The organism is Streptomyces sp. NPDC059454 (assembly GCF_042749965.1).
Classification (GTDB): domain Bacteria; phylum Actinomycetota; class Actinomycetes; order Streptomycetales; family Streptomycetaceae; genus Streptomyces.
In genome coordinates this window covers 14,106-71,599 of sequence record NZ_JBHYVC010000018.1, presented here as the reverse complement: position 1 = coordinate 71,599, position 57,494 = coordinate 14,106, and the positions used below count along the sequence as shown (strand labels likewise).

Genomic DNA, 57,494 nt, shown 5'->3' with positions numbered 1-57,494 from the left:
GGACCTGTCCACCGCGTGCGGCGAGGAGAACTCCATCTCCGTCCGCGAGGTGCTCGACGTCGGCTCCGGTGACACCTACACCCAGGACCTGCCCGGCCAGTCCTTCGACATCACGGACCTGCCGAACGGCACGTACTACATCCAGGTCCTCGCCAACCCGGAGAACCGGCTCAAGGAGACCGACCACAGCAACAACAGCGCGCTGCGGAAGGTCGTCCTGGGCGGCGAGAAGGGCGCCCGTACGGTGACGGTCCCCCCGCACCACCTGGTGGACGCCAACTGACCCGCCCGTGACGGCCGGGGCGGCTCCGGCCCCAGAGACGAACCGGAGCCGCCCCGGCCCGCCGGAACCGCCCGGGGATCCCGTTCGCTCACGAGAGCCGACGGAGGGGCCCGGTAACGGAGTCGGGGAGGGCTGTGCCGAAGGACGATGCCAGGACCGGGGGTGGGCGTCATGGTGCGGCATCGGTGAGTGCGAGGGCGGCGAGCTCTGTTCGTGCGGTGACGCCGAGCTTCGGGAACGCCTTGTAGAGGTGGTACCCGACGGTGCGCGGGCTGAGGAACAGCTGTGCGGCGATGTCCCGGTTGGACAGGCCGCGTGCGGCCAGCCGGATGATCTTCCGTTCCTGCGCGGTGAGCACGGACAGTGCTCCGTCCGCGGCCCCGGGCCCGGGTACGGTTTCGCCGGTCGCGTCGAGCTCGGCGCGGGCCCGCTCCGCCCAGGGTGTGGCGCCGAGTCTGCGGAAGGTCTCGAAGGCGTCGCGGAGTGGGGTCCTGGCCTCGGACTTGCGGCGCGTGCGGCGCAGCCACTCGCCGTGGAGGAGGGCGGTCCGCGCGCGTTCGAACTGCCGGTCGTCGGGGTGCAGCCGCAACGCGGCCCGGTACAGCTCCGCGGCGTCCGCCTCCGGCGCGAGCAGCGCGCGGCAGCGCAGGACGTGCGCGTCGATCCACGGCTGCGCGGCGTCGTGTGCCCAGTCCGTGAGCCGGGCGAGCGGTTCATGGGCGTCGGCCGGCCGGCCGAGCCGCACCACCGCCTCGACCAGGTCGGGAATGCTGCGCGGGCCGGGGAGCTGATGGCTCACCGGCCCGGTGTGCAGGGCGGCCAGGCGGGTGCGGGCGGACTCCCAGCGGGCGTGGCCGAGGTCGAGCAGGGCCAGTGCCCAGTGTGCCCAGGACATGCCGGGCGGGGCCGCGCCGGGTTCCGGCGCGGCGAGCGCGTCGTCGGCGAAGGCGTGGCAGCGCCGCTCGTCACCCGCCACCGCGGCCAGGTAGGCCAGCACGCCGCTGATCTCGGCGGTCCACTGCCGGTGTCCGAGCTCCTGGGCGATGTGCAGCGCCTCGGTCGCCTCGTCCCGGGCGTCGGTGTGCCGGCCGAGGAAGATCGACGCCCTGGCGACACACGCCAGCGCGGGCGGCGTCCGGCCGATCCAGCCACGGTCGCGGCACTGGGCGAGGAGCTCGCCGGCCACCCGGTGTGCCTCGGTGTCCCGGCCCGCGGCCTGGAGGCTGGTGGCTCCGACCAGGATCGTGTCGTGCGGGCCGCCGAATCCGGTCCGTTCGGCGGCCGCGACACGTCGTGCGAGGGCCTCGGGGTCCCGGTCCCCCTGTCCGATCGCGGACCGTACCGTCCAGGTCAGCAGGCGGGCCACATGGGTGAGCGGGTCGTCGGGCGGCAGCGGCAGGGCGTCCAGCCGGTCCGCGGTGTCCGCGATCTCGTCCTTCCCGAGGTACCAGGCGGCGTGCACCGCGTCGAGCAGCATGTGGGCGGCCGGTGCCGGGTCGTCGGCCCGGGTCAGCTCGACCGCCTCGGTCAGCAGCCGGCGGGCCGTGCGGAGCAGGCCGTGATGGAACGCCGCGGCGGCGCGGACCCGGATGGCACGCACGGTCAGGGCCGGGTCGTCGGTGCTCGCGGCGCCGTGCCGGGCGAGCTCCACCATGCGGTCGATGTCACCTTCCTCGGCGATCGCCTCCGCCGCCAGCACGAGCCGGCGGGCCCGGTCCGTGCCGGGCTCCGTCAGCTGTGCGGCCCGTTCGTAGGCCGCCGCCGCGGCGGCGTATCCGCTTCGCTCGGTGGCCCGTCGGGCGGTGCTCTCCAGTTCCGCGGCCACCTGCTCGTCGGGGCCGGTGGCCACCACGGCGTGGTGCCAGGCGCGCCGGTCGGCGTCCTGCGGCCGGTGGAGGGCTTCGGCGAGGGCCGTGTGCACCACGAGGCGGAGGCTGACCGGCGCCGCCTGGTAGACGGCCGACCGCACGAGGGGGTGGTGGAAACGCACGGTGTGGTTGTCCACCCGGAGCAGCCCCGCCGTTTCCGCGGGCACCAGGTCCGTGGGGCGGCAGCCGAGCGGGGCGGCCGCGCGCAGGACGACGTCGCGGTCACCGGTGTCCTCGGCGGCCGCGACGAGCAGCAGGTGCCTGCTCGGCTCGGGCAGTCGCCGTACCCGGTCGAGGAACGCCGCCTGGACCGTGTCGGTCATGGGCAGGGCCTGGCCGGCGGCGACCGGCCGGCCGGCGGCGAGAGCGAGGGGCAGTTCGAGGAGGGCGAGCGGGTTGCCCTGTGCTTCGGCCAGTACCCGGTACCGGTTGGCGGGGGACAGCGTGGCGGCGTGCTCGGCCAGGAGACCGGCGGCGGCGGGCGCGTCGAGCCCCGTCAGCGGCAGGTGGGCGAGTCCGGGGGCGTCGAAACCGGTCCGGGCGGTGATGATCAGCGCCGTGCCCTCGGCGTCGAGCCGCCGCGCGGCGAACAGCAGGGCCTCGGCCGACGCCCGGTCCAGCCACTGCGCGTCGTCGACGAGGCACAGGACCGATCCGCCGTCGGCGAATTCGGCGAGGAGGGAGAGGACGGCGAGGCCGACGAGCATGCGGTCGCCCGGTTCGGCCGGGGCGAGGCCGAAGGCCCCGCGCAGGGCCCGTGCCTGCGGTGCGGGGAGGGCGTCGGTCCGGTCGAGGGCGGGTCGCAGCAGCAGGTGCAGGCCGGCGAACGGCAGGTGCGCCTCGGACTCGATCGCGGTGCCGCGCAGGACCCGCAGTCCGTCGGCCGCCGACGCCGCGTACTCCATCAGCGCGGTCTTGCCCATGCCCGGCTCCCCGGTGATGAGCAGGCAACCGCTGCGACCGGTCCGGCAGTCCGCCAGCAAGCGGTCGATGACCGATATCTCGTCACTCCGTCCGTGCAACACGTGGTGAGAGTACTTAAGCCGACCGGAAATCCCGGGCCGGATTGCCGGGGCGTGACGGATTCCGCTCCCGGTCCCCGGCCGTAGCGTGGTGGAAACAGAGCACGGCGGCGGAGGGAGATCGACCATGTCCGGCTTCGACGAGCTGGCCAGGCGGTACCTGGCGAGCTGGAACGAGCGCGACCCGGCCAGGCGCCGGGCGCTCGTCGACGAGCTCTGGACCGACGACGCCCGCTACGTCGATCCGATCATGGCGGCCGAGGGCCGCGACGCCATCGAGGAGGTGATGGCCACGGCCCAGCGGCAGTTCCCCGGCCTGGTGTACCGGCCGGTCGGGAAGGCCGACGGCCACCACGACGTGGCACGCCTCGCCTGGGAACTGGCGCCGGCCGGCGGCCCCGCGGTGATCGTCGGGCTCGCCGTCATGGTCACCGAGCGGAGCCGCCTGCGCCGCGTCCACGGCTTCCTCGATCCCGTCCCCGTACCCATCCCTTCACCAGGAGCCGACAGTTGACACCTGATCCGACGACCCTCCACCCGCTGCCGGCACATGACCGGGTGGTGTTCCTCAAACCGCTGGTCCGCTCACCGCAGATCGTCGTGGGCGAGTACACCTACTACGACGACCCGGACGGCGCCACCGGCTTCGAGCACCACAACGTGCTCTACGCCTACGGCCCGGAACGGCTGGTCATCGGCAAGTACTGCGCCATCGCCACGGGCACCCGGTTCCTGATGGCGGGCGCCGACCACCCGACGATGGGCGTGTCCACCTTCCCGTTCACCATGTTCGGCGGCGAGTGGGCCGAGCGGACCCTCGACATCGTCACCGGCATGCCCAGCCGGGGCGACACCGTGGTCGGCAACGACGTCTGGTTCGGCCACCGGTGCACCGTCATGCCCGGCGTACGCATCGGCGACGGCGCCATCGTCGCCGCCGGCGCCGTCGTCACCGCGGACGTACCGCCGTACACGATCGTCGGCGGCAACCCGGCCCGCCCGATCCGGCAGCGGTTCGACGACGCCGACGTCGACCGGCTCCTGCGTGCCGCCTGGTGGGACTGGCCGGCCGGGCTGGTCACCGAACACGCCCGCGCCATCATGGCCGGCACCCCGGCCGACATCGCCCGCATCGCCGCAGACCACGGACTGGAGACCGCATGACACCCGTGTCGATCGAAGAACACCCCGTGGCCGGCGGCGGACCGTACGCGATCACCACCGGCCCGGACGGCGCGCTGTGGTACACGCTGGTCCACAGCGGCCGGATCGGCCGGCTCGTGCCCGGCGCCGAACCGGAGAGCCACCGGCTCGATCCGGACTGCGGGCCGACGGTCATCACCACCGGGCCGGACGGCGCCCTGTGGTTCACCGAGTACCGGGCGCACCGCATCGGCCGGATCACCACCGACGGCGCCGTCACGGAGTTCCCGTTGCCCACCGCGGAATGCGGGCCGTTCGGCATCGCGGCGGGGCCCGACGGGGCGCTGTGGTTCACCGAGACCGCCGCCGACCGCATCGGCCGCATCACCACCGGCGGTGAGGTCACCGAGTTCCCGCTCCCGGCCACCGGCGCGTTCCCGTCCGCGATCACCGCGGGAGCGGACGGCGGGATGTGGTTCGCCATGAACCAGGCCGACGCGATCGGCCGGATCACCGCCGACGGCACGGTCACCGTGCACCCGCTGCCCACCGCGGGCGCCGCGCCGGTCGGCATCACCCTCGGTCCCGACGGCGCCGTCTGGTACGTCGCGATCGGCGCCGGCCACATCGGCCGCATCACCACCGAGGGCGAGATCAGGGAGTTCCCGCTGCCCGACCGCGCCGGCCGGCCGCACGCCATCACCGCGGGCGCCGACGGCGCCCTGTGGTTCACGGAGTGGGGCGGCAACCGCGTCGGCTCCCTCACCACCGAGGGCGTGATCGAGGTGCACGACCTGCCCACATCCGGCTCGGAGCCGCACGGCATCGCCTTCGGCCCCGACGGTGCCGTGTGGACGGCGCTGGAGATCGGCGCCCTCGCCCGTATCACCCCCAACCCGCTGCCCTGACCCAGGAGTTCACTTTGCCCGTGTCGTTCAACCACACGATCATCCCCGCCGACGACCGCGAGGAGTCGGCCCGGTTCTTCCGCGAACTGTTCGAGCTCCCTGAGGCGCCGTCGTGGGGTCCGTTCACCAACGTCCAGCTCGACGAAGGCGTACTGCTGCAGTTCGCCGAACTGCCCGGCGTCGACCGGATACAGATGCACCACTATGCGTTCCTGGTCGACGACGACCTGTTCGACCGGGCCTACGCCCGCCTCCGGGCGGACGGCACCGAGCACTGGGCCGATCCCCGGATGACCCGGCCCGGCGAGACCAACACCGAACACGGCGGCCGCGGCGTCTACTTCAAGGACCCCGCCGGCCACGCCATCGAAATGATCACCAAGCCCTACCTCTGAGCCCAACCGCCCGGAAGAACTCCATGACGCCCATCGCCATCGGCCCCGGCGCCGAGTCCGACCGGCACTCCGCGTACGCAGAGTCAGCGTACGCACACATTCCGTGGACGGTACGCCTCGTTCGGCGGGACGATGGAGCCCAGTCAGAAGCGGTATGGCGTGGTACGTGCGCGGGAGGTGGCCGACGGTGGCCTACGAGAACACGGACGGCGGGGCGGGCGCGGGGAGTTGTGGTGATCCCGGGACCTCGGACAGCATGCGCACCTTCGGCGCGGTCGTCCAGGCCTTACGGGAACACGCGGGCCTCAGCCGGGAGGAGTTCGCCGCTCTGGTCCACTTCTCGAAGCACACGGTGGCCTCGGTGGAGCTGGGCCGCCGGATGCCGGACCGGGGCTTCGTGGAGCGCGCGGAGGAGGCGACCGGCAACACCGGCGCGCTGCGCAGGGCCGCGCCGCATCTGTCGCGGCAGGTGGGGCTGGCGAGTTGGTTCCGGCAGTGGGCGCGGCTGGAGACCCAGTCGGTGACCCTGTGGACGTACGACTGCCGGGTGGTTCCCGGCCTTCTTCAGACCGAACGCTACGCGCGGGCGGTGACGGAGAGCGTCCCGCCGGTCAAGGACGAGCAGCAGGTGACCGAGCAGGTCACGGCCCGGCTGGAGCGTCAGCGACTGTTCGACCGCAGGCCGGCGATCACGTTCAGCTTCGTCGTCGAGCAGGCGCTGCTGGAGCGCGGCACCGGAGGTCCGGACGTGACGCGGGAGTTGCTCGACAGCCTCCTGGAACGGTCGTCGCAGTTCAACGTCGAGTTGCAGATCATGCCGCGCCATCAGCCGGACCATGCGGGATTCGACGGCCCGTTGAGGCTCCTGGAGTCGCCGGACAACAAGTGGTTCGGCTATGCGGAGGGTCAGCGTGGCGGGATGCTGGTCATGGACCGGAAGGAGGTCAGCATCATGCTCCAGCGTTATGCGAGACTGCGCTCGCAGGCTCTCACCTCCGACGACTCCAGGGGCCTGCTGAAGCGACTGCGAGGAGCGCTATGAGCAGCATCGACGAACGGGCCTGGTTCAAGAGCAGCTACAGCGGTTCCGACGGTGACGACTGCGTCGAGGTGGCGCGGGGCACTCGGGCGGTCCACGTCCGGGACTCCAAGGACCGGCGGAGCCCCGGACTCGCCCTCTCCCCCGCCGCGTGGACCGACTTCATCGGCTACGCCGCCCAGGACTGACCTTCACGCCCCGCCCCGTGCCGGATCAGTCCGGCACGGGGCGGGGCAGCCCTCGGAGAGCTCGGACCGCTCCTGCTTCCACCCCGTCCGCCCGGTACCCCTGGTTACTTCCGGAATCATGCCGGAGAACCACCGTCCTCCCGTGGCTACCCGAGGACGTCCCGGTCGGTGTCGGTATCGGTCGCCGCCAGCACGACGACCCGGGTCCGGGTGGGATCGAGCACGGCGAAAGCCACGTCCGCCGTGTCGTGGTGGAACCAGTCCGTGAACGCCATGAAGCGCACCCACCGGTGATCCGCGGCGCCCCGCACCGCCTCCAGGAACGGCACGTCGGCGGACAGGCCCATCAGCGCGTACAGGCTCTCCCAGGCGTACAGCCGCGCGTACGCGCCGCCCTGTCCCCGGCCGTTCACCCCGCCGATGTACGCGGCCGAGAAGAGTTCGTTGAGCACGTCGTCGGGTGTCGTCGCGCAGGCGAGCGCAGTGCCCCGGTGTCCGCCTTCACCTGCCAGGCAGTCCAAGGGCAGTTCCTTGATGAAGGAGATGCCGAAGTCGTCGGGGCCGAGCGGGTCCGGCAGTGTGAAGAACCGCGCCTCGGGCTCGCGTTCCCACCCGCCGGCCGTGAACGGCCCGGCGGCCGCCTTCCTCCGCTCGTCGTCAGGTGTGCCGAAGGCTCCGCGGCCGGCGACCGCACCACTGCCGGTCGGGGGAACCTCCGGGAAACGCGACCGGAGCTGCTGCGGGGTCTTGACCGGCCCCAACCCCCGCACACGGACCGCGAACCGGTGCTCGATGTCCAGTCGCGTCCTGGGCAGCCGGGCCAGCGGATGACCCAGCTCGCGCAGCCTTTCCGCGTACGCGTCCAGACGGCTCCGGCCGGTCCCCGAACCGGTCAGCGCGAGTTCCCCGAGGAGACAGGCCCGCGTCTCGGCCGCCGGATCGTGAAGGTCGTCCGGCAACTCCCCGAACAAGGGCTCGAGGTTCCGCAGATGCTGCGCCTTCACCAGCCTCGCGGCCACCGAACGCCGCAGCCGGTCGCTTTCCTCATGGGCCGCTGCCTCCAGGGGCAGCAGCCGGCTCACGATGTCCACGGCATGCACGGCACAGTCCCGCGAGCGCGTGTCGGCGAGGGCCTCGGCGATCCGTCCGACGGTCCGCACCGCCGAGGTTCCACCGAACTCTTCACCGGACGCCCCCCGGCACAACCGCTCCGCCGCTTCGTACAGTTCCTCCGGCCGCCGCTCGGCCAGCTGCGTCAGCTCCGTCGGCCCGAACCCTTCCCACCGTCGTCGATCGGAAGCGTCGTCGCCAGGTGTCACTTGGCCGTGGCTCACCTCACGAGTCCACGAGGACTTCTTCTGGGACGGCGACGACTTCGTCCTGGGCCGGCGGCTCCGAGAGGGCGTCGACGGGACCCCGGCCCTACCCAACCCCCGCGCCGGGGCGGGCCAGGACAGTCACCTGCATCGCTTCGACTACGGCGAACCCGTGGGCGTGAACGGCAGCGGACGGGAGACCAGTGTCGTCGAAGTCGTCATCCGCGACGGCCATATTCACACGGCGTACCCGATCTGAGACAGCCGCCAGGACGCCTGCGGAGTGACGAGCCGCCGCGTACGTGGATCCGTGATCCGTCGGCCCGGGATGCCTCTCGGAGGGCCTCACCGGCAAATCCGCCTTCCCCGAACGCCACGTACCGGACGCCCTGCGACACTGCCCTCCCGTTGTCCCATGCGTACGAACCGGACCGCCACCGGCGCACCGGCGCCGTGCTCCCGTACGGGCCTCCATGACGGACGGGCCCGGCACACGCACCGCGTGTGCCGGGCCCGTCCGCCGGGTCGGCCGCCGGTCACTCCCCGGCGGCCGCCTTCTTCCTGCGCAGGAAGAACATCGCCGCGCCGCCCGCGGCCACCAGGGCCACCGCGATGCCCGCGATCACCGGCGTGGCGCTGGAGCCGCCGGTGTTCGCGAGGTCGCCCTCGCCGCCGGTCGTGTCCTCGGCGGAGCCGCCGGCCGGGCTGGGCGCGGAGGACGGGGTGTCACCGTCGGTGCCCGGCGTCTCCGTGCCCGGGGTGCCCTGGGTCTTGCAGTCCAGGACGCCCTGGAAACGCTCCGAGAAGCCGTTCGGGCCCTCGACGGTGAAGTCGTACGCCGCGTCCTCGTCGACCGGGACGGTCACCGTCTTGGTGCCGCCCGCCTCGATCGTGTGCTCGGCGCCCGCGAGTTCGAAGGTGAACGGGGCGTCGCCCTCGTTGCTCGCCGTGACGTCGACGCCGCCCTCGGAGCAGTTCTTCTCCGCCGTGACCGAGGGGATGGCGCCCTTGGTGGCCCAGTTCGCGGTCGCGTCGGCCGTGACCGTGGTCTCGCTGGAGCCGGCGAGGATCTGCGTCTGGCTCTTGCTGGGGCTCGCGAACGCACGGCCGACCGGGATCTCGGTGGTCGCCTTGACCGTCAGCGAGGCCGAACCGTCGGCCGTGCCCTCGGGAACGTCGAAGTACAGCTCGGTGCCGTCACTGGCGGACGTGACGGCCTTGCCGCTCTTGTCGGTCACCTTGACGCCGGCCCCGGCGGCGTCGGCGGAAGCGGCGACGGAGACCTGACCGGCGTCGGTGCGCACGGTCACCGGGCCGAGCGTGCCGCCGGCCTTGCCGGAGACCGCGTTGGGCTCCAGCGTGAGGGAGGTCTTCGGCTCCTGGAGGTTCTGCGCCTGGGCCTCGAGCCAGTCGGCGAGCTTCTCGGCCTGCGCGTCGCGGGCCTCGACCTTCGCCCCGTCCGAGAAGCGCCAGATGGCCACCTGGGTGCCGGCCGCCGCGGTCTTGGCCGTCAGCCCCTCGGCGCCCGACTTCTGGGCCAGCGCCGTCAGGTCGTCGACCTGCGGGTACGAGTTCTGCAGGATCCAGAGGATCTTGCCGGCGTTCTCGTTGGCGCCGAGCGAGGTCTGGGCCCAGGGGGTCTCCAGGTACGTCGCCTTGTTCTGGGTCGGGTTGTGGATGTCGATGCAGTACGACTGCAGACTGCCGCTGCCCTCGACGCTCATCTCGAACAGGCCGGCGGCGATGTTCTTGGTCTTGCCGTCGCCGACGTCCAGACGGGCCGAGTCGTACGTCTTCAGCCCGTCGAGAGTGGCGACCGCGCCACCCTGGTGGTGGACGTCCCCCTCGTCGGCGGCGGCGTTACCCGCACCGGCGAGGAGGCCCATGGTCAGCAGGCCGGCCGTGGCCGCCCCTGCGGCGACACGTCGTGCGGTGGTGCGTCGCCCGGTCATGGCGAACGCGGAATGAAGAGCAAACACAGATTTCCCCTCCGGCGGGACCCGCAACGGGACACGCGAGATGTGTTCACACGTGATGCGTGCTGGAAGAGTCACGCCAGTTGTCTCAAGTGCTGGAAAAGCACAGGGAGATCCTAGGGACGGAAGCGCTCCGGGACCTCGCTCCTGACGTCGGCCGATCATTCCGAATCGGAACCGTTACCTCCGACGACCGGAGTGTCCTCATCCATCCAATCTTCACAACCGGCCTGGAAAGTCTGCACACTTACCGTCCGGTAGGGGGCGGACGCGGACCGCGTCCCGTCCTCACGGCGACGTCGTCGCGCCGGACACGTGTGCGAGCGCGGCGTCGAGGAGGACGCGGAGCCGGGACGGGTTCGGGGCGACGGCGGTGGCGAGGAGCGCCGTGCCGTCGGCGAGGGGCGCCAGAACGCACTGTCCCCGTTCCGGGTCGCCGAGGAGGACGGGCTCCGGGAGCGGCACCGGCTCGGGGGCGACGAGGAGGAGCTGACCGGTCGCCCGGTGGCCGCCCAGTACGGCGGGTCCGTCCCACGCCGGGGCCGGGGCCCCGTAGACGGTGTGCTGGTCGAGGACCGGGCGGCCGTCGCATCGTACGGTCAGACGGGTGGACAGGTGGCCCGACGGTTCGGCGGTACGTCCGAGGAGTTGCTCCTCGCGCAGCAGGAGCCGGGAGGTTTGGGCGAGGTCCACCTCGTACGTCTGGTGCAGGGTGCTGCCCCGCGCGCTGATCAGCGGCTGGGGCAGCCAGTGCAGCGACGCGTGCTCGCCGACGGTGAGCCGTACGTCGTAGGTGGCGGGGTCCGTGGTGGGGCCGCGCAGGGCGATGGTGGCGGCGGACGCGGTCACCTCCAGCCGGGCGCGCGCCTCGACGGTGACGTCGAGTCCGAGTCTGTCTCCGCCGAGCGGTGCGCTCATCGCGCCGAGCACGCAGACCCGTGCCCGCTCCCCGCGGGGCCGCAGCCGGCGCAGGTGGAAGGGGCCGTCGCTGTGCAGGAGGGGGAGTGTCGTGGCGCGGCCGTTGTGGGTGGCCCGCAGCCGGGCGGTGGCGCGGACGCCGGTGGGGTGGGCGCGGGGCGCCGGGAGGTCCCCGGCGGGTGCCTGGGCGGCGGCCGTCACCTGGCGGCCCCGGCGTGCCAGGCGGCGAGGCGCCCGGTGACCCAGTCGGCGACCGGGCGGATGCCGTCGGCCGCGGTCAGGCTGGTGAACGCGTACGGCAGGTCCCCCCGCTGCCTGCGGGTGTCGGCCCTCATGGTGTCCAGGTCGGCCCCCACGTACGGCGCCAGGTCGGTCTTGTTGACCACGAGGAGGTCGGCGGTGGTGATGCCGGGGCCGCCCTTGCGCGGGATGTCGTCGCCGCTGGCCACGTCGATGACGAAGACCTGGGTGTCGACGAGTCCGCGGGAGAAGGTCGCGGTGAGGTTGTCTCCCCCGGACTCGATGAGGATCAGGTCCAGCGGGTGCAGGGCCTGTTCGAGCTGCTCGACCGCTTCGAGGTTGGCGGAGATGTCGTCGCGGATGGCGGTGTGCGGGCAGGCGCCGGTCTCCACGGCGGTGATGCGCTCCGGTGGCAGTACGGCCTCGCGGCGCAGGAAGGCGGCGTCCTCCTGGGTGTAGATGTCGTTGGTGACCACGGCGAGGGACAGCCGGTCCCGCAGGACGCGGCACAGCGCCGCCACGGTCGCGGTCTTGCCCGAGCCGACCGGCCCGCCGAAGCCGATCCGCAGGGCGCGGCGGCTGCCGTCCGGGCGCCGTGGGTCGGCGCTGTGGGTGTGGCGGTGCGGCAGGGTCACGGGATGGTCCAGATGCACGGGGGCTCCAGGTCGGTGTGGTGGAGAGGGGTCAGGAGGCGAAGAGGCGGACGGGCCGGGCGGCGTGCTGCTCGCCGGTGATGTCCAGCAGCGGGGCGGACGCGGCGGGCAGGACGGTGACGCCCTCGGCGGCCACGCGCTCCGCCGCGCCGGCCGCGGCACCGGCGACGGTGTCGCACTCGCCGGCGAGCCGTGCCAGTACCGCGGTGGCCTCGAACGGGTCGAGGCTCAGCAGGCGTACCGCCGCGGTCGCCGGGCCGCCGACGCTCTCGTAGGCGGCGGCGTGGGCGGCGTCGAGCGGGGTGAGTCCGGCGACGCGGGCCGTGACGCCGAGGACGACCGGCTGGTGGGCGCCCTGGGGGCGGTGGCGGGCGAGGTGGTCGAGTTCGGCACCGGGCCAGGTGGCGCGGGCGGCGCGCATCAGTTGCCGGCCGAGGCGGCGTGCGACGCGGCGCAGGGCCGGTGCCGGGGTGCGGGTGTCGGCGGCCTCGTCCAGGGCGAGGGCGTCGTGTCCGGTGGCGGCCGCGGCGGCGAGAGCGGCGGCGGTCAGCCCGGCGGTGTGCAGCCGCCCGCGGCAGAACGCCTCCAGGCCGGCCGCGTCGTGCACGCTTCCGGAGGCGACGGCGGCCTCCATCCCGCCGGAGTGGGCGTGCCCGCCGGCGGGGAAGCGTCCGTCGGCCAGGAGGAGCAGGGCGGTGCGGCTCATGGCCCGCCTTTCGGATGAGGGCCGGGGCCGGCCGGCCCCGGCCGGGGGTCAGAACAGGAAGTACCGCTGGGCCATGGGCAGTTCCGTCGCGTAGTTCCGTCCGATCTCCTGTCCGTCGACGCGGGTGCGGACGTCGGAGGTGGTGGCGCCGCCGATGGTGACGTCGAAGGTGTCGGGGTCGATGTCGATCTCCGGGAGGCCGTTGTTGTGCACCATGTCGGCCTTGGTGACGCCCCGGGTGGAGCGGATCGCGCGCAGTGGCTTGAGCAGTCCGGCCCGGGAGAGTTCGCCGTCGAGGGCGGCCTCGGCGACGAAGTTGAAGGAGTTCGCCCCCGGGGCGCGGCCCTGGAACCCCCAGACCGGGCGCGGCAGATAGGGCTGCGGGGTGGGGATGGAGGCGTTGGCGTCGCCGATCTGCGCGTAGGCGATCTGGCCGCCCTTGATGACCATGTGGGGTTTCACGCCGAAGAACTTCGGCTCCCACAGGACCAGGTCGGCGAGTTTGCCGTCCTCGACGGAACCGACCTCGTGGTCGATGCCGTGGGTGACGGCGGGGTTGATGGTGTACTTGGCGATGTAGCGCCGGGCCCGGAAGTTGTCCGCGTCGGCGTCGTCCTCGCGCAGGTGTCCGTAGCGGGACTTCATGACGTGCGCGGTCTGCCAGGTCCGCAGGATCATCTCGCCGATGCGGCCCATGGCCTGGGCGTCGGAGGACATCATCGAGATGGCGCCCATGTCGTGCAGCAGGTCCTCGGCGGCCATGGTGGAGGGCCGGATCCGGGAGTCGGCGAACGCCATGTCCGCCTCGACCTCCGGGTTGAGGTGGTGGCAGACGATCATCATGTCGACGTGTTCCTTCACGGTGTTGACGGTGAAGGGCCGGGTGGGGTTGGTCGACGCGGGCAGTACGTTCGGCTTGCTCGCGAGGCTGATCATGTCGGGGGCGTGACCGCCGCCGGCGCCCTCGATGTGGAAGATGTGCAGGCCGCGGTACTTGGCGTCCTTGGTCCTGCGGTTCTTCTTGGTCGCGGCGAAGGTGTGCTGCACGAAGCCGGACTCGTTCAGGGAGTCGGCGTGCAGGGCGACCTGGACCCCGGTCTCCTCGCACACCGTCAGGGCCGCGTCGATCACCGCCGGGGTCGCGCCCCAGTCCTCGTGGATCTTGAAGCCGAGGGCACCGGCCGCGACCTGGTCGTGCAGCGCCTTCCCGGAGACGGTGCTGCCCTTGGCGAGCAGGCCGATGTTGACCGGGAAGGCGTCGAGCGCCTCGAACATCCGCTGGATGTGCCACGTGCCGGGCGTCACGGTGGTGGCCGTACTGCCCTCGGCGGGGCCGGTGCCGCCGCCGATCAGGGTGGTCACGCCCGACGCGAGGGCCTCGTGGATCTGGCCGGGGCACAGGAAGTGCACGTGCGTGTCGACGCCGCCGGCGGTCAGGATGCGCCCCTGGCCGGAGATCACCTCCGTCTCGGGCCCCACGACGAAGGCCGACGCGCGCGGGTCGTCGTTGTCGGGCGGCGTCATGGTCTCCGGGTTGTACGCCTTGCCGATCGCCCGGATCCGGCCGTCGCGCAGTCCGACGTCGGCCTTCACCACACCCCAGTGGTCCAGGATCAGCGCCCCGGTGATCACCGTGTCCACCGGCTCGCGCGGGTCGTCGCGCGGGATGTGCGACTGCCCCATGGACTCGCGGATCACCTTGCCGCCGCCGAAGACCATCTCGTCGCCGCTGCGGCCCGGTCCGCCGCACCAGTCCGCGTCGATCCTCAGCCGGAGGCCGGTGTCGGCGAGCCGGACCCGGTCCCCGGTGGTCGGCCCGTACAGGTCGGCGTAGCGGGAGCGTGACAGCGGCTCCCAGGGCTTCGCGTTCTCGTCCTCAGTCCTGTCGGGCATCGAGGTGCTCCTCCTCTTCGCTCTTGTCGGCCTGGAGCCCCCGGACGATCCGCTCCCCCGCGACGGGCACCAGCATCACGGTGCGCGCGTCGCCGGGCTCGAACCGTTCGGAGGTGCCGGAGGCGATGTGCAGCCGCATCCCGTGGGCGTCCTCGCGGTCGAAGTCCAGGCCCTCGTTGACCTCGGCGAAGTGGAAGTGGGAGCCCACCTGGACCGGACGGTCCGCGGGATTGGACACCTCCAACGGCACGGGCGTGACGCCCTCGTTGAACGCCACCCGGTACTCGTCCTCGTCCGGCAGCAGCTCCCGCTTCCCCGGGTGGACGTCCACCTCGGTGTCCGCCTCGTCGAACGGGTCGTGGATGGTCACCAGCTTCGTCCCGTCCGGGAACGTCGCCTCGACTTGGACGTTGGTGATCATCTCCGGTACACCGTCCATGACCTCGTCGCGCCGCAGCACACGGCGCCCGGACTCCATCACCGAGTCGACCGTCGCCCCGGCCCGCGCCTCCTCGTAGACGTGCGCCGTCAACAGCGCCATCACCTCGGGATAATTCAGCGGCAGCCCGCGCTCACGGCGCCGCCGGGCGACGTCCGCCGCCACATGGACCAGCAGGCGCTCCTGCTCGTGCGGGGTCAGATGCATGCCGTCCCCTCTCCTGTTCCGTCACTCCACCCGGACCGCGCGGCGCACCGGAACGACTGCGTCCGCCGCATGTCGATCCTGGGAGAAGAAGAGGTCCCGGCACAGCGAGAACGGCCCGTACTGCCTGATGGGATGAACCGGGGGCACGGGTGGTGCGAGGGCGCGGCGGCGGACGCGCCGACCGCCCCCGCCCCGATCGCGCCGCCGCCCGCGTCACCGCCCGGAGTGAGCCGGTCTCCTCACACCCGCCGGCCGACGCGGCCCGACCTCGCTGTTCCGGGCTCGCGTCCGCCCGTACCGGCGAGTGGACCCCGGCGCGGACGCCCGGCTGAATCTCACCCCGGGTACGGTCCTCGGCCCCGTGCCACGGCCGCTCTCTTGACGGAACCTGAGACAACGGCGGCACGTGTCTGATGGAGTGATGTGCTGGAGGCACGGGTGTGGTGCGTGCCCCGGTTCCGGACTGATCTCTCAGCGGGAGGGGAAGGGCGAGGATGCTGTCGGAGGCCATGGCCGCGCTGGCTGCGGCGGGAGGCACTGCGGTGGTGCAGGCCGCGGGTACGGACGCGTGGACGGAGATGCGCCGGCAGGTGGCCCGTTGGTTCGGCCGGGGGGACGCGCAGCGTGAGCACGCCGAGCTGGAGCGCCTCGATCAGACCGCGAACGAGCTGGAGGCGGCGCGGCCGGCCGAGGCGGAGCGGACGCGCGTCCGTCAGGAGGCCGTGTGGCAGGGCCGGATCGAGACCCTGCTGGAAAGCCTGGAGGACGTCGAGCGGGCCCGGGTCGTGGATGAGCTGCGCACCCTGATGGCCCGACAGGCCTCCCCCAGCGGTGTGTCGGCCGGCCAGAGCGGTCTGGCCGTGGGCGGGGACGTGCGCGTCCAGGCCGACCACGGGTCCGCCGCCGCTGTGACCATGGGGAACGTGACGCTGGGAAACCCTTCCCGGCCGGGTTCGCACCAGGACTGAGCGCACCCGGTACCGCCTCGGCCGCGCCGGCTCACCACTTCGGCAGCGCCTTCGCCGACCACGGCGGTATCGCCGTCGGCTACGCCGGGCAGGTCCACCACCACGCCGCGCCCCGCGCACCGGCCGCCTGGCCGCACCAGGTCGGTGTGATCCCGCCGCGCGCCCTGTCGTTCCAGCACCGGGCCGAGGTCGACCGGTTGCGGGCGGCGGTCGACAGCGGGGGCACCGCGGTGCTCAGCCAGGTGCTGACCGGGACCGGCGGGGTGGGCAAGACACAGCTGGCCGCCGATTACGCCCGTACCGCCTGGGACAGCGGCGGGGTCGACGTACTGGTGTGGATCAACGCGAGCAGCCGCTCGGCGATCACGACCGGTTACGCGCAGGCCGGTGTGGAGGTCCTCGGCGCCGACCCCGGCGGCCCCGAGCAGGCGGCGCGGGCGTTCCTGGCCTGGCTGGAGCCGAAGGCCGGCCAGAAGCCGTGCCGGTGGCTGGTCGTACTGGACGACGTCACGGATCCGGCCGACATACGCGGCTGGTGGCCGCCCGCCAGCCCGCACGGCCGTGTCCTGGTCACCACGCGCCGCCGCGAGGCCGCCCTGACCGGCGCCGGCCGACGCCTGGTGCCCGTGGGCCTGTTCACCCCCCAGGACGCCGCCGCCTACGTCGCCGCCGTACTCGCCGCGCACGACCGCCACGAGCCCACCGACCAGATCGACAGCCTCGCCGCCGACCTGGGACACCTGCCCCTCGCCCTGGCCCAGGCCGCCGCCTACATCATCGACACCGACGTCACCTGCGCCCGCTACCGCCGGCTGCTGGCCGACCGGCTCGGGACACTGGCCGACCTGCTCCCCGAACCCGGCGCCCTGCCCGACGACCAGGCCGTCACGGTGGCGGCCACCTGGTCCCTCTCCATCGAACACGCCGACCGGCTCCGCCCCGCCGGCCTGGCCCGCCCCATGCTCCGGCTCGCCGCGGTGCTCGACCCCAACGGCATCCCCGCCGATGTCCTGACCGGCCGACCCGCCCTCACCCACCTCACCGGCCACCGCACCTCCGGTACCCGGCGACCGGTCCCCGCGACGGCCGAGGACGCCGCAGGCGCGCTGCGCGCCCTGCACCGGCTCAGCCTGGTCACCTACACGCCAGGCCAGGCCGTTCAGGTCCACGGGCTGGTGCAGCGCAGTGTGCGCGAGCAGCTCCCGCCGGAGCTGCTGGCCCGGACCGTCCGGGCGGCGGCCGACGCCCTGCTCCAGGCGTGGCCGGAGACGGAACGTGACTTCGCCACCGGCCAACGGCTCCGCGCCAACACCGAGGCGCTGCGGTCCCATGACGAGCACCTGCTGTGGTCGGACCGCGATGTGCACGAGGTCCTGCTCCGGACCGGCCAGAGCCTCGGCCGTGCCGGGCTTTACCAGGCATCGATGGACCACTACCGGCAGCTCGCGGCCACGTCCGCGCGAAAGTACGGCACCGGCCACCCCCGCACCATCGCCTGCCGCAGCAACTCCCTCCGTTTCCTGTGGCTCACCGCACGCCCCGCGGAGGCCGTGGCGGCGTACACGGAGCTGGCCGCGGACTGCGCCCGCCTGCTCGGGCCGTACGACTTCGCCACCTTCGACGCCCGCGGCGAGCTCGCCTATGCCCGGCTCGTCGGGGGCGACCTGGCCGGTGCGCTGGCCGACTACGAAGAACTGCTCGTCGACCACCGCCGCGTCCATGGCCCGCACCACCACCGCACCCTCTCGGTCCGCTCCCGGATCGCCTCCCTGCACCGCGACAGGGGAGACGCGCCGCGCGCCACCGCCCTGTACGAGGAACTGCTCGGCGACTGCCGAACGCGCCTCGGGCCCCTTGACGACACAACCCGGGACGCACGCATACAGCTCGCGCGCCTGCGGGGTGAGGCGGGCGACCCCGTCGGGGCCCGCGATCGGTTCGGGGAACTGCTGGCCGAACACCTGACGGCGTTCGGCCGCGACGACCACCGCACCCTGGCGGTGCGGCACGAGCTGGCCGAGTGGCGTGCCGCCGCCGGAGATCCGGCCGGGGCCGCCGCCGAGCTGGCGGACATGATCGACGACGCCGTGCGGATCCTGGGCGCCCACCACTTCGACGTCTCCCGTGCCCGCTACACCCTGGGGCTGCTGCGCGACCAGGCGGGAGACACCACCGCGGCACCGTCCGGCATGGACGAGTCGGCCCGCTTGCTGGAGCAGATGCTCGGGCCCGGCCACCCCTTCGTCATCGGCTACCGCGGCGCCTTCCGGATGTGGCAGCACGGCCTCGCGGAGAGCGATCCGGTCGCCGCCGCCGAGGCCCTCGAGGAGATGATCGCCGCTCTGCGCTCCGTCTGGGGTCCCGACCACTCCTCAGTACTGGAGTCACGCCGTTTCCTCCTGGACATCAAGGGCGTGATCGGTGACCCGGGCCGGACAGCCGAGGCGTTCGCCGCGCTGCTCGCCGACTGCCGGCGGGCCCTGGGCCCCGAGCATCCCCTCACCCTGACAACCCGCGTGGGGCTGGCCGACTGGCGCGGCGAGGCGGGCGACCGCTCCAAGGCGGTCGCCGACCTGCGCGAACTGCAGGAAGACATGGCCCGGGTACTGGGCCCGCACCATCCGGAGACCATGCGCACCCGCAGGCTGCTCGCCCAGAAGCTGCACGCAGCGGGCGACACGGCCGCGGCCCTCGCGGCATACGAGGACCTGATCACCGTGCACGGCCACGTGCTGGGCCCGGACCACCCGGACACCCTCCGGCTGCGCAGTGACCTTGCCGGCTGCCGCTCCGAGGACGCGGGGGCGGACACGATGATCCCGGTCTACCAGGAACTGACCGCGGACCATACGCGCGTCCTGGGCGCCGACCATCCGCGTACCCTCGACATGCGTCGCAGCCTGCTCGACTGCCGGGCGGAGGCGGGCGACCCGGCCAGGGCGGCCGAGGAGTGCCGCGATCTGCTCCGCGACTACCAGCGGCTCATGCCGCCCGACCATGTCGAGACCCTTCCTGTCCGCGCCACCTACGCCGGGCTGCTCGCGGACAGCGGAGACTTCGCCGGGTCGGTCACCGCGTACGAGGACCTGCTGTCGGTGGCCTTGCGGATCTGGGGCCCCGACCACTTCGGCTCGCTGATGACCCGCGGCTGCCTGGCCGAGGTGCGGGCCCGGCGCGACCGCGCCCCGGCCGACGGCCTCGTCGTCTTCGCCGCGCTCCTCGACGACTGCCTGCGCGTCCTGGGCCCCGGCCACCACGTCACCGAGGCCACCCGAGCCTTCCGGGACGCCCTGCGCCGAAGCGGCTCGGCACTCCCGTCCGCCACGTACAACAAGCTGCTGGACCAGTACGCGAAAGCCGAGCGCTCCGGCCGCGCGACGCCCACCGCCGGGTGATCCCGCCCGCGGAGCCCGGCGGCCTGTCCCACCGCGGTCCGCTCGAACGGGCCTGCCGGAGGCGCGAGCCGGGCCGTCGTGGGTTCCGTGTGCCCGGAGCCGTTTTGGCCCGGTGCCGTCGGCCCGGCGTCTCAGCGTTGCCGGGGCCGCAGTACCCCGGCGAACAGGATGACGAGGAGTCCGGCGAGGGGTACCACGAGCAGGCCCGTGCGCAGGCCGGCCGTGTCGGCGACGAGTCCGACGACGGGCGGGGAGCACAGGAAGCCCAGGCGCATGAGCCAGGAGACGATGGTGAGTCCCGATCCTGGCTTGAGGCCGGGCAGTTCGTCGGCCTCGTGCATCGCCGCGGGAACGAGGGTCGCCACGCCGAATCCCGCGGCGGCGAAGCCGAGGACCGTCCCCGGCACCGTGGGGACGGCCAGCGCCAGGCCCATGCCGGCCGCGGCGACGGCCCCGCCGGCGCGGGCCACCCGCCGCTGGCCGAACCGGTCCACGAGCCGGTCACCGATCAGGCGGCCGACGAACTGTGCTCCGACCAGGGCGATGAATCCGCAGGCGGCCAGTGTCACCGACGCGTTCAAGGAGTCGGCGAGGTACAGCGCGGCCCAGGAGTTGCCCGCGTCCTCGACGAGCGTGCCGGCGGTGGCGATGAGGACGAGAGCCGCCAGCACGTACCCGGTGCGCCTGGAGGTCGTCGCGTTCCGCTCCTGCCGCGGACCGTCGCCCGCGGCTCCCTCCTCCTCGGCCGGCTCGGTGTCGGGCCCGGGCAGGCAGTGGCGCAGGGCGACGCAGGCGGCGATCCCGAACACCACACCCGAGACGAGCAGGTGCTGCCCCCGGGACAGGTCCAGTGCGATCGCTCCGGCCGCCATGGCCCCTCCGGTGACGGCGCCGATGGACCAGATGGCGTGGAAGGAGTTGATGATGGAACGTCCGTAGCGGCGCTGCACCCGCAGTCCGTGGGCGTTCTGCGCGACGTCCGTGATGGCGTCCATGGCGCCGGCCAGGAACAGTGCCGCCGCGAACACGGCCACCGAGCCGGCCAGGCCCGCGGTGAGGACTCCCGCGCCGGTCAGCAGGGTGCCGATCACCGCGACCCGCGCCGAGCCGAGCCGGCGGACGAGCACCCCCGCCGCCAGGCCGGCGGCTATCGCGCCCGCCGGGAACGCCGCGACGGCCAGCCCGTAGGCGGCGTTCCCGATTCCGAGATCGGCCTTGATCTGCGGATACCGCGGCAGCAGATTGGCGAACAGGGCCCCGTTGGTGAGGAACAGCACGGCCACGGCCGCCCGGGCCCGCCGGTCGGCCCGGGTGGGCTGCTGCAGTACGTCGACAGTCATGCGTGGAGCATACAGTCAGAGCGTACGGTCGTACGCTCCTGGCGCGTACGACCGTACGCGCCACCTTCGGCCGGCCGTGAAGCGGCGGTCCCGGCGGGGGCACCACCACGATCCCCGGCACCGCCTGCGGCTACCACGGCCTCGGGGAACATCGGTACAGCGGTTGGCGCTGAGAATGATCATGGCGGCGTGACCGCCTTCCGGGGGTAGCCGACGGCTCAGCGCCGGTTTCCGATCGGATGTTCCTCGTCGGGTTCGCCGGCGGAGACGAGTCGCAGGGCGGGGCGCTGGGGTGCGAACTCGCCGAGTTCGAGCGCGGCCTCGCGCCAGTTGGCGGCGAGCTGGAGCAGGTATTCGCTGTCGTGGCGGTAGCCGGGCGGCGGGACGCCGGGGACCGCCGGCCACAGGATGGTGGCGGCGAACCGGACCGCGTTCATGGCCGCGGTGGCGTGGGGGTCGACGCTGCCGCCCTCCAGGCGCCGAAGCATGTCGAGCCGGGCGGCGGCTTCGAGCAGGGTGTCGTAGGTCTTGGCGTACTCCTGCGCGCGGACGGTGGCGAGGTCATCCACGGCGGGCGCCTTCGGCGTCCGGGTGGGACTGGGCCTGGAGGCGGTCGCGCAGCTCGACCTCCTCGGCGGTGAGCGGCTCTCCGGGGCGGCGGATCCGTACGGGCTTGGGGCGCAGGGGCAGGCCGTCGTCGGCCGCGGCGGCTTCGGCTTCCGCGACCGCCCGGTAGAGCGAGGCCACCGAGGGAAACTTGCCCGCGTTCTTGCCGGTCTTGATGGTGAGCTCCTTGACGATCTCGGGGACGGGGACGCCCTTGTCCTTGAGCGCGACGGCGAAGGTGAGCATGTCGTCGCCGATGACCTTCGGCCGGCCGCCGTGGTTGCCCTTGGCGGCGACGACGGCCTGGCCTTCGAGGGTCTTCTCCCGGATGTAGTTGCGCTCGATCTGCCCGGCGACGGCGAGCACGGCGAAGAACATCGCGCCCATGCCGTTGGGGTCGTAGATGCCGGTGAGCGGGCCGGTGAGGAGTTCGAGCTGGATGCCGCCGGCCCGGAGCTCGGAGGACAGCGTCATCAGCTCGGCCGCGTTCCTGGCGAGGCGCTTGAGCTCGTGGACGGTGAGGATGACGGGCGTCTCGGGGGCGGCCTCCTTGAACTGGTGGGCCAGGGCGAGCGCCGCCTCCAGCTCGGGCCGGACCTTGACGCGGGTGCTGATCCGCTCCTTGAAGACCTTGTGGCACTGGGCCCGGCGGAGGGCTTCGAGCCGGCTCGCCAGTTCCTGGCGGGCGGTCGACGTCCTGGCGCAGCCGATACGGACCGGGCTCTCGGTGCGGGGCGCGGGCACGGCGGCGAGCGCGGGGCCTGGAGTCCCTGGAGTCCATGCGCGGCCGGGGTGGCGGTCAGCGGGGACGAGGATCTCCAGTTCCTCGCGCAGCGCCGGGACGAGGACGAAGCGCGGGGTGTGGTACTTCGCGGCGGTCTTCCCGCCTCGGGTGCGGCACGCGGAGCCGGCGGGCGCGTCACGGTTCGGGCAGTCGTGACGTTCCACCGCCAATGCGGCCCGATCGGGCGTGAGATCCATCCGGGAAGTCTCTCAGGAGCACCTCGCACAACATGCGGGTTTCGAGAGGACTTTTGCGAACGGCGACCTGCGGAAACCCGATCACCTCGAGGGCTCTCGCAGAACTCTCACAGATGAACGTTTGTGAGAGAGCCCGAGTCGGAGCGGTGATCTTCAGTGATCAAGCGCCCGGCTGCCGGTCGACAACCGGAAGCAGCCTGCTGAAGGTGTTTCGCGTGGCCACCGGGCGGTCCGCAAGAGGGCCTGGGGGTGATGCGTCAGTCCGAGGCGCCGCTGCGCCGGGCGTAGGCGCGGGCGGCACGGACACGGTCGCCGCAGCGTGTGGAGCACCAGTGGCGTCGGCCGTGGGTGCGCAGGAGGAACCGGTCGCAGGGGGCGGAGCCGCAGGCGGCGAGGATGCCGGCGTCGGGACCGGTGAGCAGGTCGGCGGCGTCGGCGGCGAGGGTCGCCAGTGCGTGGTTGACGGCCTGGTCGGTGGGGTGCGCCTGAACGCGGCGCAGCCCCTGGGCCCCGTCCCAGGCGAGGAGGGGGGCGGTGGGCACGGCCGTGAGGGCCTCGTTCACCGCGTGCAGGGATTCCTCGGGCGGGGGCGCGCCGTCCACGCGCGCGGCGAACAGGGCCCGGACGTGTCCGCGCAGGGTGCGCATCCGCTGTGCGCACACCTCGTACAGCTGCACGTCCGGGGTGGTCAGGTTGTGAGCGGCGAGCCAGCGCATGGCGGATTCCGGGGCGGCGAGCAGGTCGTAGCTCTGGCCGGCGGGCAGGGTGGCGGCGGTGTCGGCGAAGTCCAGGGAGCGGTACCGGTCGGCACCCGGGGCCGGGGGCAGAGCGGTCGGTGCCACGTCGGTGGCCAGGGTGTCGTCCATGCCTCTCATGGTAGCGCTTGCATTTTTCCGTGACACCCGCCTAGCCTGGCATCACGTTAACAGCAGGTTTTTTTCGTGAGAAACGGAGATGTGATGTCCCAGCTCAGCGCCAACCAGTTCCCGGTCCGCACGTTCGGCGGTCCGACCGCCCTGTTCGAGTACGGCGGCCTGCGCTTCCTGACCGACCCGACCTTCGACGGCCCCGGCGACTACCCCGCGCCCGGCGGCCCGACCCTGGTCAAGACCGCCCCGTCCACCACCGCACCCGCCGAGCTCGGCCCCATCGACGTGGTCCTGCTCTCCCACGACGAGCACGCCGACAACCTCGACACCTCCGGCCGCGCCCTGCTCGCCGACGTCCCCCTCACTCTCACCACACCCGACGGCGGCAAGCGCCTCGGGGCGAAGGCCACGGGCCTGGCCGACTGGGAGACGGTCGAACTGGAGCGTCCGGGCGGCGGCACCATCACGGTGACCGGGGTCCCCGCCATCCACGGCCCCGGCGCGCGTGAGGAGGTCGAGCCCTTCGCCGGCCAGGTCGTCGGCTTCGTCCTGACGGGCGAGGGCCTGCCGACGGTCTACGTCAGCGGCGACAACGCCTCGCTCGACGCGGTCAGGGAGATCGCCGAGCGCTTCGCCCCGATCGACACCGCCCTCCTGTTCGCCGGAGCACCCCGCTTCCCCATGCTCTTCGACGGCAACCTGATCGTCCTGGACAGCGCCCAGGCCGCCGAGGCCACCCGGATTCTCGACGCCCGCCGCGTCGTCCCGGTCCACCACGACAGCTGGTCCCACTTCACCGAGGGCCGCGACGCCCTGGAGGCGGCCTTCGCCGCCGCGGGCCTGACCGACCGCCTGGACCAGGACTGGGTGCAGCGCGCCTGAGCCCGTATGACAGCTCACGAACCGAGACCTCGTGCCGGGGGCGGGGCTCCCACACGCCGAGCCCCGCCCCCCCTGGGAGCAATCCCTCGCGGCGTCGCCTGCGCCGTGCCAGAACGACAGAGAAGGACCACCTCACATGTCCACCGGAACCAATGCCGACCTCGCGCATCGCTTCTACCAGGCCCTTCAGCAGGGCGACTACGACACGCTCACCGGCATGTTCCACCCGGACTTCGTCTTCTACCCCCAGATCGACAGCCCCCGGCCCGGCGCCGCAGGGTTCATCGACGCGGAGAAGAAGCACCTCGACGCCTTCCCCGGCAACCGCCTGACGGTCCTCGACACCGTCGCCGAAGCCGACAAGGTCGGCGCCTACGTCGTGGTCGAAGGAGACCAGGGCGGCGACTACTACAACATCCCCCCACGCGGAGCGCATGTACGGTTTTCCATGTTCAACCTGTTCACGTTCAAGGACGGGAAGATCATCGAGAAGCGGGCCCACTACAACCTGGCCGACATCATGGACCAGCTCACGGCCGGTTCCGCCGCCTGACGACACGGGCCTCGACAGGGCCACACCCTGCACCTCTCCACCGCCGCCCACCGACGGCACCCGCCTGGAACGAAACGCTCCCACCCAGACAGCGATCCGGGCCCCGGCGGGAGACGCCGAAAGCTCCTCTACTCCTCGTCGTCCTCATCCAGCCCGAGCCCGGCCGCGTCCGGGTCGCGCAGCGGGCGCAGGGCGCCGACGGCCGGGGTGGAGGCGGTGAAGCCGTAGCGGCCGAGCACGTTGAGGTTGCGGTGCTTGAGCGGAGAGAGCCGGGCGATGTCCTCGTCCCGCAGCTCGTGGCCCTCGGCGCGGAGCTGGGCGACGGCGGCGTCGATGTACTTCGTGGTCCAGAGCACGATGGCGTTGAGGACCAGGCAGAGCGCGCCGAGCTGGTCCTCCATGCCGTCGCGGTACGCCTGGTGGATGGTGCCGCGCTTGCCGTGGCACACGTCGCGGGCCAGCTTGTGGCGGGACTCCTGCACGGTGAGCTGGCGGTTCATCTGCCTGCGGTAGGTGTCGTCGACGGGGTCGACCATTCGCATCAGGTGCTCGGTCTTGGCGATCCGCCCGTACTCGGCGAACGCCTGTCCCAGCGGCGTGGGGCGGCCCTCGCGGCCGAACATCCGCAGCAGGTCGTAGGCGCGGGCCTGGTTGGTGACCAGGGAGCCCGCGACCCGGAGCATGTCCGGCCACCACGTCTCGATCTTCTTCAGGTTGACGCGGTTGCGGGCGAGCGGCTCCAGCACCCCGTACGTGCCCGTCTCCACCCCGGGCATCGTCGCCCGCCGGAACCGCTGGTCGTCCAGGTCCTTGAAGCGGGGCTGAAGTTGTAGCCCAGGATCTTGAAGATCCCGAACACGATGTCGCTGTTTATGTGGACAGTTCAAGTTGATCTTTCTCACGACCCCGCGGCACGTAGATCCGAGCAGCTCAGGGCTTCAAGATCATCTCGTTGCCCCTTTGGCACGCATCCCGGCCACTCCAGCTGTAGACCGTGATCTTGCCGTTGGGCGTTCGGAGACAGCGCACCTTGAGCACGTGCCATCGAAGGCTCGTCCACTGGCTCTCTCGTGACAGCGAAGATTGATCGCCCAGCTCAGACGAAGACGGGTGCGGCCACCGTTGGTCATCATGAGTCGTGTGGACTGACGATGAGACGGTGACCGCAGGTCACAGCACGGATCCCGCCCGATGGCGGGAAGCATTCGAGGTGGCCATGGGCCGGGTCGCGAGCCGGGTCGCCAGGTACGGACCTCGCCTGCGAGCCGGCCGGTCGGTGCTGGGTCTGCTGTCGGACCTACCGCGCGAGAACTGCTGGACGATCAGCGTGCGGACGCTCCCGCGTGGGCCGACCCGTGCAGGCGCTTCGCCGCGGGCCGGCGACGAACCGCGGACCGGTGAGCCGCCCGCCGCCGCGGGCCGGTGAGCCGCCCGCCGCCGGACGCCGCCGCGGTGGGGGCCACCGCGGCGGGCCGGGTCAGCGGGCGTCGGGCAGGGAGTTGCTCACCCGCTGCAGCCGCAGCGCGAGCTGCACCTCGAGCGCGCGTGCCGGTTCCTGCCAGTCGGGGCCCAGGAGCTGGGCGATCCGCTCCAGCCGCCTGAAGACCGTGTTGGGGTGGACCTGGAGGGCCTCCGCGGCGTAGGTGGGACTGCTGCCGGCGGCGAAGTACGCCTCCAGCGTGCCGGCCAGTTCGGTGGAGCGTTCCCTGTCGTAGTGGAGGACCGGGCCGAGGGCCTGCTCGATGAAGCCGCCCACGTCCCGGCTGCCGCCGAGGAGCATGCCGACGAAGCCGAGTTCCTCCACGGTCGCCGTGGCGCCGTGCCGGTCCATGCTCGTCAGCGCCTCGACGCACCGCCTGGCCTGCCCGTACCCGTGGGCCACCGCGTTCTGTCCGCCGTCGGCCAGGGCTCCGCCCGCGGTCACGGGGCAGTCGAGCACCTGGCCGAGGCGGCGGGAGACGTTGCGTGCCGCGACACCCGGGTCGTCCCCGGGCAGCAGCAGGACCAGGCACCCCTCGCGCATGGTCTTCGCCCCGCCCCGCCGCACCACGTACGGGGAGGCCCAGGCCATGAGCCTGCCGCGCTGGGCGCCCTCGGCGTGGGCGACGACCACGACATGGGGCTGGGTGAGGTCCATACCCAGGCGCTGGGTCAGCTGTGCGATGCGTTGCGGATCGCGTCCGGGCTGGTCCAGCAGGGCGTCGAGGGTCTCGTCCCGGGCCTGGCCGCTGATCGACGCGGCGCTGCGGTTGACCAGGGCCAGGAAGGCCGCGGCCTGGGCGGCCCGGGCGGCCACGTCGTGGCTCGGCTCCGTGAACGGCCGGTGGGCATCGACGATCAGCGCGCCCAGGTCCTCGCCGCCGGCGTGCACGGGCAGCACGGTGATGTTCTCACCCACGCGCACGGTCCTGTTCTCGGCCCGGGCCTCCAGTACGGCGTCGGTGAGTTCGTCGCCGTCCACCGGAACGTCGCCCGAGACGGCGACGGTGCGGTCGTTCTCGTCGCACAGGGCCACCGACGCGGAGAGCGCACTCGCCAGTTCGCCGACGACGGCGCGGGCGTCCGCTCCCGCGAGCACGAGGTCGTACATACGGCGGCCGGCGCGTGCGGCCCGCTGCTCGGAGTGGAGGCGGGTGCGCAGCCGGTCGCACTCGGAGGTCACACGCGCGGTCCGGCTCCTGGCCTCGTCGAGGGCGCGGAAGCGTTCGATGGTAGGGGCCGCGTAGTCGGCGAGGAAGGACAGGAGGGAGATGTCCTCGGCCGCGTAGGAGCGGGCCTCACGGTCCGCGCACAGCAGCAGGCCGATGGTTCCCTCCCGGGTGGTGAGGGGGCGGGCCATGACGGCCCGCACGCCTTCCCGCGCCAGGATGCGGTCGGCCAGCTCGTCGTGCCGGAACTTCTCGTCCCCCGCGCAGTCCCCGCCCCGGACCCGGGTGTCGCAGCGGTGGCTCTCGCCCGGGCGGACGCCGGACACCCGCAGGTCGCCGACCGGGGACGTCAGACCGTCATGGACCAGCTGTACGGCCGTGCCCTCGCCGTAGAGGGTGATCACGCCGATGTCGGCACGCAGCAGGGTCCGGGTGCGCCGCACGATGGTGGTGAGCAGGGAATCGAGGCATTTCTGTTCCGCGATGTCGCGGACCGCGTCCATGAGGAGAAGCGGCTGTTCCTTCCGGGACACCCTGTGCGACATGCGCTCCTGAAAATGGAAAGCGTACTGACGGGCTCTGCCCAGCGCCTCCGCACTCGGCGAACCGGTGCGGTTCGGCCGGGTCCGGGAAAAGGATTCTTCTAATTCACCAGGGGGGTCGTTCTCAGCGAACAGTCCCGGTCGGGGAAAATCAGCGGGCTGCTCGTCGCTTTTCTGAGACATCACTCTCCAGGGCGATGGAAAACGGCTCTTCTCTGCGGTGAAGACGAGCAAGAAGCCAGTACGCTTTCGCCTTTCATCGTCGGAACTCAGCCTCTGGAGGTGCCGCGCTCGCGCGGTGCCGGAGCGGGTCCGGCTCCGGGTGTGCTCCCGCACGGTGCCGCGGGGGCCGGCTGCGGCCGCTCGGCGCGAAGTGCGTGCTCCCTACAGCTTCCCGTCCTCCCCCGCACGACTTCCCCAACCCTCCCCCGCGAGGGTACCTTCCCTACAAGGCATCTCAGTCGAGAATTATCTCGGTCACTAAGCCAATTTGATGCTAGAAAAGCGCGAGGACTCATGTCAAGTACGAAACCCAAGGGGGCGGGGAACACGGACGGTTACCACGTGCGAGCCGGCCAGGGCGGCGACGACCCCCGCCGCAACGCCGCGCTGCAGCGGGCCCTGACCGCGGCCCGGGAGTTCGGGCTGACCAGCATCTCGCTGAACAGCGCGGTCGCCAAGAACCTGGACATCCATCCGACGGACGCCTGGATCCTGACCTACATGCGTGGCCTCCCGGGCGAGCTGGTCCTCACTCCCGGTGACCTGGCCAAGGTCACCGGCCTCACCACCGGAGCGATCACGGGTGTGGTCGACCGGCTGGAGTCCCAGGGGTACGTCCGCCGCGAGCGGGGCGCCCCGGACCGGCGCAAGGTCATCATCGTCCCCACCGAGAAGAGCGCCAAGGTCGCCGAGGTCTTCCGTCCCCTGGTCGAGGGCATCATGGCGATGGCCCTCCGCTATCCCACGGAGGCCCTGGAGACGATCGGCGAGTACTTCGAGGGCGCGGTCGCGGCGACGGAGGACGCCGTCGTCCGGCTCAGGGCCCTGTGAGGCGAGCCGGACTCCGGCCCTGAGGGCGCGCGGGCACGCGAGCGCGTCCCCCGTGGCCGGCACCACGGGGGACGCCGCCCCCGAAGGAAGGGGGCCGGGCGCCGTCAGGGCCGGGCCCCCACGGTCACGGCCGCTTGGCCACGTCCCCCAGGACGGACACCGCGTGGGCCGCCGAGGCGAGGGTGACGTGACGGTGCCAGCCCCCGTAGGAGCGGCCGGCGAAGTCCCGGATGCCGAGCCGGTCGGCCGTCTGGCGGAAGTCGCGCTCCGTGCGGGACGGGAGCCTGCTGCCGCTCGCCAGGGCGGGCAGTGAGACTTCCGTCATATTGGTGAGCCAGAGCTGCCCGACGCGTCGGCGGGGACCACTGCCGATTCCGACCAGGCACAGGTCATGGGCCGCCGGGTCACCCGGCACGGTGTGCGGGAGACGCACTCCCAGCAGGGAGACGACGCTGGTGTGCAGGGTGCTCGAGGTGGCCCCGGACTCCCGCCACACCACCGGTCGCGGCGCCTCCCGGTCGGCCGCCATGAGCCGGCCCGCAGGCTGCACGCCCGATGCCCGGCCCAGCCGCAGCGGGTCCGTCACGGCCAGCGGATAGGCGCTGTTGACACGGGCCAGGAAGGACACCCCCGCGTCGCCGAACCGGCGCACCAGGGTCGGCATGTCCATGTTGCGCGCGTCCAGGACCACCGGCCGCGACGGCATGCCCCACTCGCGTGCCGTCTCCAGGCACGCGTCGATCGTCATGTCGCCCATGCTGCGCGGGCCGAGATCGTCCGGGATCGACGCCTGCCGGCGCCGCACGCTGTCGCCCGTCCAGGAGGACGAGAGGTACAGCCGCCAGTTCACCGGGACGCTGGTGTGCTCGGACACCGCCCAGACCCCCATCGCGCGCTGGGCGTTGATCACCCGGCCCATCTCGGGGACGTACTGCCGGTCCACGCCGACGGAGTTCTCCCCCGCCTTCGGGATGACCATGGGCTGCGCCACCCAGGCGAGCGGCGGGGCGGAGCCGACCAGGTGCCGGGCCAGGGCACGGCGCACCGGCGCCCAGTCCCAGGTGGAGCCGCACACGAAGTGGTGCAGGCTCTGCTCGGTGGCCGAGCCGCCCAGCAGCGCGGCGATGTTCCGTATCGAACGCCGGCCGCGTACACCCAGCAGTCCGCGCAGGTACTCGACCCCTTTTCGGCGCTGATCGCTGCGCGGCAGTGTCGCGAAGAGCGCCGCTCCCAATTCCGTGAGCGTGCCGTCGTCCCACCACACGTCAGAAGTTGCGGAATGAAGTTCTTCAGGTGAAGTTCCGGATAGGAGTGCCCCTGTACCCATCGAATCCCCCGTTGGTTGATGGAGCCGTTCTCCGACACCTCCACAGTCGCCGTTCGATCACCTATTCGGCAAGGTATTCCGAACACCCCTTTGCCCCGCCCGTGTGGGCGGAGCCCACTTTCTCACTTCCGGCCGCGGACGGGCCCGGACAGCACGGGGCCGGCCACGGCGGCGGGGCGGCCGCCGTGGCCGGCTCGGGGGGCGTGGGTCACATGGTCCGGGCGAGCTCCACGGGCTGCGCCGTCGCGCCGGACTCCAGCAGCGCGGCCACGGCCCGCGCCTGCGCGACCGCCTCGCGGCGGCCGAACGGCAGCTCCGTGCCCGTCGCGATCGCCGTGGACACCTCGTCGAACTGGATGCGGGAGATGTGGAACATCTCGTCGAGCCGGTGGACGCCGTCCGGGTCCACCGGGAAGTACTCCTTCTGCGACTCCAGCATCGGCACCGGACCCTGGATGTCCAGCTCGACGGGGTCCGTGCCGCCGAACCACGGCTGCCGCACCACCACCCGGCCCTTGGTTCCCACGACGTGCAGGAAGTCGCCCCGGGCGATGTCCTGGCCCACCACGAACTGGCCGAGCACGTCGCCCGGCAGGCGCAGGCTCGCCGTGAAGCCGTGGTCGGCCGCCCCGGGACCGCGCCGCATCTCCTCGGCGTACACGCGTACGGGCTCACCGGCGAAGCAACGGATCGCGCTGAGCGCGAAGACGCCCAGGTCGAGCAGGGCGCCACCGCCGAGCGCGCGGTCGCGGCGGAAGTAGTCCGGCGGCACGGCGGCGGTGCAGGCGGCGTAGACGTACATCAGGTCACCGATGCGGCCCTCGTCCACCAGCCGCTGGGCCAGCCGGATCTGCGGGTGGTGACGGAACATCACGCCCTCGATGCACGCGCGGCCCGCCGCCTCGGCCTCGTCGAAGACGCGCTCCACATCCGCGACCGAGAGCCCCAGCGGCTTCTCGCACAGGACGTGCTTGCCGGCCCGCAGCGCCTTGACGGCCCACTCCACGTGGTCCACGGGGTGCAGGGCGACGAACACCGCGTCGATGTCCTCGCAGGCGAGCAGCTCGTCGAAGGAGCCGAAGCTGCGCGGGATGCCGTGGCTCGCGGCGTACTCGCGCGCCTCCTCGGCGTCCCCGGTCGCGACGGCCACGAACTCCGTGGTCTCCGACTTGGCGTTCGCCGCGACGGCGACGTTGGCGTAGCCCCCGGTGACCAGCAGTCCCCAGCGCACTCTGTTCACTTCAGACTCCTTCGGTGGTGGCCGGCAGGTCGGGGACCTCGTCCAGCTTGATGCCGTACAGCTTCTCGAACGTGGAGAGGAACTCGGCGTCGTCGTCGAGGACCCGGGACGACACGCGCCGGCCGTTCTCGTACTCGGTCAGGACCCGGTTGAACATGGAGGTCCGGCCGGCCGGTGTCACGATGGACGCCCACAACTGGGTGGTGGCGGGGGCGTTCGGCGACGACCACAGGTACCACAGCGCGGCGTCGAAGTCCTCCAGCTCGCGCGGGTGCATCTCCGCACGCCAGCGCAGCACGCCGTCGTGGATCATCTCCACGTCGCCGTCCGCGGTGAAGGCCAGCCGGTACTCGCCGTGCGGATCGCTCTGCACGCCCGGCTCGCGCAGCTTCAGCGGCTTGCGGGCGGCCCAGCGGAAGCCGACGTCGACCAGGTAGGGCTGGTCGAGTTCGACCCGCAGCACCAGGTGGCCGTGGTACTGGCCGTGGAAGGCGTGCTTGCCGTTGTGCAGGATGCGGGCGCCCAGCAGCGTCACCGGGTAGCCCAGGTGGCGCAGCAGCAGCGCGAACGCGGAGTTCAGCTCCCCGCAGCCGCCGCCCCGGCGCTTGTTGACGATCTTGTCGTACAAGGGCTCGTCCTGGACGCTGGGGAAATTCTTCAGGATCAGGTCGAGCGTCTCGAAGGGGACCGTCATCACATGACGTTCCATCAGGTAACACAGGGACTCGTAGTCCACCGTGGCGGGGCGCTCCGCCCCGATCCGCTCGAGGTACGCGTCGACGTCGAACACGAAGCCGCTCGTCTCGGTCTTGCTCATCTCGCTCTCCTCCCTCACTTCCAGCGCAGCAGCGCGAAGCCGAATGTCATGCCGGCGCCGATCGAGACCATCAGGACCGACTCACCGGAGGTGATGGCGCCCTGGCGGACGGCGCGGTCCAGGGTCACCGGGATCGACGCGGAGCCGGTGTTGCCGACGTCGCGCGCACTGGCGTGCAGCCGGGGGCGGGTAAAGCCGAGCAGCTCGGGCAGGCTCTCCACCATCCGCTGGTTGCCCTGGTGCGGCACGATGTGGTCGATGTCCTCCAGTTCCTGGCCGGCGTCGTGGAGGAAGTCCTTGGACATCTGCGGGATGTGCTCCTGGAAGATCTCCATGATGCGGCGGCCGTTCATGCGCACGTAGTGCAGACCGGCGTCGACCGTCTCGTGCGAGGCGGGCAGCCGGCTGCCGCCGGCCGGGATGCCGCCGACCTCGCTGTCCACCGGGAAGCTGGTGATCCGGGTGGCCAGCAGCCCGGTGTCGCCGTCCGCCGGGCCGAGCACCACGGCACCGGCGCCGTCGCCCCACAGGGCGGTAGTGCGCCGGTCCTCGTAGTTGCGGAACCGGCTGTAGGTGTCGGCGCCGATGACCAGCGCGTAGCCGCCCCGCACGCTCAGGTACGTCGAGGCCATGTCGACGGCCGTCAGGAACCCGGCGCAGGCCGCCTGGATGTCGAAGGTGCCCGTGGTGGTCGGGCACTGCAGGGCCAGCGCGGTCAGGCTGGCGACGGACGGGCCCGCCATGTCCGGGGTGGCCGTGCCGACGATGACCAGCGAGAGCTGCGCCGGGGAGATCCCGGCGTCCTCGAGGGCGGCGCGGGCGGCGTGCAGGGCGAGGTCGGAGGTGGCCTCGTCGGGGGCGACCGCACGGCGGGTGACGATGCCCGTCTTGCGGACGATCCACTCGTCGGTGACTCCCGCCCGGTCCGCGAGCATGTCGTTGGTGATGACCTGGGAGGGCAGGTACGAGCCGATTCCCAGGACTCCGATGCGGGCTCCATGCTGCGTGGGGCTGTTGCTGGTCGTGCTCATCTACCCGGCTCCTGACTTTTCGTCGGTCGCGGTTCGGTCGGTCGGGTTCGGTCGGTCGAAGTCCGGTCGGCCCGGTGAGGCGGGCCCGGTGCGCCTGTCCGGCCGGCCGGGTTCACAGCAGCCCCCGGAGCAGGGTGCTCATGATCCGCGGGCCGTTCCTGGTGAGCACCGACTCGGCGTGGAACTGCATCGAGGCGAAGTGCGGCCCGCGCAGCGCGTGCACGTCCCCGGTCCGCGGGTCCCGGCTCACCCGCACCGTGCCGATGCCGTCCACCTCGGTGACGGGGCCGGCGGCGCGCGCGGTGAAGGCGTTGTAGAAGCCGACGCGTTCCTCGGTGCCGAACAGGTCGATCACCTTCTGCACGCCCTGGTTGGGCGGGGTGCGGCGCAGTACGTCGAGGCCGAGCCGGAGACTGAGGACCTGGTGGCTCAGGCAGACCGCGAGGAAGGGCCTGCGCTCCTCGAGCAGCCGCGCCACCCCCGCGTGAACGGCCGCGATGCGCGGGTCGCCGGTCTCCTTGGGGTCGCCGGGGCCGGGACCCATCACCACCAGGTCGTAGTCGTCGACGTCGTACGGCTCGTCGAAGCGGCGGACCGTCACCTCGGGTCCGAGCGAGGACAGCTGGTGGGCGATCATCGCGGTGAAGGTGTCCTCGGCGTCGACGACCAGCGTCCGCACCCCGGCCAGTTCGGGGTGGAACGGCGTGGCGGGCGCGCCTTCCCCGGCGAGCCAGAACCCCGCCAGGTGCGTGTTGCGGTCGCGCAGCGCGGAGACCACGTCCGGGTGCCGGCCCAGTCCGTCCGGGTCGGACTCCTGCAGGGCGGACAGCAGCCCGGCGGCCTTGGCGGCGGTCTCCCGCACCTCCGACTCCGGATCCGAGTGGCGGACGAGCGTGGCGCCCACACCGATGCCCACCCGGCCCGTGGAGTCGATCTCCGCGGTGCGGATGAGGATGGAGGAGTCGAGGGCCGGCTCGTCGTGCTCGTCCCGCCCGATCAGGGCCATGACGCCGCTGTAGTACCGGCGGCCCGACCGCTCGTAGCGCTCGATGACCCGGCAGGCGCTCTCCAGCGGGCTGCCCGTGACGGTCGGGGCGAACATGGTCTCCCGCAGGATGTCCCGCGGGTCGCGGGTGCTGTGCCCCGACAGCAGGTACTCGGTGTGCGCGAGCCGGGCCATCTCCTTGAGGAACGGGCCCGTGGCGCGGGCGCCTCCGTCGCAGATGCGGGCCATCATCTTCAGTTCCTCGTCGACCACCATGTACAGCTCGTCCGCCTCCTTGCGGTCGGCGAGGAAGTCCATGAGGCCGGGCAGCGAGGGCCCCGAGGCCGGGTAGCGGTAGGTGCCGCTGATGGGGTTCATCACGGCCGTACCGTGGTGCAGGCTGACGTGCCGCTCGGGGGTGGCGCCGACGAAGGTGCGGTCGCCGAGGTGGACGAGGAAGGTCCAGTAGGCGTTGAACTCGCGTTCCAGCAGCCGCCGGAAGAAGACCAGCGCGTCGAGGACGTCGTAGTCCTCGATGTCGGCGGTGAACGTGCGCTTGATGACGAAGTTGGCGCCCTGGCCGCTGCCGATCTCCTCCGTGATGATCTTGCGGACGATGTCGGCGTACGCCGTGTCGTCGATGTCGTGGCCGATGCCGGTGTCGGACAACCGGATCGGCCGGTCCGCGATGCGCGCCGCGGCCTCGGCGACGGGCACCTTCTCCTGGCCGGTCACCCGCAGCGCCAGCAGCGGGGCCTCGTCGTCGTTGCAGACGAAGCCGCGTTCGGAGATCTGCCGGTAGGGGACCACGGCCAGCAGGTCGTGCCGGGGCGCGCCGGGCACCCCGGCCCCTGCGCCGGGGCCGGGCAGCGGCAGGTCGGCCAGCGTCTCGGGGGTGCCGACCTCCCCGACCAGTACGTCGAGGAGTCCCGGCGAGCGCTCCGGGCGGTGCAGGAGGGCGAACGCGGCGGGCCGGCCGGGTCCCAGGATCCGGTCGAACAGGCGGTGGTCCGCGGGGTGGCGGCTCACCGGGACTCCCCCGGGGCCGCCCCTGCCGTGGCGCGGGCACCCAGCTCCTCGGCGAGCCGCGCGGTCGGGGCGACGACCGCGCAGCGTCCCGCCGCGTAGTTCAGGGCGAGCTCGTGGGCCTCCCTGGAGAAGTCGGCGACGGCGTCCGCGGCCAGGAACACCTGGATGTCGTTGCCGAACGCCTCCAGCGCGGTGGTGAGGATGCCGACGTGCGCGTACACCCCGCACACCACGAGCTGGTCCCGGCCCTGCGCGCGCATCCGCTCCAGGAGGTCGGAACGGAAGAAGGCGCTGTAGCGCCACTTGGTGAGCCGCCAGTCCTCGTCGGCGGGCGCGAGGGCGTCCACCACGAGCCGGTCCTCGTCGTCGACGCGCATGCCGGGTCCCCAGAAGTCCGCCAGGAGTCCCCGCTCCCCGGGGCTCATGCTGCCCGGCTGAGCGGTGTACGCCGTCGGGACACCGGCCGCGGCGCAGGCCTCGCGCAGCCGCGCCGCGTTGCGCACGAGCGGTTCGCGCAGGCCCGCCGGGAACGGACGCAGGAAGTAGCGCTGCATGTCGTGGACGAGGAGCACCGCGCGTCGCGGGTCCACCGTCCATGCCGCGACGTTGCCGGGCAGTTCCCCGGCCGTCGGCATCGGATAGGAGTCGATCGCCGGGATACCGGCCGTGAACCTCATGGATCTCACCTCTGTCTCGGGTCCGGTGGGCGCTTCACGAGCCGAGCGCCGCGCCGCCGTCGACCGTCAGGGCGTGCAGGGTGATGTGGGACGCCTGGTCCGACAGGAGGAAGGCGACCGCTTCGGCGATGTCGGCGGGGTCGGCGAGCTTGCCGAGCGGGATGCCCAGCCGGAAGTCCTGGGGGCTGCCCTCGATCGTGCGGCGCGGGCCCGAGGAGTCCGTCCACATCGAGCTGAGCATGGGTGTGTCGGTGGAGCCGGGTGCCACCACGTTGCAGCGGATGCCGTGCCGGGCGACCTCGAGGCCGAGGCTCCTGGTGAACGACGTGGCCGCGGCCTTGGAGGCGGCGTACGCGGCCATCCCGGCGCGCGGGACGGCGGCCGCGTTGGAGGACACGGTGACGATCGCGCCCCGGTTGCGGGGCACCATCCGCCGGACCACCGCCTGGGACATCAGGAAGACGCCCTGGGCGTTGACGGAGAACGTGGTGGCCCAGTCCTCCGCGCGGTAGTCGCGCACCCCGCCCAGCCGCAGCACACCGGCCGCGTTGACCAGGAAGTCCAGCGGGCCGAGCCGGTCCTCGGCCTCCGCGACGACGGCCTCGGTCTGCGCGGCGCTGGACACCTCGGCGGGCAGCGCGGTGACGGACAGCCCGTCGGCGGTCAGCTTCTCCGCCAGTTCGCGCAGTTCCGTGGCGCGTACGTCCACGGCGGCGACGTGCGTCCCGCGCTCGGCCAGCGTTCTGACCACCGCCGCTCCGATGCCGCCGGCGGCTCCGGTGACCAGGGCGACCCGGTTCACCGTGCTCGGCTCCGGCGCCATCGGCGCCGGGATGACGTGTGTGTCCACTGGGGCCAACCTCCTCGCATGAGTGACCTGTCCGGGACCTCAGCCCCGCCAGGCATTGATCAGGGAAACGGCCTGCCGGGGGTTGAGCCGGGGGTCGCAGAAGCTCGTGTACTTGTCGCCGACGCGCTCGTTCTCGGCGGGACCGTCGACGCACTCGGTGACCTCGTCGGGGGTGGTCTCCAGGTGGAGTCCGCCGAGGACACCGCCGCCCGAGCGGACGGCGCACTGGAAGCCGCGGACCTCGCGGTCCAGCGTCTCGGTGTACCGGGTCTTGAGGCCTTCGGCGGTGGTGACCGTGTTCCCGTGCATCGGGTCGCACAGCCAGATCACCGGATGCCCTGCCGCGCGCACCGCCTCCACCAGGGGCGGCAGTCGGTCCGCGACGGCATCGGCGCCCATCCGTGAGATGAGCGTGAGCCGTCCCTTCTCCCGTGCGGGGTCGAGTTGTTCGCACAGCCGCAGCAGTTCGGCGGCGGGCATCTGGGGGCCCACCTTGAGCGCCACCGGGTTCATCACCTCGGCCAGCAGTGCGACATGGGCGCCGTCCGGCTGGTTGGTGCGCGCACCGATCCACGGCCAGTGCGTGGAGGCCAGCAGCAGCCGGCCGCTCTCGTCGCGGCGCAGCAGGGGGAGTTCGTAGTCGAGCACCAGCGCCTCGTGGCTGGTCCACACGCGCGGCCCGATGACGTGTCCGTCGCCGGAGTGGGGCCAGCCGAGGTGGTTCATGGCCCGGCCGGCGGCGGCGTAGCAGTCGAGCATGCGGCCCGGGTCGGGCTGCCTGCTGTCCGGGTCGGGGTCGGGGCTGTTCACCAGGTGGCCGCGGTACACGGGCAGTTCGACGTCTCCTATCCGCTCCGTGGACCGGGAGCGGGGCTTGGCGAACTGGCCGGCGACGCGTCCGACCCGGACCACCGGCTTGTGGGTGGCCATCCGCATGGCGCCGGCCAGCAGGTCCAGCAGCCCGGCCTTACGGGCCACATAGCCGCCGGTGCACTCCTCGGGGTCCTCCGCGCAGTCGCCGGCCTGCACGACCTGGGCCTCGTTGTCCGCGACCCGGCGCAGCAGGGAGCGCAGGTCGTCCACGTCCTCGGCCCTGACCAGCGGGGGGCGCTGGCGCAGTTCCTCCCGCACGCGCCGGACCTCCTCCGCGTCCGGCCACTGCGGTTGCTGCCGGCCGGGCCGGGAGCGGAGGGTGAGCTCGATGTCATCCACTGGTTTCTCCTGAGACGAAAGGGTGGCGGGCCCTCTGCGGACCTCCGGCGAACCGTCGGTGAGTGTTCTCGCGGGGCTCATCGGCGGCTCCTCGGTGACGGTGCGGCGCGTCGCGGCGGCTCTTCACGGGACGGGGAGGCAGCCGGCCTCGTCCCAGAAGCGGAGTTGCTGCCGCTTGGGCGTGACGGCGACCGAGGCCACCCGCTCGCCCCCCAGCACCAGCGTGGTGGGGCGGTCGGGTGCGAAGACGGGCCAGTCGGGGACGTCCAGGCTGTGCGGGCTGCCCTCGCGGATGAAGGACGAGACCAGTTCGGCGAAGTTCCGCGAGATCCTCCGCTCCAGCGGCCCGTCACCGAACTGCGCCGCGTGCAGGGGCAGTCGGTGCGAGCCGAAGAGGAACTTCGACGTGGCGTCGTGCGGGGTGCCGAAGTGCGGCGCCCTGGTCGGGTGCGCGAACTCCATGACGTACTGAGGAGTGCGGCCGGTCCGGGCGTGACGCTCGGCGAGCCGCACGATGCGGTGGCGGAACAGCCCGTCGCCCCACACCTCGGTCCACAGGTCGCGCGGTCCGCCGTCGGGTCCGGCCGCGCCGCGGTAGGCGTCCACGCAGGCGTCCACCAGTCCGTCGTCGACCCGGGGCGTCAGCTTGCGCAGCACCCCGCGGACGGCCTCCCGCAGTTCGGCGTGGTCGGCCGGGGCGGGCGGCGCGGGCGGGAACGAGGGGGAGAGCGGGTCGGTGAAGAAGGAGCCCTCGGTGCTGTTGTAGACGGTCATGAGGGGCACGTCGGGGGTCGGCAGGTCGTGGGGGTACGCGGTGAGCAGCCGCCCGTCGAGCACGGGCCCCCGGTACTCCCGGCCGCTCTCGACGGGGCGGGTGTCCGGGCTGCCGGAGAAGAACCGCGTCCACTCCTCGTGCAGCAGTGGTGCCGGGACCTCGCGCAAGCCCTCGAGGCCGGTGCCGAGGCGGTGCGCGACCGTCTCGTGGACGGTGCGGGCGTCGTCGGGGGTGAGGGCGAAGGCCGGCTGCCAGGGGTGGGCGGCGCTGAGGGAGACCAGGCGCCGGATCGTGCCCCTCAGCTCGGGCATCAGCGCGAGCTGCCAGGCGGTGGCGCCGCCGGCGGAGGTGCCGCACAGGGTGATGTCGTCGGGGTCGCCGCCGAACGCGGCGGCGTTCTCCCGCACCCAGTGCAGCAGCGCGATCTGGTCCTGCAGGCCCCAGTTGGCCGCCAGTCCGGTCACGGGGTCGGTGTACTCCTCGTGCAGACCCCAGCCGAACACCCCGAGCCGGTAGTTGAAGTTGACGACCACGATGTCGCCGGCCGCCGCGAGCCGTGCCCCGTCGAAGGTGGGCACGCTGCCCGCGCCGACCTGCCAGCCTCCGCCGTGGATGTAGACCAGCACGGAGCGGCGGCCCGCCGGGCCGGGCGTCCAGACGTTGGCGTACAGCGCGTCCTCGCTGCTGTGGGCGGGACCGGCCTGCACGAAGGGCGGTGAGAAGCGGGTGGCGTCGCGCACGTCCCGCCACGGCACGGGCGGCCGGGGCGAGGCGAACCGCAGCTCGCCGGTCGGCGGCGCGGCGTACGGGACCCCGCGGAAGGCGACGATCCCGCCCTCCCGGGCCCCGGTGACCCGCCCCGCCGTGGTGCGGACGACGGTCGTGGCACCCGACGAAACAGTCATGGTCATGGCTCAGGCACTCCCCGGTGGCTCGGGCACTCCTGGAGTGAGTGGCAAGTTCGGACCGGCCGGATTCCAGCCAGCACCCGCTGATCCTGCGACGCCCCGCGACGGGCGGCCAAAGAACGCGGGCGCACTCCGTCAGGTGGGACTGAATCCATCAGGTTCCCCGCCGGCGGGACTGGAGGAACTGGTTGAAAAGTGGGCAATACCTGGCGCCCGAGGGGCACTTGACGGAGTGCGCAAAGGCGCGTTGACGCCCTTCGCGCCGTGCATGAGGATCCCGGAAACCTTCCTGTTTCCACATGGCCCGAGGAGAGCGCCGTGGGGTCCGTGAGAAATGACGTGCAACCCGATATCCAGTCCGTCTCCGAAGGCATTCCGCATTCCTGGGACACCGAGGGACTGGATGTCGGCGCCTATCTGCGGCGTATCGGGTACGACGGGCCTGTCGAGCCCACGGCCGGTACCCTGCGCGCCCTTCAGCGCGCACACATAGACGCCGTTCCCTTCGAGAACGTGGACGTCGTGCTCCGGCGCGGTGTCTCACTGGAGACGGCGGACCTCCAGCGCAAAATCGTCCGTGCCGGGCGCGGCGGTTACTGCTTCGAGCACAACCTGCTCCTCGGTGCCGTGCTGGAACGCCTCGGCTTCCCGGTGACCCGGTTCCTCGGGCGGGTGCGGCGCGGTAGCAACCGGGTCCGCTACCGGGCCCACGCCCTGCTCGTCGTGGTGGCGGACGGCCGGCGCTGGCTGGTCGACGCCGGCTTCGGCGACGAGGGGCCGCTGGCGCCCGTTCCGCTGGTGGCGGGGGCCGAGGCCGAGGTGGGGGGGTGGCGCTGGCGGGTGGCCACCGAGGGGGGCCAGTGGGTACTCCAGTCCCTGCACGAGGACGGGTGGTTCGACCTGTACTCGTTCCGTGAGGAGCGGCACTTCCCCGTGGATTTCGAGGTGTCCAACTACTACACGGCGCACAGCGCCCGTTCCACGTTCACCGGCCCCCTGATCGCCATGCGGGGCACGGAGGACGTACGCCATCTGCTGCGCGGCCGGCACATGACCACCTCCTTCCCGGACGGCCGCTCGGAGGTCACGGAACTCACCGGTGAGGAAACCCTGACCGCCCTGCGCGATGTTTTCAAAATCCGTCCGACCGCCGAAGAGGAATCGCTGCTCCTGCGTCACCTGTCCGTCGCGTCACCCGCGAAGAACCGCTGAATCGGCGTGAAGAAGCGCTGAATCGGCGTAAGGAAAGGCTGAGGAGCCGCACCTCGCTCAGCAGAACGCACACACCATCCGGAATTGCTTTCCGCCCGCCCGAGGAGACCACGTGCCGCTCCACATCCCGGCCAGTAGGAACGCTCTCTACCTGGGCCTGGTGCCCGAGGAGGCCGCCGCCCGGCACCCCTACTCGCCCATCACCCTCGATCACGACCTGGACGTCGCGCCGGAGATCGGCCGCCATCTGACGGTGGCCGAACTGGCCGACCTGGTCGACGACATGGCCGCCCGGCTGTGGGCGGCCGGGATCCGGCCGCGCGACCAACTGGCCCTCTACAAGGCGCACAACTTCGACATCTACGTGCTGGCCTGTGCCGCCGCGCGGATCGGGGCCACCCCGGCCCTGCTGTCCCCGGCGCTCGACGGTTCCACCGTCGCCGCGCTGCTCTCCCGCCTGGACCGGCCGCACCTGGTCACCGACGGGGGCAAACTCGGCGGCGAGCTGGCCGGGATCCCGCTGGCCGAGATGACCAGCACCGTCGTCCGCGTGGACGGCCCCGGCGGATCCGGCACCGTCGGCCTGGAGGAGCTGGCCGGCAGCCCGCGCCGCAGCCCGGTGAAGACGGGGCCGGACACCCCGGCCCTGATGACCCACACCTCCGGCACGACCGGCGTCCCCAAGCTGGTGGTGCACACCGCCCGTTCACTGCGCGGCCGGCTGCGCCCGCAGGAGAAGCTGGCCGGTCTGATCCGGGAGCGGGAGACCTACGCGGTCCACATCTCCTTCGTCCACTCCCGGATGTTCATGGCGCTCGCCGTCGTCCTGCCCAAGGGGATGCCCGCGGTCATCATCGACGACGGACGTCCGGAGCGGGTCGCCGAACTGTTCGCGAAGGTCCGGCCGGGCTTCGTGGAAACCCACCCCAACTCCTTCATGGAATGGGAGGAACTGGTCGACCACCCGCTGCGGCCGCTGTCCGGCGTCAAGTACTTCAGCGGGACGTTCGACGCCATCCACCCGCCGACCATGCACCGGCTGCTGTCCGCCTCGGAGCGCCGCAACGCGCTGTTCTTCCAGTTCTACGGGCAGAGCGAGTGCGGCCCCCTGGTGTGCCGCTGGTACAGCCGCAAGAACGCCCACAAGGCCAACGGCCGCTGCCTCGGCTACCCCATCCCGGGCATGACGCACGTGCGGATCGTGCCCCGCGACGGGCACCGGCCGTCGAAGAAGACGCCCGGCTTCATCGAGGTCCAGACCGACGGCCGCGCGGTCGGCTACTACGCCGAGGAGGAGCGCTACCGCAAGGAGCTCAACGGCAAGTGGTGGCGGACCGGCGACGTCGGCTACCGCACCCGGATGGGCTGTGTGCACCTGCTGGACCGGGCCGTCGACGTCATCCCGGACCTCGACTCCACCCTGGAGGTCGAGGACACCGTCCTCGGCCGCCTCACGGAGCTGTCCGAACTGGTCGTCGTGCCCGGGCCGCGGCAGGAGCCCCTGCCCGTGGTGTGCACCAAGGGCAACGAGCCGCTGGACATGCAGCGCTGGCGCCGCGCGGTCACCGACTTCCCCCAGCTGGCGGACCCCGTCCAGATGCCGCTGTCCGAGCTGCCGCGCACCGCCACCATGAAGGTGCAGCGCCTCAAGCTGGCCCAGCAGCTCGCCGACCGCCTGGAGCGCTCGGCATGAGCACCGACACCGATGTGCTGATCGTCGGTGCGGGCCCCACCGGTCTGTTCGCCGCCTGTGAGCTGATCCGGCGCGGGGTCCGCGTCCGGCTGGTGGACCGCGCCGAGGGCCCCTCCACCGTGCCCAAGGCGCTCGCGCTGTGGCCGCGTGCCCTGGACCTCCTGGAGGACCTGGGCGTACGGGACGAACTGCGTGACATCGCCGTACCGGTCGGCGGCTTCAGCTACTTCTCCGGCGGCAGGCCGCTGGCCACGTTCACGGTGCCGGACCGGCTCCGCCCGCTGCACCTGCCGCAGTACGAGACCGAGCGGCTGCTCGCCGGGCGGCTGCACGAGCTCGGCGGGAAGGTCGAGCGCGGTGTCCGGCTGCTCACCTTCGACGACGTCGACTTCGGCGGTCGGATCGACGCCGGTGACGGTGTGACGGCGGTCCTGGAGCACGGCGACGCCGGGGTGGAGCGGGTCAGGGCCGCCTTCGTGATCGGTGCCGACGGAGCGTCGGGCAGCACGCGCGGCGCGCTCGGCATCGGCTTCCAGGGCAGCACGTACGAGCTGCGGTTCGCCCTGATCGACGCCCGCGTCGAGGGCACCCTGCCACCCGACCAGCTGCTGTACTACCAGGCGCCCACGGGCACCCTGATGATCGCCCCGCTGCCCGACGGCGTGTTCCGCATCCTCGCCGTCATGCCGCCGGGCGACCGGCAGGTGGATGTCGCGATGATGCAGCGGCTGCTCGACGAGCGGGGCCCGGGCGGCGTACGGATCACCGAGCCGGTCTGGCAGACCCTGTACCGGGTGCACGCCCGGCAGGCCACCGAGTACCAGCGGGGTCGGGTCTTCCTCGCCGGTGACGCCGCGCACGTGCACAGTCCGGCCGGCGGGCAGGGCATGAACAACGGCCTGCAGGACGCCCTCAACCTGGCCTGGAAACTGGCCGCCGTGGTGCACGGCGAGTCCCCGGCGTCGGTGCTGGAGGACTACACGCCGGAGCGGGCCGAGGCCACCACCCGCATCGTGGCCGACACCGACCGGCAGACCCGGGCCTGGATGGCGGACAGCCGGGCGCGGATCACGTTGCGGGACACCGCGTTCCGCCTGGCCGCGTTCTCCGGGGTGGTGCCCCGCTATGTGTTCCCGGTGATGGCGGGGCGCCGGGTGGCGTACACGCCCGTACGGCCGACGCAGACGCCGTCCCGGCCCGGGACCTGCCGGATGGTCCGCCGGCGGCCCGCGCGGCTGCGGGTCGGCATGGTCTTCCCGCGCGAACTCGCGGTGACGTACGGCTTCGCCGGGCCGAAGGCCGATCCGGCGGCCTGGACCGTGGTGGTCCGCGCGGGCGGGTCGCACGGCGACCTGCCGGAGCGGGTCGAGCGGGTCACCGCGGGCTGGCCGCGGCTGCGCCACGTCCGGCTGCACCCGGGGGACGCCGACGCGGCCACCGGCTGCACCGTGCCGGGCTTCCACCTCGTACGGCCGGACGGGCACATCGCCGCGCACGGCCACGCCGAGGACCTGTCCCACCTCACCGCGGAGCTGGCGCGGTTCCTCCGTCCGGCCGGCACCCAGTAGACGAGCCGGCCCCGTGCACGAATCGAGGGAGAAGACCATGGCAGGACCGTCAGCAGGGCCGTCGCCCACCGTGGCGATCGCCTATCACTCGGGCAACGGTCACACGACCGTACTCGCCCAGGCCGTACGCGAGGGCGCCTGCGACGCGGGGGCCGCCGTCGTGGAGGTCCGGGTGGACACGATCGACGAGCGGCAGTGGCGGCAACTGGACGACGCGGACGCCATCGTCTTCGGCGCGCCCACCTACATGGGCACCGCCTCCGCCGCCTTCCACACCTTCGCGCAGGCCACCTCCGGCCGCTGGGCCGAGCAGGCATGGGCGGACAAGGCCGCCGCCGGATTCACCGTCTCCGGCGCCAAGAGCGGGGACAAGCTGCACACCCTTCAGTACTTCGGGGTGTTCGCGGCCCAGCACGGCATGCACTGGGTCAGCCTGGGCCTGCTGCCGGGCTGGAACTCCTCCGCGGGCTCGGAGCACGACCTCAACCGCCTCGGCTTCTATTTGGGCGCGGGCGGCCAGGCCCACGTCGACCTGGGGCCGGAGGCCGTCACCAAGGCCGACGTGGAGACGGCACGGCACCTGGGGGCACGGGTGGCCCGCACCGCCCGAAGGCTCGCGTCGACACCGTCCGGCTGACCGGCCGACGGGCCGACGGAACACAGCGGGGGACGGCCCGTCCGGGCCGTCCCCCGCTGTGTCGTGCGTCCGGTCCCGCGAGGGCGCGTCCCCCCGGACACGGCCCGGCCCGCCCCTGTCGTGAGGGGCGGGCCGGGATGCCGCCGGTGGCGTCCGGTGAAGGTGTCAGCCCTTCTCCACCACGACCTTGATGCGCTCCACCGTGTTGCGCACGTCCTCGGCGAGCTTGGCGTTCCAGTCCCGGACGAAGCGCTCGCGCCCGGCCTCGTCCAGGTTCGCGAAGATCTTCGCCAGTCCCTCGGTGAGTTCGCCGAGCCAGTAGTGGTGCACCAGGCGGCTGCCCTCGCCGTCCGGCCGCATCTCGAAGGACCACACGCTCTCCTGCCGGCGGCGCTCGCTGTCGAGCACGCTCCAGCGGAACACCCGGCCCGGTTCGGCCTCCACGACCTCCGACTCGGTGGCCCACTCCCCGCGGATCACCGGGGCCCACGCCACGACCTCCACGGGCCGGTTGTTCTCGCCGCGGAAGATCGCGCCCACGGTGCCGGGGCGGCCCCGCACCCACTGGCCGCCGGTGCACTCCGGGCTCCACTCGGCGCTGCGCTCCAGCGCGCTGACGGTGTTGTAGACCTGCTCCGGCGAGGCCGCGATCTCGATCTCGGCGCGTGCTTTGAACGTCGTCTTTCCGCTGGTGCCGATCAAGTTGTTCATGGCGGACATCACTTCCGATCTGCGGGTTCGTTGGGGTGGGGGCGCGCCGCGGGGGCGCCGGGGTCAGACGCGGGTGAAGTCCCGCGCCCCGTGCAGCCAGTCGGCGATCTCGTGGAGCTCCTCGGCCGACAGGACGGACAGCCGCTCGTTGCGCTCCTTCGCGGCGACGTCGGCCGGGTGGTAGACCTGGCTGCCCATCTCCCGTGCGACGAGCTGGGCCTTGGCGGTGCGCCCGCGCCGGGCGGCGTTGTAGACCGCGAGCCGGCCGGGGAAGCGCTCCGGCGGGCAGTCCAGCAGGTCGCCGAGGACCACCGCGTCCTCCAGGGCCATGCAGGCGCCCTGCGCGGCGTACTGGAGCATCGGGTGGGCGGCGTCGCCCAGCAGGGCCACCCTGCCGTCCACCCACCGGTCGGCCGGGTCGCGGTCGCACAGCACCCAGGACTTCCAGTCCTCGCCCAGCGCCAGCAGCCGGCCGGCGGTGCGGCCGAGTCCGGTGAACTCGCCGAGCACGTGCGCGCGCGGCGTCGGGCGGCCGGCCACCGGGACGGTCGCCCCGTCGTCGCGGGTGGCGGCCAGGTTCAGGAAGCGGCCGCCGCTGATCGGGTAGTGCACGAAGTGCCACTTCGGTCCGGCCCACAGGGTCACGGCGTTGGACCGCAGCGCCTGCGGAACCCGCTCCATGGGGATCACGGACCGGTAGATGGTGTGGCCGGACACCCGTGGCTCGCCGTCGCCGAGCATCTGCCCGCGGACGACGGACCGGATGCCGTCCGCGCCGATCAGGGCGTCGGCCGTCAGGCGCTCCCCCGTGTCCAGCACGGCGACGACCCGCTCGCCGTCGTGGCCGTACGACACCACCGTGCTCCGGGTCCGCAGTTCGACGCGGTCGGCGCGCTCCCGGCAGGCGTCGAGCAGCGGTTGGTACAGGTCGGTCCGGTGGACGACGGCGTACGGGTTGCCGAACCGCTCGCGATAGGCGCCGGTCAGCGGCATCGCGTTGACGAGTTCGTCGGTGGTGCCGTCCATCAGCCGCAACTGGTCGATGAACACGGCCCGTTCCCGGACCCCGTCACCGACGCCGAGCCGGTCCAGTGCCGCGAAGGCGTTCGGGGCGAGCTGGATGCCGGCGCCGAGCTCGGTGAAGCCGGACCGCCGTTCCAGCACGGTGACCCGGTGTGCCCGGTCGGCGAGGGCGGTGGCGGCCGCCAGTCCGCCGATGCCGCCGCCGGCTATGAGGATGTGTGCCATGGCGCGAGGTCACCGTTCCTTCCGGTCCAGATCGGGGCGCAGAACGAGGCGCCTGCCGCGGAGTTCGCCCTTCTCCATGCGGCGGTGGGCGTCCGCCGCGGAGCTGAGGGGGAGCCGTTCGACGGTGCGGGGACGGAGCCGCCCGCTGCCGAGGAGGCGGTTGATGCCCACGGCCGCGTCGGCGAGCTCCGCGGTGGTGGCGTGGGAGATGACGAAGCCGAGTATCGAGGCGTCCTTCATGTAGAAGGGTCCGGCCGGCAGGACCGGGCGGGCGCCGACACCGGCCAGCAGCACGATCCGGGCGCGCGGGGCGATCAGGTCGACCGCCGCGGTGAGGTCGTTGGTGCCGTAGGTGTCGATCCACACGTCGATGCCCCGCGGGCAGGCCAACCGCAGCCGCTGAGCCACGTCGGGGTCGGTGTAGGAGAAGACCTCCTGCGCCCCGAGCGAACGGCAGTACCCGGCGTCCCGGGCGGAGGCCGTGGCCACCACACGGGCGCCGGCCTCCACGGCCGTCACCACGGCCGCGCTGCCGACGTTCCCGGCCGCGCCCGCCACGAAGACGGTCTCGCCGGGGCGCACCTTCGCGTGGGTGTGCAGCGCGAGGTGCGCGGTCCCCGCGGGGTGGAGCACGCCGACCGCGGTCTCCGCGTCCACCGCGCCGGGCAGGTGGTAGAGGCGGTCGGCCGGTACGACGGCCAGTTCGGCGGCGGCGCCCTGCCGGCCGCCGTGGCCCAGGCTGTTGCACCACACGCGGTCGCCCGCTCCGAAGCCGACCGCGCCCGGCCCGGCCTCGACCACGGTGCCGACCAGGTCACGGCCGATCACCAGAGGGAACGAGACCGGGGTCCGGAAGACCCCTGACCTGACGAACGTGTCCACCGGGTTCACCGTGGTCGCCGTCACTTCGACAAGAACATCGGTCGGGCCGGGTCGCGGAGGGGCCAGTTCGCCGTAGCGGATCTCGTCGGGCGAACCTAGCTGCTCGATGTAGGCGGCGCGCATGACCGACAGACTGGCACCGGGTGCGGGCCGCGTCGGAAATCGAGCGCCTTATATGTCAGGTCCCCAGGAAAATCGGTGCCGACCTGACGGATACCGGGGCGGACTTGACGGACCCGGAAGCCGGGCGTTGACCGGAATCGGACGCGCCCTGCGAGGATCCCGCAGACGGTATCGGCGATCCCGCTGGGGAGTATCCAGATGAGCGGTATTCAAAGGGAGTTCTGCATTGTCGGAGCCGGCCCTCGGGGATTGTCCGTTCTCGAGCGGCTGTGCGCCAACGAACGGAATTCGGCGTCCCGTTCCCCGATGGTCGTGCATGTCGTCGACCCGTTCCCCCCGGGCGCGGGGCGGGTGTGGCGCCCGGACCAGTCGCGCCACCTGCTGATGAACACCGTCGCCTCGCAGGTGACCGTGTTCACCGACGGCAGCGTGTCGATGGGCGGTCCGGTGGAGAGCGGACCGAGCCTGTACGACTGGGCCCGCGAGCTGGCGGTGCTCGGCGCGCTGAACGCGGACGGGTACGACGGGGCGACGGTGGCGGAGGCCGCCCGGCTGGGCCCCGACGACTACCCGAGCCGGGCCCTGTACGGCGAGTACCTGGGCGCCTGCTTCCGCCGGATCGCCGCCCGCGCCCCGGAGCACCTGAGCATCCGGGTGCACCGCTCACGCGCCGTGGCCATGTCGGACACCCACGGTGTCCCGGGCGGACCGCAGGGCGTCCGGCTCGAGGACGGCACCCGGCTGAACGAACTCGACGGCGTCGCCCTGGCCCTGGGCCACCTGCCGGCCCGGCTGACCCCGAGGCAGGAGCGGACCGCCGCGCTGGCCCGCATCCACTACCTGACGTACATCACGCCGTCCAACCCGGCGGACGTGGACCTGGACGCGATCGCACCCGGGGAGCCGGTGCTGCTGCGCGGTCTGGGCCTGAACTTCTTCGACTACATGGCGCTGTTCACGGCCGGCCGCGGCGGCGGCTTCGTCCGCGAGGGCGAGCGTCTCGTCTACCGGCCCTCCGGCCGTGAGCCCCGGCTGTACGCCAGCTCCCGGCGCGGTGTGCCCTACCACGCCCGCGGCGAGAACCAGAAGGGCCCCTACGGCCGCCACGAACCGCGGTTGCTGACCACACGGTACGTCGAGGAGCTGCGGGCCCGTTCCGCCGGCGGCGAGCGGGTGCGCTTCTCCACGGACCTGTGGCCGGTGATCTGCCGGGAGGTGGAGAGCGTCTACTACGGCACGCTGCTCCACGCGCGCGGACGCGAGCACGACGGCCGTGCCCTCACCGACGCCCTGGTCGCACTGCCGCCGGGAGAGGACCCGTCGGCGCTGCTCGGCTCGTTCGGTGTGGACGCGGCCGACCGGTGGGACTGGCAACGCCTGGCGAACCCCTGCCGGAACCAGGAATTCACCGACCGGTCGGAATTCCGGGCGTGGCTGCTCGGGTATCTCGCCGAGGACGTCGCCGCGGGGCGGGCGGGAAATGTCGACGGACCGCTCAAGGCGGCCCTCGACGTACTGCGGGATCTGCGGAACGAAATTCGCCTCGTCGTCGACCACGGCGGACTGGAGGGCAATTCGCAGCGGGACGAACTGGAGGGCTGGTACACACCGCTCAACGGATTCCTCTCGATCGGCCCGCCGGTCTCCCGCATCGAGGAGATGATCGCGCTCGTCGAGGCAGGTGTGCTGGAGCTGACCGGCCCCGGCACGGAGATCCGCTTCGACACCGCCGAGCCCGCCTTCGTCGCCGAGTCGCGCGAGGTACCGGGACCGGCCGTCCGCGCCCGGGTACTGATCGAGGCCCGGCTTCCGGAACCCGACCTGCGGCGTACCGACGATCCGCTGCTGCGTCATCTGCTGGCCACCGAGCAGGCGGGTCCGTACCGCGTGCCGGGTGACTGCGGAACGCTGTACGAGACCGGCGGACTCGCCGTCGGCGAGCGGCCGTACCACCTGCTCGACGCGCGCGGCCGGGCCCACCCGCGCCGCTTCGCCTTCGGAGTGCCGACCGAGTCGGTCCACTGGGTCACCGCCGCCGGCATCCGCCCCGGTGTGGACTCGGTGATCCTCGGCGACGCGGACGCCATCGCCCGGGCGCTCCTCGGTCTCCCCGCGGTGACGCGGGTTCCCGAACAGATCCGCCGGGCCGCCGCCGACACGGACCTGACCGGGGTGATCGTGTGACCTCCGGTCCCGGCGACGCGGTCCTGGTCGACGCGGGGCTGCTCTCCCCCGTCCGCGCCGGGACCCCCGTGGAGGCGGCGGTCTGCGACACGGCGTGGCTGCAGGCCATGCTGGACGCCGAGGCGGCACTGGCCCGGGCGCAGGCGCGGCTGGGCGTGGTGCCGCAGTCCGCGGCGCGGGCCGTCACCGAGGCCGCCCGGGCCGAGCTGCTGGACCTGCGCGCGCTGGCCGTCGCCTCGCGGGAGACCGCCAATCCCGTGGTGGGGCTGGTGCGGGCGCTCACCGGGGTGGTGGCCCGCGACGACCCGTCCGCCGCGGAGTACGTCCACCGCGGTTCCACCAGCCAGGACATCCTCGACACCGGCGCGATGCTGGTGGCCGCCCGTGCGCTGCGCCTGGTCCGGGCCGATCTGGGCCGGTCCGCGGCGGCACTGGCCGCGCTGGCCGGTGAACACCGGGACACGCCGATGGCCGGCCGGACGCTGGCGCTCCAGGCCGTGCCGACCACCTTCGGCCTGAAGGCGGCGGGCTGGCGCAAGCTGCTCCTGGACGCCGACCGGCGGCTGGAGCGGGTGCTCGCCGAGGGCCTGCCGGTCTCCCTCGGCGGGGCCGCCGGAACGCTGTCGGGGTACCTGGAGTACGCGCGTGCCGACGGCTTCTTCGACACGGAACCGGACGACGCGGGGCCCGGCGACGGTGGACCCGGCGGTGCCGGACGCGACGCCGGGCGCTACGCCGACGCCCTCGTCCGGGCGTTCGCCGAGGAGACGGGGCTGGCCCCCTCCGCCCTGCCCTGGCACGCACTGCGCACCCCCCTCGCCGACCTGGCCGCGGCGCTGGCGTTCACGGCGGGGGCCCTCGGCAAGATCGCCACGGATGTGCAGACGCTGACCCGGACGGAGGTCGGCGAGGTCGCCGAACCCGCCGTCGAGGGCCGCGGCAGCTCCTCGGCGATGCCGCACAAGCGCAACCCGGTGCTCGCCACGCTGATCCGCAGCGTGGCGCTCCAGGTACCGGTCATGGCCGCGGGCCTGACGCAGTGCCTGATCGCGGAGGACGAGCGGTCGGCCGGGGCGTGGCACGCGGAGTGGCAGTTGCTGCGGGAGTGCCTGCGGCTGACCGGGGGCGCCGCGCACACCGCGGTGGAGCTGACGGCCGGGCTCGTCGTGCGGCCGGAGCGGATGCGGGACAACCTCGGTCTGCTGGGCGGTCTGCTGGTCTCCGAGCGGCTCTCCGCCGTGCTCGCCCCCGTGGTGGGCAGGGCGGTGGCCCGGCAGGTGACGAGCGAGGCGGCGGCGCGCGCCGTCGAGTCGGGTCTGCCCCTGTACAAGGTCCTGGCCGCCGACCCGCGGCTCGCGGGCACGGTCGACGAGACGGAGCTGGCGGGGCTGTGCGACCCGGCCGACTACACGGGCGCGGCGGCCGCGCTGGTGGACCGTGCGCTCCGTCCCTGACCCCGTCCCTCCCCCGCCGTCCCCGCACCCCGGCACCCCGGCACCCCCCAGGCGTGCCGGGGTGCGCATCCGATTCCGCCGACTCCACCGGTCTTCCGCGCGGAGTGGCGGAAACAGAACCTTCATTACCGAGAAACTTCCTGAGTAAGATACTTGGACACTGAGCAGGAACGGTCCGCGCGTCGAGCGCCGTGCGACCCGACCGCCCCGCCGAAGGAGCCCCCGATGACGTCACAGAGCCCCGACCACACCCGCAGTGGAGCCATGCGGGTGCGCACACCGATCCCCGGCGAGATCGACTTCTCCCTGATGTACTTCGCGCACGACGCGTTCGCCCGCGACCTGCGGCGGATGGCGGCGGCCGCGGCGGCCGGCCGCGGCACGGACCCCAGCGTCCGCAACGGCTGGGAGACCTTCAAGCGCCAGCTCCACATCCACCACGTGGCGGAGGACGAGTCGATCTGGCCGCAGCTCAGGGAGAAGGTCACCGCCCCGCGGGACGTGGCCGTCCTGGACATGATGGAGGCCGAGCACGGCCGCATCGACCCGCTGCTCGCCCAGGTCGACGCCTGCCTGACCGCGGGCTCGGCCACCGGGCTGGCCGCGGCGGCCCAGGAGGCCGCCGACGCCCTGATCGGCCACATGGAGCACGAGGAGGACTTGGCCCTGCCGCTCGCGCAGACCCATCTCGGCGCGGCGGGCTGGAGCAAGTACGTGAAGTACCTCCAGAAGACGCAGGGCCTCGGCGGCGCCGCCGAATTCCTGCCCTGGGCGCTGGACGGCGCCTCCCCCGCCACCCGCGCCGAGGTGCTCGGCAAGCTGCCGGCGCCGGTGCGGCTGCTGTGCCGGCTGGCCTTCGAGCCGCGCTACGCCAGGACTCCCCGCTGGAACGGCATCACCGTCTGAAGCCCCGGAACACCCCCGCCACGGGCGGACGTTCCGGCAGTCCTCCTTCACCAGCCAGGATGAGATGTGGCGCAACAATGGAACACCACCTTCCCCAAGGCCGATGTCATCGTCGCGGACGGGGGCATCAACGGACTTACCGCTGCCCTGGCCATCGCCCAGCAGCGGCACCGGGTCCTCGTGCTGGAACAGGAGGACTCCTTCGGGGAACTGGAGACGGGGATCCGCCTCTCCGCGCAGACGCTGCGCGCCCTCGACCGGCTCGACGTGGGCGACGCGGTGCGCGAACACGGGGTCGCCATCAGCGCGTTGCGTCTGCTGAGCGGCACCACGGGCATGCCGCTGGCCGTGGTGCCCGGGGGCGGCGGCCCGCGGCCCCCCAGCTGTCCCTCGACCGTGGTGCGCCGTACGGAGCTGTTCGGCGTCCTGTTGGCGGCCTGCCGCGGCAACCCTGACATCGAGCTGCACACGGGATCGGCGGTGGTCCGCTACGAGCAGACCGCCGACCGGGTGACCGTCGTGCTCGGGAACGGCGAACGGCTCAGCGGCAACGCCCTGGTGGGGGCGGGCGGCTCCTGCTCGCCGGTGCACCGCCAGGTGACCGGCGCCGGGCTGCGCCCCTCGCACAACACCTTCTACCACTCGGTGGTCCCGGGCGAGCGGCTGCCGGCCGCGCTGCGCTCCGACATGCTGACGGTGTGGGCCAAGCACAGCTGGCAGCTCATGCAGTGTCCCACCGGTCACGGCCGTTTCGAGGTCGCCGTGCACTGTCTGAGCACCCGGGAGCGGACCTTCGAGGGCATCCCCGTCGACAGTGTCCGGGTGACCCGCGACCTCCCCGACGCGGCCGAGGCCGTGCGGGAGTTGCTGCGGCTCTGCGACGACTGGCGGATGTGGGTCCCGTGCGCGAGCACTCCCGTGGACCGCTGGGCGGACCACCGGGTGGTGCTCACCGCCGACACCGACCGCCCCACCCTGCCCTTCGCCGCGCAGCACGCCGCCCACCAGGCCCTGGAGGACGCCGTACACCTCAGCGACCTCATGGACTGCGACGCGGCGGACTTCCCGAGGGCGTTCCGGGCCTACGCCGAGCACCGGCGCCAGGCGGCCGCCCGGGCCCGGAGCTGGGCCGCGTACGCCGTGTTCGCGGACGACCGGTGCCGCTCGCTGCCCGACCTCTACGGGATGCGGGGGTGACGCTTCCGGCACCCGGGCCGCCCCGGCCGCCTGCCGGACACCCGCACCGGGAGACGGCTTTCCCCACACGGGCCGCGGTCAGACGATGTCGAAGTTGGCCATCATGGCCATGTCCTCGTGCTCCAGGTTGTGGCAGTGCATCATGTACCGCCCTTTGTAGCCGCGGAAGCGGACCAGCACCTCCACCACCTCGTACGGCCGCACGTCCACCGTGTCCTTCCACCCGGCGTCCGAGGCCGCGGGTGCCCCGCCGCTGCGGGAGAGCACCTTGAAGTGCGCCAGGTGCAGATGGACCGGGTGGTGGAAGTCGCTGGTGAAGCGCCACACCTCCAGCGTGTCCAGGCGCGGTGCGGCCCAGACGCCGTCGGTGCTGAACGGCCGCCCGTTGACGGTCCACATGGAGTGACCGCCCTCGGTGGTCATGCGGAAGTCGAAGGACCGCTCCTCGACCGCCTGCCGGCGGCTCACCCGGTCCGGGGTCACCAGCCGGGCGGGGACGCGGCTGTCGTCCCGCCGCCGCCCCTTGACCCGGAACCGCATGACCTTGCGCATGTCGCCCTCGCCCAGCGTGTTGACGAGCGTCAGCTCGCTGCCGGCGGGGTACCGCGAGAAGTCGACGACCACGTCGAAGCGTTCGGCCGGCGCCATGGTGAGCGTCTCGTGGGTCACCGGCCGGTCCAGCAGCCCGCAGTCGCTCCCGATCTGGACCAGCGGGACCCGCCTGCCGCCCTCCCCGTCCTCCAGGGCGAGCCGGTAGCGGCGGGCGTTGGCGGCGTTGAGCAGCCGCAGGCGGTAGCGGGCGCCGGTCACCTCGAACTCGGGCCAGGGCGCGCCGTTCACGAGCTGCACGTCGCCGAGCACGCCCGCGTGGTAGGCGTCCTCGACCCCCGCCTTCTCGGTGAGCGTCGGGTCCAGGGAGGGATAGGCGAAGGAACCGTCCTCCTCGAAGGAGCGGTCGCACAGCATCAGGGGGACGTCCCGTTCGCCCTCGGGCAGCCCCAGGGCCTCCTCCTCGTCGTCGCGGACCAGGAAGAACCCGGCGAGACCCCGCCAGACCTGGGGCGCGCTGAAGTCCATGCGGTGGTCGTGGTACCAGAGCGTCGCGGCGGGCTGGTCCAGCGGGTACTCGTACTCCCGCTCCCCGCGGCTGAACGTCCAGCCCTCGGGGGCCTCCCCGGCCGGCCGGGAGCCGTCGCCGTGGTCTCCGTGGTCTCCGTGGCCGGAGCCGTGGGACATCGAGGTGGTCCAGTCCCGGCGGCCCGCCGCGCCCTCGGGCAGCAGCAGGTCGGTGGGGTAGCCGTCGGAGTCCGGGGGTGTGACGCCGCCGTGCAGGTGGGTGGAGGTGGGCACCGGCAGCCGGTTGCGCAGCCGCACCACCGTGCGCCGGTCACGGCGGCCGACGAGGGTACGGCCGGGGAAGAGTCCGTCGTAGCCCCAGACGGTGGTCCGCAGACCGGGCAGGATCTCCAGCCGGGCTTCCCGCTGCTCCAGTTCGTAGGTGTCCACGCCGTTCGCGCTGCTGACCGGCGTGGCGGCCGGCGGCACGGGCAGCGGCACCTCGAAGGGCCGGGGCAGCCGGGCCGTGCTGGTGAGCTGCTCGCCCGTGGTCTCGCCGGACAGGCGCAGCCGGCTCGCGGCGGTGACGCCGAGGGCGGCGACCGTGCCGCCGGCGCCGGCGTAGGCCAGCAGCCGGCGGCGGGACATGCGGGAGCGGCGGGTGCCGTCCGGGACGGGGTCCGGCGTCGTCCGCGCGGCGCTCACCGTGCCACCTCCGTCGTCGGGGCGGCGGGCACCGGACGCAGGGTGAACGCCCAGCAGAGCATGGCGGTCTTGACGCCCACCAGGGCGGTGCCGAGCAGGATGTGCCAGGCGATGACCCGTTCGTCGCCCATCACCTGCTGGGCGCCGACCAGCACGATCATCACCAGACCGGCCGCCATGGGCCACCTCAGTGCCCGGTTCCCGCGCCACAGCAGCACGGCGTTGACCGTCTGGGCCAGGGTCAGCAGGATGACCAACCCCGCGTTCATGCCGTGCAGGTCCAGCATGCCGACGTCGCCCGTGACGAACAGTCCGGCGGACGCCGCCTGGAGCAGCGTGCAGGTCAGCGCGAGGACCGCGACCACACGGATCGAGCCGACGAGGCCCCGTCCGGGGCCCCGGGGTCTGTCGCGGGGCCGTTCCGCGGTCGCGGGCGGGGCGGGGGCAGGCCGGGCGGCCGCGTCCGTCACCGAGCGTTTCACCTGGTCTGTCAACTCCTTCTCTGGGCTGCCATGCCAGTCTCGACCGGTGGCGCGGGCGGCCGGCACTGTCGTCGCCAGTCAACGTTTCACCGTCTTCGCCGGACAACCGCGGCGGAATTGTCTGTCAGGTCGGCATCGACTTTTGGACGGGCATGGCTGGGAGAGGACGGTCGGGGCCGCCCTCACACCGCCCCCGGCCCTTCACGTCCGCCGGAACAATGTGCCGGCCCGACGGCGGCGCATTTCGCCCGGGCGCGCGGGGAGCCCCCATTGGACGGTCTGTGGCGGGCCGCGTACACGCCGTTCGGCATTATCTGTCAGGTCCACCGCGATTCCTCGCGGAACTTGACGGATCCACCTTCCTTCCGTTGACCGGTTCCCCTGCCGGGCTGCCAAGCTCACCGTGCATCGAGAGCGCCGTCGAAAACGGCGTCAGGAGCCCTGCACCCATGTCAAGGAAGGCGGGCTGAAGTGACAGCCAGCGATACAGGCACCTCATTGGGAATTGTCGGTCTCGGCGCCTATCTGCCCGGCCCCGCGGTGTCCAACGAATCCGTGGGAAAAGCCACGGGCGCGGATGTCGAATGGATTCGTGATCGCATCGGCATCGAAGCCCGCCATCACGCGGCACCCGGCGAGTCGACGTCCGACCTCGCGGCACACGCCGCCCGGAAGGCGTTGCGCGACGCCCCCGTCGAACCCGACCTCCTCGTGCTGGCCACCGTCACCTCCGACCGTTCGGTGCCGGCGACCGCCTGCTACGTCCAGGACCGGCTGGGCCTGTCGGGGGCGCCCGCCCTCGACGTCAACGCGGCCTGCTCCGGTTTCGTGTACGCCCTCACCACGGCGGCCGGCATGGTGCGCGCGGGCGTCGCCCGCCACCCGCTGGTGATCGGCGCGGACGTTTTCACACGCTGCGTCGACCCGGCCGACCGGCGCACCGCGCCGCTGTTCGGCGACGGTGCCGGCGCCGTCCAGCTCGCCCCGGTGCCCGACGGTTACGGCATCCTCGCCACCGAATTGTGGGCCGACGGCTCGAAGGCCCACTTCGCGACGATTCCGCACACCGGCGGCTGGTTCGAGATGGACGGGCGCGGGGTGACCGGCACCGTGCTGGAAATGGGCCCGAAGATTCTCAGTTCCGCTTTGGACAAGGCGGGCGTCCGGCTGAGCGAACTGAACCGTCTCGTCATCCACCAGGCGAATCCGCGACTGGTGCGGAAGGTCGGCGATTTCGTCGGCCTGGAAAAGCACGTCGTGCCCGACTACGGAAGGATCACGGGAAACATCGCCGCCGCGTCCATTCCCGTGACGATGAGCCTCGCACACCGGGAAAGGCCGTTCCAGGACGGCGATGTCATCGCCCTGCTCGCCGTCGGCGCCGGAATGACGGCGGGCGCCGTCGTCCTGCGCTGGCACGAGCCGTCCGCCTGACCCCTGCGGCACGTCCCCCCCGCTTTCCCGCCCGGCCGCGGAACGGGCGGGAAGGCGAGGGCCGGGCCGCCACCGTCGCGCCGGGGGACGCCGGGAACCGCGCCCCCCCCCCCGCGGCGG

48 protein-coding genes and 2 pseudogenes (1 of these 50 only partly in view) are annotated in these 57,494 nt (G+C 72.6%); 22 read left to right on the top strand and 28 right to left on the bottom strand.

Annotated features, from left to right (window positions below):
• On the top strand, positions 1-283 hold the 3' end of the coding sequence (locus ACFXAE_RS15375) for a lysyl oxidase family protein (RefSeq protein WP_384713784.1). It extends 1,481 nt beyond the left edge of the window; the window shows 283 of its 1,764 coding nt (coding positions 1,482-1,764); the start codon falls outside the window, past its left edge; its stop codon occupies positions 281-283.
• A 169-nt stretch (positions 284-452) separates the two neighbouring features.
• Here the strand turns inward: ACFXAE_RS15375 and ACFXAE_RS15370 are convergent, their stop codons facing one another.
• Entirely contained in the window at positions 453-3,176 is a 2,724-nt protein-coding gene (locus tag ACFXAE_RS15370) for an ATP-binding protein (protein ID WP_384713781.1), read from the bottom strand.
• A gap of 124 nt (positions 3,177-3,300) precedes the next feature.
• Between ACFXAE_RS15370 and ACFXAE_RS15365 the strand changes: the two genes are divergently transcribed.
• The 6 genes from ACFXAE_RS15365 to ACFXAE_RS15340 all read left to right on the top strand — a co-directional run bounded on the left by ACFXAE_RS15365 (position 3,301) and on the right by ACFXAE_RS15340 (position 6,846).
• Entirely contained in the window at positions 3,301-3,687 is a 387-nt protein-coding gene (locus tag ACFXAE_RS15365; RefSeq protein ID WP_384713778.1) for a nuclear transport factor 2 family protein, read from the top strand.
• A complete protein-coding gene (locus ACFXAE_RS15360; RefSeq protein WP_384713775.1) occupies positions 3,684-4,337 on the top strand; it encodes a CatB-related O-acetyltransferase in 654 nt (217 codons plus the stop codon). The genes ACFXAE_RS15365 and ACFXAE_RS15360 overlap by 4 nt, the downstream gene beginning before the upstream one ends.
• Entirely contained in the window at positions 4,334-5,224 is an 891-nt protein-coding gene (locus ACFXAE_RS15355; RefSeq protein WP_384713772.1) for a virginiamycin B lyase, read from the top strand. Before ACFXAE_RS15360 ends, ACFXAE_RS15355 begins: the two co-directional genes overlap by 4 nt.
• Before the next feature lie 14 nt (positions 5,225-5,238).
• The gene (locus tag ACFXAE_RS15350) at positions 5,239-5,619 is read left to right on the top strand and encodes a VOC family protein (protein WP_384713769.1); all 381 of its coding nucleotides are present in this window, start codon (positions 5,239-5,241) and stop codon (positions 5,617-5,619) included.
• Between the two features lie 187 nt (positions 5,620-5,806).
• A complete protein-coding gene (locus ACFXAE_RS15345; RefSeq protein ID WP_384713766.1) occupies positions 5,807-6,661 on the top strand; it encodes a Scr1 family TA system antitoxin-like transcriptional regulator in 855 nt (284 codons plus the stop codon).
• Positions 6,658-6,846, top strand: a complete 189-nt coding sequence (locus ACFXAE_RS15340; protein ID WP_384713763.1) for a DUF397 domain-containing protein — start codon at positions 6,658-6,660, stop codon at positions 6,844-6,846. Before ACFXAE_RS15345 ends, ACFXAE_RS15340 begins: the two co-directional genes overlap by 4 nt.
• A 146-nt stretch (positions 6,847-6,992) precedes the next feature.
• On the opposite strand, the gene ACFXAE_RS15335 is transcribed toward ACFXAE_RS15340, so the two are convergent.
• The 7 genes from ACFXAE_RS15335 to ACFXAE_RS15305 all read right to left on the bottom strand — a co-directional run bounded on the left by ACFXAE_RS15335 (position 6,993) and on the right by ACFXAE_RS15305 (position 15,194).
• Positions 6,993-8,006, bottom strand: a complete 1,014-nt coding sequence (locus tag ACFXAE_RS15335) for a DUF6183 family protein (RefSeq protein WP_384713760.1) — start codon at positions 8,004-8,006, stop codon at positions 6,993-6,995.
• A 692-nt stretch (positions 8,007-8,698) separates the two neighbouring features.
• Positions 8,699-10,114, bottom strand: a complete 1,416-nt coding sequence (locus tag ACFXAE_RS15330; RefSeq protein ID WP_384713757.1) for a Cys-Gln thioester bond-forming surface protein — start codon at positions 10,112-10,114, stop codon at positions 8,699-8,701.
• A gap of 312 nt (positions 10,115-10,426) precedes the next feature.
• On the bottom strand, positions 10,427-11,257 hold the full coding sequence (locus tag ACFXAE_RS15325) for an urease accessory protein UreD (RefSeq protein ID WP_384713754.1): 831 nt from the start codon (positions 11,255-11,257) through the stop codon (positions 10,427-10,429).
• Positions 11,254-11,949 carry an urease accessory protein UreG gene (gene ureG / locus ACFXAE_RS15320; protein ID WP_384713751.1) on the bottom strand — a complete coding sequence of 232 codons (696 nt, stop codon included), beginning with the start codon at positions 11,947-11,949 and terminating at the stop codon, positions 11,254-11,256. Before ureG ends, ACFXAE_RS15325 begins: the two co-directional genes overlap by 4 nt.
• 31 nt (positions 11,950-11,980) lie before the next feature.
• Positions 11,981-12,655, bottom strand: a complete 675-nt coding sequence (locus ACFXAE_RS15315; RefSeq protein WP_384713748.1) for an urease accessory protein UreF — start codon at positions 12,653-12,655, stop codon at positions 11,981-11,983.
• Between the two features lie 48 nt (positions 12,656-12,703).
• Complete coding sequence (locus ACFXAE_RS15310) at positions 12,704-14,548, bottom strand: urease subunit alpha (protein WP_384713745.1); 1,845 nt, start codon at positions 14,546-14,548, stop codon at positions 12,704-12,706.
• Positions 14,532-15,194, bottom strand: coding sequence for an urease subunit gamma (locus tag ACFXAE_RS15305; RefSeq protein WP_384713742.1), 663 nt, complete (start codon positions 15,192-15,194; stop codon positions 14,532-14,534). Before ACFXAE_RS15305 ends, ACFXAE_RS15310 begins: the two co-directional genes overlap by 17 nt.
• 494 nt (positions 15,195-15,688) lie before the next feature.
• Here ACFXAE_RS15305 and ACFXAE_RS15300 point away from each other — a divergent pair, with 494 nt between their 5' ends.
• Positions 15,689-16,162: a hypothetical protein gene (locus ACFXAE_RS15300; protein WP_384713739.1), complete on the top strand. Its 474-nt coding sequence runs from the start codon at positions 15,689-15,691 to the stop codon at positions 16,160-16,162.
• 146 nt (positions 16,163-16,308) lie between these two features.
• Positions 16,309-19,557, top strand: coding sequence for a tetratricopeptide repeat protein (locus ACFXAE_RS15295; RefSeq protein ID WP_384713736.1), 3,249 nt, complete (start codon positions 16,309-16,311; stop codon positions 19,555-19,557).
• Positions 19,558-19,688: 131 nt separating this feature from the next.
• Here the strand turns inward: ACFXAE_RS15295 and ACFXAE_RS15290 are convergent, their stop codons facing one another.
• The 4 genes from ACFXAE_RS15290 to ACFXAE_RS15275 form a co-directional block, all read right to left on the bottom strand.
• Positions 19,689-20,897: an MFS transporter gene (locus ACFXAE_RS15290; RefSeq protein WP_384713733.1), complete on the bottom strand. Its 1,209-nt coding sequence runs from the start codon at positions 20,895-20,897 to the stop codon at positions 19,689-19,691.
• Between the two features lie 218 nt (positions 20,898-21,115).
• A complete protein-coding gene (locus ACFXAE_RS15285) occupies positions 21,116-21,466 on the bottom strand; it encodes a hypothetical protein (RefSeq protein WP_384713730.1) in 351 nt (116 codons plus the stop codon).
• Positions 21,459-22,484 carry a recombinase family protein gene (locus ACFXAE_RS15280; protein ID WP_384713727.1) on the bottom strand — a complete coding sequence of 342 codons (1,026 nt, stop codon included), beginning with the start codon at positions 22,482-22,484 and terminating at the stop codon, positions 21,459-21,461. Before ACFXAE_RS15280 ends, ACFXAE_RS15285 begins: the two co-directional genes overlap by 8 nt.
• 257 nt (positions 22,485-22,741) lie before the next feature.
• Positions 22,742-23,350 carry an ABATE domain-containing protein gene (locus ACFXAE_RS15275; protein ID WP_384713724.1) on the bottom strand — a complete coding sequence of 203 codons (609 nt, stop codon included), beginning with the start codon at positions 23,348-23,350 and terminating at the stop codon, positions 22,742-22,744.
• A gap of 93 nt (positions 23,351-23,443) precedes the next feature.
• Between ACFXAE_RS15275 and ACFXAE_RS15270 the strand changes: the two genes are divergently transcribed.
• Positions 23,444-24,235, top strand: a complete 792-nt coding sequence (locus ACFXAE_RS15270; RefSeq protein ID WP_384713721.1) for an MBL fold metallo-hydrolase — start codon at positions 23,444-23,446, stop codon at positions 24,233-24,235.
• 136 nt (positions 24,236-24,371) lie between these two features.
• Positions 24,372-24,788, top strand: coding sequence for an ester cyclase (locus ACFXAE_RS15265; RefSeq protein ID WP_384713718.1), 417 nt, complete (start codon positions 24,372-24,374; stop codon positions 24,786-24,788).
• Positions 24,789-24,916: 128 nt separating this feature from the next.
• On the opposite strand, the pseudogene ACFXAE_RS15260 reads toward ACFXAE_RS15265, so the two are convergent.
• A pseudogene (locus tag ACFXAE_RS15260) lies at positions 24,917-25,656 on the bottom strand (Tn3 family transposase); the annotation flags it as partial.
• A 291-nt stretch (positions 25,657-25,947) separates the two neighbouring features.
• On the opposite strand from ACFXAE_RS15260, the pseudogene ACFXAE_RS15255 reads away from it, so the two are divergent.
• Positions 25,948-26,115 (top strand): annotated as a pseudogene (locus tag ACFXAE_RS15255) (IS701 family transposase); the annotation flags it as partial.
• A gap of 150 nt (positions 26,116-26,265) precedes the next feature.
• On the opposite strand, the gene ACFXAE_RS15250 reads toward ACFXAE_RS15255, so the two are convergent.
• A complete protein-coding gene (locus tag ACFXAE_RS15250; RefSeq protein ID WP_384713715.1) occupies positions 26,266-27,981 on the bottom strand; it encodes a helix-turn-helix domain-containing protein in 1,716 nt (571 codons plus the stop codon).
• Positions 27,982-28,494: 513 nt separating this feature from the next.
• On the opposite strand from ACFXAE_RS15250, the gene ACFXAE_RS15245 reads away from it, so the two are divergent.
• Positions 28,495-29,031, top strand: coding sequence for a MarR family winged helix-turn-helix transcriptional regulator (locus ACFXAE_RS15245; protein WP_384713712.1), 537 nt, complete (start codon positions 28,495-28,497; stop codon positions 29,029-29,031).
• A 124-nt stretch (positions 29,032-29,155) separates the two neighbouring features.
• Here the strand turns inward: ACFXAE_RS15245 and ACFXAE_RS15240 are convergent, their stop codons facing one another.
• The 9 genes from ACFXAE_RS15240 to ACFXAE_RS15200 all read right to left on the bottom strand — a co-directional run bounded on the left by ACFXAE_RS15240 (position 29,156) and on the right by ACFXAE_RS15200 (position 39,885).
• Positions 29,156-30,295 carry an IS701 family transposase gene (locus ACFXAE_RS15240; RefSeq protein ID WP_384713709.1) on the bottom strand — a complete coding sequence of 380 codons (1,140 nt, stop codon included), beginning with the start codon at positions 30,293-30,295 and terminating at the stop codon, positions 29,156-29,158.
• A 271-nt stretch (positions 30,296-30,566) separates the two neighbouring features.
• Positions 30,567-31,598, bottom strand: a complete 1,032-nt coding sequence (locus tag ACFXAE_RS15235) for a Gfo/Idh/MocA family protein (RefSeq protein ID WP_384713706.1) — start codon at positions 31,596-31,598, stop codon at positions 30,567-30,569.
• Between the two features lies 1 nt (position 31,599).
• A complete protein-coding gene (locus ACFXAE_RS15230) occupies positions 31,600-32,415 on the bottom strand; it encodes an arylamine N-acetyltransferase (protein WP_384713703.1) in 816 nt (271 codons plus the stop codon).
• Positions 32,416-32,429: 14 nt separating this feature from the next.
• Positions 32,430-33,446: a 3-oxoacyl-ACP synthase III family protein gene (locus ACFXAE_RS15225; RefSeq protein ID WP_384713700.1), complete on the bottom strand. Its 1,017-nt coding sequence runs from the start codon at positions 33,444-33,446 to the stop codon at positions 32,430-32,432.
• A 112-nt stretch (positions 33,447-33,558) separates the two neighbouring features.
• Positions 33,559-35,460, bottom strand: a complete 1,902-nt coding sequence (locus ACFXAE_RS15220; RefSeq protein ID WP_384713697.1) for an anthranilate synthase family protein — start codon at positions 35,458-35,460, stop codon at positions 33,559-33,561.
• On the bottom strand, positions 35,457-36,137 hold the full coding sequence (locus ACFXAE_RS15215) for an isochorismatase family protein (RefSeq protein ID WP_384713694.1): 681 nt from the start codon (positions 36,135-36,137) through the stop codon (positions 35,457-35,459). Before ACFXAE_RS15215 ends, ACFXAE_RS15220 begins: the two co-directional genes overlap by 4 nt.
• Positions 36,138-36,171: 34 nt before the next feature.
• Positions 36,172-36,960 carry a 2,3-dihydro-2,3-dihydroxybenzoate dehydrogenase gene (locus ACFXAE_RS15210; protein WP_384713926.1) on the bottom strand — a complete coding sequence of 263 codons (789 nt, stop codon included), beginning with the start codon at positions 36,958-36,960 and terminating at the stop codon, positions 36,172-36,174.
• Between the two features lie 66 nt (positions 36,961-37,026).
• The gene (locus ACFXAE_RS15205; protein WP_384713691.1) at positions 37,027-38,199 is read right to left on the bottom strand and encodes a 3-deoxy-7-phosphoheptulonate synthase; all 1,173 of its coding nucleotides are present in this window, start codon (positions 38,197-38,199) and stop codon (positions 37,027-37,029) included.
• 123 nt (positions 38,200-38,322) lie between these two features.
• A complete protein-coding gene (locus ACFXAE_RS15200; RefSeq protein ID WP_384713688.1) occupies positions 38,323-39,885 on the bottom strand; it encodes a carboxylesterase/lipase family protein in 1,563 nt (520 codons plus the stop codon).
• A 336-nt stretch (positions 39,886-40,221) separates the two neighbouring features.
• Between ACFXAE_RS15200 and ACFXAE_RS15195 the strand changes: the two genes are divergently transcribed.
• The 4 genes from ACFXAE_RS15195 to ACFXAE_RS15180 all read left to right on the top strand — a co-directional run bounded on the left by ACFXAE_RS15195 (position 40,222) and on the right by ACFXAE_RS15180 (position 44,992).
• The gene (locus ACFXAE_RS15195; protein WP_384713685.1) at positions 40,222-41,094 is read left to right on the top strand and encodes an arylamine N-acetyltransferase; all 873 of its coding nucleotides are present in this window, start codon (positions 40,222-40,224) and stop codon (positions 41,092-41,094) included.
• A gap of 112 nt (positions 41,095-41,206) precedes the next feature.
• The gene (locus ACFXAE_RS15190) at positions 41,207-42,787 is read left to right on the top strand and encodes a class I adenylate-forming enzyme family protein (RefSeq protein ID WP_384713682.1); all 1,581 of its coding nucleotides are present in this window, start codon (positions 41,207-41,209) and stop codon (positions 42,785-42,787) included.
• On the top strand, positions 42,784-44,355 hold the full coding sequence (locus ACFXAE_RS15185) for an FAD-dependent monooxygenase (protein ID WP_384713679.1): 1,572 nt from the start codon (positions 42,784-42,786) through the stop codon (positions 44,353-44,355). Before ACFXAE_RS15190 ends, ACFXAE_RS15185 begins: the two co-directional genes overlap by 4 nt.
• Before the next feature lie 37 nt (positions 44,356-44,392).
• Positions 44,393-44,992: a flavodoxin family protein gene (locus ACFXAE_RS15180; RefSeq protein ID WP_384713676.1), complete on the top strand. Its 600-nt coding sequence runs from the start codon at positions 44,393-44,395 to the stop codon at positions 44,990-44,992.
• Between the two features lie 165 nt (positions 44,993-45,157).
• On the opposite strand, the gene ACFXAE_RS15175 is transcribed toward ACFXAE_RS15180, so the two are convergent.
• The 3 genes from ACFXAE_RS15175 to ACFXAE_RS15165 all read right to left on the bottom strand — a co-directional run bounded on the left by ACFXAE_RS15175 (position 45,158) and on the right by ACFXAE_RS15165 (position 47,956).
• Entirely contained in the window at positions 45,158-45,703 is a 546-nt protein-coding gene (locus ACFXAE_RS15175) for an SRPBCC family protein (RefSeq protein WP_384713673.1), read from the bottom strand.
• 63 nt (positions 45,704-45,766) lie between these two features.
• On the bottom strand, positions 45,767-46,951 hold the full coding sequence (locus tag ACFXAE_RS15170; RefSeq protein ID WP_384713670.1) for an FAD-dependent monooxygenase: 1,185 nt from the start codon (positions 46,949-46,951) through the stop codon (positions 45,767-45,769).
• A gap of 9 nt (positions 46,952-46,960) precedes the next feature.
• Positions 46,961-47,956 carry an NADPH:quinone reductase gene (locus ACFXAE_RS15165; RefSeq protein WP_384713667.1) on the bottom strand — a complete coding sequence of 332 codons (996 nt, stop codon included), beginning with the start codon at positions 47,954-47,956 and terminating at the stop codon, positions 46,961-46,963.
• Between the two features lie 198 nt (positions 47,957-48,154).
• Here ACFXAE_RS15165 and ACFXAE_RS15160 point away from each other — a divergent pair, with 198 nt between their 5' ends.
• The 4 genes from ACFXAE_RS15160 to ACFXAE_RS15145 all read left to right on the top strand — a co-directional run bounded on the left by ACFXAE_RS15160 (position 48,155) and on the right by ACFXAE_RS15145 (position 53,697).
• On the top strand, positions 48,155-50,140 hold the full coding sequence (locus ACFXAE_RS15160; protein ID WP_384713664.1) for an FAD/NAD(P)-binding protein: 1,986 nt from the start codon (positions 48,155-48,157) through the stop codon (positions 50,138-50,140).
• On the top strand, positions 50,137-51,594 hold the full coding sequence (locus tag ACFXAE_RS15155; protein WP_384713661.1) for a lyase family protein: 1,458 nt from the start codon (positions 50,137-50,139) through the stop codon (positions 51,592-51,594). The genes ACFXAE_RS15160 and ACFXAE_RS15155 overlap by 4 nt, the downstream gene beginning before the upstream one ends.
• Before the next feature lie 225 nt (positions 51,595-51,819).
• On the top strand, positions 51,820-52,500 hold the full coding sequence (locus tag ACFXAE_RS15150) for a hemerythrin domain-containing protein (protein ID WP_384713658.1): 681 nt from the start codon (positions 51,820-51,822) through the stop codon (positions 52,498-52,500).
• A 66-nt stretch (positions 52,501-52,566) separates the two neighbouring features.
• Positions 52,567-53,697 carry an FAD-dependent monooxygenase gene (locus tag ACFXAE_RS15145; RefSeq protein ID WP_384713655.1) on the top strand — a complete coding sequence of 377 codons (1,131 nt, stop codon included), beginning with the start codon at positions 52,567-52,569 and terminating at the stop codon, positions 53,695-53,697.
• 78 nt (positions 53,698-53,775) lie between these two features.
• Here the strand turns inward: ACFXAE_RS15145 and ACFXAE_RS15140 are convergent, their stop codons facing one another.
• Positions 53,776-55,458: a multicopper oxidase family protein gene (locus ACFXAE_RS15140; RefSeq protein WP_384713652.1), complete on the bottom strand. Its 1,683-nt coding sequence runs from the start codon at positions 55,456-55,458 to the stop codon at positions 53,776-53,778.
• Positions 55,455-55,940, bottom strand: a complete 486-nt coding sequence (locus ACFXAE_RS15135; RefSeq protein ID WP_384713649.1) for a hypothetical protein — start codon at positions 55,938-55,940, stop codon at positions 55,455-55,457. Before ACFXAE_RS15135 ends, ACFXAE_RS15140 begins: the two co-directional genes overlap by 4 nt.
• Positions 55,941-56,438: 498 nt before the next feature.
• Between ACFXAE_RS15135 and ACFXAE_RS15130 the strand changes: the two genes are divergently transcribed.
• Entirely contained in the window at positions 56,439-57,374 is a 936-nt protein-coding gene (locus ACFXAE_RS15130; protein WP_384713646.1) for a 3-oxoacyl-ACP synthase III family protein, read from the top strand.
• Positions 57,375-57,494: the final 120 nt, after the last annotated feature.

Excerpts from the sequence above, each read along its gene's own strand:
- ACFXAE_RS15175 (WP_384713673.1), bottom strand. The coding sequence starts at position 45,703 with ATGAACAACTTGATCGGCACCAGCGGAAAGACGACGTTCAAAGCACGC.
- ACFXAE_RS15365 (WP_384713778.1), top strand. The coding sequence starts at position 3,301 with ATGTCCGGCTTCGACGAGCTGGCCAGGCGGTACCTGGCGAGCTGGAAC.
- ACFXAE_RS15215 (WP_384713694.1), bottom strand. The coding sequence starts at position 36,137 with ATGAGGTTCACGGCCGGTATCCCGGCGATCGACTCCTATCCGATGCCG.
- ACFXAE_RS15250 (WP_384713715.1), bottom strand. The coding sequence starts at position 27,981 with ATGTCGCACAGGGTGTCCCGGAAGGAACAGCCGCTTCTCCTCATGGAC.
- ACFXAE_RS15315 (WP_384713748.1), bottom strand. The coding sequence starts at position 12,655 with ATGAGCCGCACCGCCCTGCTCCTCCTGGCCGACGGACGCTTCCCCGCC.
- ACFXAE_RS15290 (WP_384713733.1), bottom strand. The coding sequence starts at position 20,897 with ATGACTGTCGACGTACTGCAGCAGCCCACCCGGGCCGACCGGCGGGCC.
- ACFXAE_RS15170 (WP_384713670.1), bottom strand. The coding sequence starts at position 46,951 with ATGGCACACATCCTCATAGCCGGCGGCGGCATCGGCGGACTGGCGGCC.
- ACFXAE_RS15200 (WP_384713688.1), bottom strand. The coding sequence starts at position 39,885 with ATGACCATGACTGTTTCGTCGGGTGCCACGACCGTCGTCCGCACCACG.
- ACFXAE_RS15230 (WP_384713703.1), bottom strand. The coding sequence starts at position 32,415 with ATGAGCAAGACCGAGACGAGCGGCTTCGTGTTCGACGTCGACGCGTAC.
- ACFXAE_RS15180 (WP_384713676.1), top strand. The coding sequence starts at position 44,393 with ATGGCAGGACCGTCAGCAGGGCCGTCGCCCACCGTGGCGATCGCCTAT.
- ACFXAE_RS15225 (WP_384713700.1), bottom strand. The coding sequence starts at position 33,446 with ATGAGCACGACCAGCAACAGCCCCACGCAGCATGGAGCCCGCATCGGA.
- ACFXAE_RS15245 (WP_384713712.1), top strand. The coding sequence starts at position 28,495 with ATGTCAAGTACGAAACCCAAGGGGGCGGGGAACACGGACGGTTACCAC.
- ACFXAE_RS15300 (WP_384713739.1), top strand. The coding sequence starts at position 15,689 with ATGCTGTCGGAGGCCATGGCCGCGCTGGCTGCGGCGGGAGGCACTGCG.
- ACFXAE_RS15330 (WP_384713757.1), bottom strand. The coding sequence starts at position 10,114 with ATGACCGGGCGACGCACCACCGCACGACGTGTCGCCGCAGGGGCGGCC.
- ACFXAE_RS15160 (WP_384713664.1), top strand. The coding sequence starts at position 48,155 with ATGAGCGGTATTCAAAGGGAGTTCTGCATTGTCGGAGCCGGCCCTCGG.
- ACFXAE_RS15340 (WP_384713763.1), top strand. The coding sequence starts at position 6,658 with ATGAGCAGCATCGACGAACGGGCCTGGTTCAAGAGCAGCTACAGCGGT.
- ACFXAE_RS15275 (WP_384713724.1), bottom strand. The coding sequence starts at position 23,350 with ATGGACGACACCCTGGCCACCGACGTGGCACCGACCGCTCTGCCCCCG.
- ACFXAE_RS15270 (WP_384713721.1), top strand. The coding sequence starts at position 23,444 with ATGTCCCAGCTCAGCGCCAACCAGTTCCCGGTCCGCACGTTCGGCGGT.
- ACFXAE_RS15280 (WP_384713727.1), bottom strand. The coding sequence starts at position 22,484 with ATGGATCTCACGCCCGATCGGGCCGCATTGGCGGTGGAACGTCACGAC.
- ACFXAE_RS15310 (WP_384713745.1), bottom strand. The coding sequence starts at position 14,548 with ATGCCCGACAGGACTGAGGACGAGAACGCGAAGCCCTGGGAGCCGCTG.
- ACFXAE_RS15185 (WP_384713679.1), top strand. The coding sequence starts at position 42,784 with ATGAGCACCGACACCGATGTGCTGATCGTCGGTGCGGGCCCCACCGGT.
- ACFXAE_RS15265 (WP_384713718.1), top strand. The coding sequence starts at position 24,372 with ATGTCCACCGGAACCAATGCCGACCTCGCGCATCGCTTCTACCAGGCC.
- ACFXAE_RS15165 (WP_384713667.1), bottom strand. The coding sequence starts at position 47,956 with ATGCGCGCCGCCTACATCGAGCAGCTAGGTTCGCCCGACGAGATCCGC.
- ACFXAE_RS15210 (WP_384713926.1), bottom strand. The coding sequence starts at position 36,960 with ATGGCGCCGGAGCCGAGCACGGTGAACCGGGTCGCCCTGGTCACCGGA.
- ACFXAE_RS15305 (WP_384713742.1), bottom strand. The coding sequence starts at position 15,194 with ATGCATCTGACCCCGCACGAGCAGGAGCGCCTGCTGGTCCATGTGGCG.
- ACFXAE_RS15355 (WP_384713772.1), top strand. The coding sequence starts at position 4,334 with ATGACACCCGTGTCGATCGAAGAACACCCCGTGGCCGGCGGCGGACCG.
- ACFXAE_RS15150 (WP_384713658.1), top strand. The coding sequence starts at position 51,820 with ATGACGTCACAGAGCCCCGACCACACCCGCAGTGGAGCCATGCGGGTG.